Annotated in this window: 41 protein-coding genes, 1 tRNA gene and 3 pseudogenes (1 of these 45 running past the window's edge); 18 read left to right on the top strand and 27 right to left on the bottom strand. The window is 71.3% G+C overall.

Annotated elements, in window-relative coordinates; genetic code table 11:
• From KWI83_RS28815 to KWI83_RS28790, 6 genes and pseudogenes are all read right to left on the bottom strand, one after another.
• Positions 1–1,373, bottom strand: the 5' portion of a protein-coding gene (locus tag KWI83_RS28815; protein WP_218517319.1) for a SagB family peptide dehydrogenase. 202 nt of this gene lie to the left of the window's left edge; 1,373 of the gene's 1,575 nt are visible here — the first part of the coding sequence; it begins with the start codon at positions 1,371–1,373; the stop codon falls past the left edge of the window.
• 37 nt (positions 1,374–1,410) lie between these two features.
• Positions 1,411–3,369, bottom strand: a complete 1,959-nt coding sequence (locus KWI83_RS28810) for a TOMM precursor leader peptide-binding protein (RefSeq protein ID WP_218517318.1) — start codon at positions 3,367–3,369, stop codon at positions 1,411–1,413.
• Entirely contained in the window at positions 3,359–5,680 is a 2,322-nt protein-coding gene (locus tag KWI83_RS28805) for a TOMM precursor leader peptide-binding protein (protein WP_218517317.1), read from the bottom strand. The genes KWI83_RS28810 and KWI83_RS28805 overlap by 11 nt, the downstream gene beginning before the upstream one ends.
• Positions 5,673–7,526, bottom strand: a complete 1,854-nt coding sequence (locus KWI83_RS28800; protein ID WP_218517316.1) for an AfsR/SARP family transcriptional regulator — start codon at positions 7,524–7,526, stop codon at positions 5,673–5,675. The genes KWI83_RS28805 and KWI83_RS28800 overlap by 8 nt, the downstream gene beginning before the upstream one ends.
• A 263-nt stretch (positions 7,527–7,789) precedes the next feature.
• Positions 7,790–8,167, bottom strand: a pseudogene (locus tag KWI83_RS28795) (response regulator transcription factor); the annotation flags it as partial.
• Positions 8,167–9,004, bottom strand: a pseudogene (locus tag KWI83_RS28790) (sensor histidine kinase); the annotation flags it as partial. The pseudogenes KWI83_RS28790 and KWI83_RS28795, both read right to left, overlap by 1 nt.
• 160 nt (positions 9,005–9,164) lie before the next feature.
• Here KWI83_RS28790 and KWI83_RS28785 point away from each other — a divergent pair.
• From KWI83_RS28785 to KWI83_RS28775, 3 genes are all read left to right on the top strand, one after another.
• Complete coding sequence (locus tag KWI83_RS28785; protein WP_218517315.1) at positions 9,165–9,650, top strand: TrkA C-terminal domain-containing protein; 486 nt, start codon at positions 9,165–9,167, stop codon at positions 9,648–9,650.
• A 4-nt stretch (positions 9,651–9,654) separates the two neighbouring features.
• Positions 9,655–10,890 carry a cation:proton antiporter gene (locus KWI83_RS28780; protein ID WP_308122235.1) on the top strand — a complete coding sequence of 412 codons (1,236 nt, stop codon included), beginning with the start codon at positions 9,655–9,657 and terminating at the stop codon, positions 10,888–10,890.
• A 424-nt stretch (positions 10,891–11,314) separates the two neighbouring features.
• Entirely contained in the window at positions 11,315–12,628 is a 1,314-nt protein-coding gene (locus KWI83_RS28775; RefSeq protein ID WP_218517354.1) for a hypothetical protein, read from the top strand.
• A 113-nt stretch (positions 12,629–12,741) separates the two neighbouring features.
• On the opposite strand, the gene KWI83_RS28770 is transcribed toward KWI83_RS28775, so the two are convergent.
• The gene (locus tag KWI83_RS28770; protein WP_218517314.1) at positions 12,742–13,146 is read right to left on the bottom strand and encodes a MazG nucleotide pyrophosphohydrolase domain-containing protein; all 405 of its coding nucleotides are present in this window, start codon (positions 13,144–13,146) and stop codon (positions 12,742–12,744) included.
• 85 nt (positions 13,147–13,231) lie between these two features.
• On the opposite strand from KWI83_RS28770, the gene KWI83_RS28765 reads away from it, so the two are divergent.
• Positions 13,232–14,230, top strand: a complete 999-nt coding sequence (locus KWI83_RS28765; RefSeq protein ID WP_218517313.1) for a TAXI family TRAP transporter solute-binding subunit — start codon at positions 13,232–13,234, stop codon at positions 14,228–14,230.
• Here KWI83_RS28765 and KWI83_RS28760 read toward each other — a convergent pair.
• Both KWI83_RS28760 and KWI83_RS28755 read right to left on the bottom strand, forming a co-directional pair.
• On the bottom strand, positions 14,209–15,624 hold the full coding sequence (locus KWI83_RS28760) for a HAMP domain-containing sensor histidine kinase (RefSeq protein ID WP_218517312.1): 1,416 nt from the start codon (positions 15,622–15,624) through the stop codon (positions 14,209–14,211). The genes KWI83_RS28765 and KWI83_RS28760 overlap by 22 nt on opposite strands.
• Positions 15,625–15,633: 9 nt before the next feature.
• Positions 15,634–16,320: a response regulator transcription factor gene (locus tag KWI83_RS28755; RefSeq protein WP_218517311.1), complete on the bottom strand. Its 687-nt coding sequence runs from the start codon at positions 16,318–16,320 to the stop codon at positions 15,634–15,636.
• Between the two features lie 289 nt (positions 16,321–16,609).
• Between KWI83_RS28755 and KWI83_RS28750 the strand changes: the two genes are divergently transcribed.
• From KWI83_RS28750 to KWI83_RS28720, 8 genes are all read left to right on the top strand, one after another.
• Positions 16,610–17,386: an amino acid ABC transporter ATP-binding protein gene (locus KWI83_RS28750; RefSeq protein WP_189698524.1), complete on the top strand. Its 777-nt coding sequence runs from the start codon at positions 16,610–16,612 to the stop codon at positions 17,384–17,386.
• Between the two features lie 80 nt (positions 17,387–17,466).
• Positions 17,467–18,312 carry a glutamate ABC transporter substrate-binding protein gene (locus KWI83_RS28745; RefSeq protein ID WP_218517310.1) on the top strand — a complete coding sequence of 282 codons (846 nt, stop codon included), beginning with the start codon at positions 17,467–17,469 and terminating at the stop codon, positions 18,310–18,312.
• A 77-nt stretch (positions 18,313–18,389) separates the two neighbouring features.
• Positions 18,390–19,064, top strand: a complete 675-nt coding sequence (locus KWI83_RS28740) for an amino acid ABC transporter permease (RefSeq protein WP_218517309.1) — start codon at positions 18,390–18,392, stop codon at positions 19,062–19,064.
• Entirely contained in the window at positions 19,061–19,975 is a 915-nt protein-coding gene (locus KWI83_RS28735) for an amino acid ABC transporter permease (protein ID WP_218517308.1), read from the top strand. The genes KWI83_RS28740 and KWI83_RS28735 overlap by 4 nt, the downstream gene beginning before the upstream one ends.
• A gap of 174 nt (positions 19,976–20,149) precedes the next feature.
• Positions 20,150–21,844, top strand: coding sequence for an FAD-dependent monooxygenase (locus KWI83_RS28730; protein ID WP_218517307.1), 1,695 nt, complete (start codon positions 20,150–20,152; stop codon positions 21,842–21,844).
• 107 nt (positions 21,845–21,951) lie between these two features.
• On the top strand, positions 21,952–22,038 hold the full coding sequence (locus tag KWI83_RS40440; RefSeq protein ID WP_374106400.1) for a putative leader peptide: 87 nt from the start codon (positions 21,952–21,954) through the stop codon (positions 22,036–22,038).
• A gap of 82 nt (positions 22,039–22,120) precedes the next feature.
• Positions 22,121–22,678, top strand: a complete 558-nt coding sequence (locus tag KWI83_RS28725) for a cysteine dioxygenase family protein (RefSeq protein WP_218517306.1) — start codon at positions 22,121–22,123, stop codon at positions 22,676–22,678.
• 76 nt (positions 22,679–22,754) lie between these two features.
• Positions 22,755–23,162, top strand: coding sequence for a rhodanese-like domain-containing protein (locus KWI83_RS28720; protein WP_218517305.1), 408 nt, complete (start codon positions 22,755–22,757; stop codon positions 23,160–23,162).
• 142 nt (positions 23,163–23,304) lie between these two features.
• Here the strand turns inward: KWI83_RS28720 and recX are convergent, their stop codons facing one another.
• Both recX and recA read right to left on the bottom strand, forming a co-directional pair.
• Entirely contained in the window at positions 23,305–24,144 is an 840-nt protein-coding gene (recX, locus tag KWI83_RS28715) for a recombination regulator RecX (RefSeq protein WP_218517304.1), read from the bottom strand.
• 3 nt (positions 24,145–24,147) lie between these two features.
• Positions 24,148–25,275, bottom strand: coding sequence for a recombinase RecA (recA, locus tag KWI83_RS28710; protein ID WP_218517303.1), 1,128 nt, complete (start codon positions 25,273–25,275; stop codon positions 24,148–24,150).
• Between the two features lie 448 nt (positions 25,276–25,723).
• Here recA and KWI83_RS28705 point away from each other — a divergent pair.
• Positions 25,724–26,211 (top strand): annotated as a pseudogene (locus KWI83_RS28705) (hypothetical protein).
• 24 nt (positions 26,212–26,235) lie between these two features.
• Here the strand turns inward: KWI83_RS28705 and KWI83_RS28700 are convergent.
• Both KWI83_RS28700 and KWI83_RS28695 read right to left on the bottom strand, forming a co-directional pair.
• Positions 26,236–27,462: an AI-2E family transporter gene (locus KWI83_RS28700; RefSeq protein WP_256362946.1), complete on the bottom strand. Its 1,227-nt coding sequence runs from the start codon at positions 27,460–27,462 to the stop codon at positions 26,236–26,238.
• A gap of 162 nt (positions 27,463–27,624) precedes the next feature.
• Positions 27,625–27,819: a DUF3046 domain-containing protein gene (locus KWI83_RS28695; RefSeq protein WP_218517301.1), complete on the bottom strand. Its 195-nt coding sequence runs from the start codon at positions 27,817–27,819 to the stop codon at positions 27,625–27,627.
• A gap of 80 nt (positions 27,820–27,899) precedes the next feature.
• On the opposite strand from KWI83_RS28695, the gene KWI83_RS28690 reads away from it, so the two are divergent.
• A complete protein-coding gene (locus KWI83_RS28690) occupies positions 27,900–28,844 on the top strand; it encodes a hypothetical protein (RefSeq protein WP_218517300.1) in 945 nt (314 codons plus the stop codon).
• 9 nt (positions 28,845–28,853) lie between these two features.
• Here KWI83_RS28690 and KWI83_RS28685 read toward each other — a convergent pair whose 3' ends face one another.
• The 3 genes from KWI83_RS28685 to KWI83_RS28675 are packed head-to-tail and all read right to left on the bottom strand — an operon-like array spanning position 28,854 to position 30,741.
• A complete protein-coding gene (locus tag KWI83_RS28685) occupies positions 28,854–29,162 on the bottom strand; it encodes an AzlD domain-containing protein (protein ID WP_218517299.1) in 309 nt (102 codons plus the stop codon).
• Positions 29,159–29,881: an AzlC family ABC transporter permease gene (locus KWI83_RS28680; RefSeq protein WP_218517298.1), complete on the bottom strand. Its 723-nt coding sequence runs from the start codon at positions 29,879–29,881 to the stop codon at positions 29,159–29,161. The genes KWI83_RS28685 and KWI83_RS28680 overlap by 4 nt, the downstream gene beginning before the upstream one ends.
• The gene (locus KWI83_RS28675) at positions 29,878–30,741 is read right to left on the bottom strand and encodes an AraC family transcriptional regulator (protein ID WP_218517297.1); all 864 of its coding nucleotides are present in this window, start codon (positions 30,739–30,741) and stop codon (positions 29,878–29,880) included. The genes KWI83_RS28680 and KWI83_RS28675 overlap by 4 nt, the downstream gene beginning before the upstream one ends.
• Positions 30,742–31,173: 432 nt before the next feature.
• On the opposite strand from KWI83_RS28675, the gene KWI83_RS28670 reads away from it, so the two are divergent.
• The 3 genes from KWI83_RS28670 to KWI83_RS28660 all read left to right on the top strand — a co-directional run bounded on the left by KWI83_RS28670 (position 31,174) and on the right by KWI83_RS28660 (position 37,986).
• The gene (locus tag KWI83_RS28670) at positions 31,174–36,174 is read left to right on the top strand and encodes an ATP-dependent helicase (protein WP_218517296.1); all 5,001 of its coding nucleotides are present in this window, start codon (positions 31,174–31,176) and stop codon (positions 36,172–36,174) included.
• A gap of 148 nt (positions 36,175–36,322) precedes the next feature.
• Positions 36,323–37,189, top strand: a complete 867-nt coding sequence (locus KWI83_RS28665; RefSeq protein WP_218517295.1) for an Fpg/Nei family DNA glycosylase — start codon at positions 36,323–36,325, stop codon at positions 37,187–37,189.
• Positions 37,190–37,221: 32 nt separating this feature from the next.
• Positions 37,222–37,986, top strand: a complete 765-nt coding sequence (locus KWI83_RS28660; RefSeq protein WP_218517294.1) for an SDR family NAD(P)-dependent oxidoreductase — start codon at positions 37,222–37,224, stop codon at positions 37,984–37,986.
• 857 nt (positions 37,987–38,843) lie between these two features.
• On the opposite strand, the gene KWI83_RS28655 is transcribed toward KWI83_RS28660, so the two are convergent.
• From KWI83_RS28655 to KWI83_RS28615, 9 genes are all read right to left on the bottom strand, one after another.
• Complete coding sequence (locus tag KWI83_RS28655; RefSeq protein ID WP_218517293.1) at positions 38,844–39,314, bottom strand: Dps family protein; 471 nt, start codon at positions 39,312–39,314, stop codon at positions 38,844–38,846.
• A 245-nt stretch (positions 39,315–39,559) separates the two neighbouring features.
• Positions 39,560–39,940, bottom strand: coding sequence for a helix-turn-helix domain-containing protein (locus tag KWI83_RS28650; protein WP_030616674.1), 381 nt, complete (start codon positions 39,938–39,940; stop codon positions 39,560–39,562).
• 109 nt (positions 39,941–40,049) lie between these two features.
• Positions 40,050–40,595: a CinA family protein gene (locus KWI83_RS28645; protein WP_218517292.1), complete on the bottom strand. Its 546-nt coding sequence runs from the start codon at positions 40,593–40,595 to the stop codon at positions 40,050–40,052.
• Positions 40,592–41,497 carry a CDP-diacylglycerol--glycerol-3-phosphate 3-phosphatidyltransferase gene (gene pgsA, locus KWI83_RS28640; RefSeq protein ID WP_218517291.1) on the bottom strand — a complete coding sequence of 302 codons (906 nt, stop codon included), beginning with the start codon at positions 41,495–41,497 and terminating at the stop codon, positions 40,592–40,594. Before pgsA ends, KWI83_RS28645 begins: the two co-directional genes overlap by 4 nt.
• Positions 41,494–42,996, bottom strand: a complete 1,503-nt coding sequence (rimO, locus tag KWI83_RS28635; protein ID WP_218517290.1) for a 30S ribosomal protein S12 methylthiotransferase RimO — start codon at positions 42,994–42,996, stop codon at positions 41,494–41,496. Before rimO ends, pgsA begins: the two co-directional genes overlap by 4 nt.
• A gap of 130 nt (positions 42,997–43,126) precedes the next feature.
• Positions 43,127–43,966 carry a helix-turn-helix domain-containing protein gene (locus KWI83_RS28630; protein WP_218517289.1) on the bottom strand — a complete coding sequence of 280 codons (840 nt, stop codon included), beginning with the start codon at positions 43,964–43,966 and terminating at the stop codon, positions 43,127–43,129.
• A gap of 273 nt (positions 43,967–44,239) precedes the next feature.
• Positions 44,240–46,978, bottom strand: coding sequence for a DNA translocase FtsK (locus KWI83_RS28625; RefSeq protein ID WP_218517288.1), 2,739 nt, complete (start codon positions 46,976–46,978; stop codon positions 44,240–44,242).
• Between the two features lie 186 nt (positions 46,979–47,164).
• Positions 47,165–47,842 carry a two-component system response regulator gene (locus KWI83_RS28620; protein ID WP_189702184.1) on the bottom strand — a complete coding sequence of 226 codons (678 nt, stop codon included), beginning with the start codon at positions 47,840–47,842 and terminating at the stop codon, positions 47,165–47,167.
• 232 nt (positions 47,843–48,074) lie between these two features.
• Positions 48,075–53,522, bottom strand: coding sequence for a HAMP domain-containing protein (locus tag KWI83_RS28615; RefSeq protein ID WP_218517287.1), 5,448 nt, complete (start codon positions 53,520–53,522; stop codon positions 48,075–48,077).
• 405 nt (positions 53,523–53,927) lie between these two features.
• Between KWI83_RS28615 and KWI83_RS28610 the strand changes: the two genes are divergently transcribed.
• Positions 53,928–56,678, top strand: a complete 2,751-nt coding sequence (locus KWI83_RS28610; protein ID WP_218517286.1) for a SpoIIE family protein phosphatase — start codon at positions 53,928–53,930, stop codon at positions 56,676–56,678.
• Positions 56,679–56,726: 48 nt separating this feature from the next.
• Here the strand turns inward: KWI83_RS28610 and KWI83_RS28605 are convergent.
• Both KWI83_RS28605 and KWI83_RS28600 read right to left on the bottom strand, forming a co-directional pair.
• A tRNA-Thr gene (locus tag KWI83_RS28605) sits at positions 56,727–56,799 on the bottom strand.
• A gap of 96 nt (positions 56,800–56,895) precedes the next feature.
• Positions 56,896–57,558, bottom strand: a complete 663-nt coding sequence (locus KWI83_RS28600) for a DegT/DnrJ/EryC1/StrS aminotransferase family protein (RefSeq protein ID WP_218517353.1) — start codon at positions 57,556–57,558, stop codon at positions 56,896–56,898.
• Positions 57,559–57,671: the final 113 nt, after the last annotated feature.

Below are 57,671 nucleotides of genomic sequence, written 5' to 3'. Positions count from 1 at the left end.
TTGACCAGCCGGTAGCCGCGGTCGCCGACGGCGTCGAGGACGGCGCCCGTGCGGATCGTGGGCACCAGGACGGCACCGGCCTGTTCCAGGTTGTAGTTGGACAGGAAGTAGTTCTTCTGCAGGAACGCGCCCGGCCTGCCCTCCCGTACCAGCCGCAGCGCGTGCGCGTCCGAGTCGTATGCGTAGGCGCCCGGCGCCAGCCCGTCGACGTGGTTGACGAAGGCGTACAGCTTGGTCAGCCGGACATCCCCCGTGTCCCCGCCGAGCCGTGCCCCGGCCGTCGCCGCGGCCAGGCAGGCGGCCAGCCGGTCACCGGTCACCGGGCGGCTCGCGTCGAACCGGCCGAAGCTGCTGCGGCGCCGGCGCAGGGCCCGTCGTACGTCGGTGTCCAGCGGCCGGGCGGCGGGCAGCGGCACCCGGGTCCGGCCCGGGTCGGGCGGCGGCGCGGCGGCACGGGCGAGTGCGCCGGGAGCGGGCCGTGCGGTGGCGTCCCGGGAGGTGGCGTCCTGCATCCGGCGGACCGCGTCGAAGGTGAGGACGGTCCGGGAACGCTCCGCGTCCCGGTGCCGTACCGAGGCCGCCACGGGGGCCGAGGCAGCCGGTGTGCCCTGCCAGCGCAGCGGTACGACCGCGAAGATCCCCTCGTCCTCGCCGCGCACCCCGAGCAGCCGGGCCAGCCTCGCCTCGTCGAACCAGAGCGCCGGTTCGATCCCGAGCCCCCGCGCGCGGGCCCACATCCGCCAGGTCCCCACGACGGTGCCCACGTCCATGGTCACGGCGTGGAAGGAGAAGCTGTTGTACTTGAAGGCGTTCTGCCAGTACTTGATGCCGAGCACCAGGTACTGGTCGGTCGGCGCGCCGGGGGCGTCCTCGCCCAGGGCGGCGCGCACCTCGCCGGAGACGTCGCCGGTCAGCAGCCGCCGCATGGCGTGGTGCCGGGGCGAGTAGTGGTGCACCCCGGGAGGCAGCGGCCCGCTCGGCCCGGAGATCCAGTAGATGCTGACGGGGTAGAGGCCGCCGCCGGAGGCCGTGCCGCGCGACCAGTTGGCGTGCGGGTAGGAGGGCAGCGCGCTCAGGTCGGTGTTGGCCTGCACGCCGAGCCTGCGGCCGACCGGTCCATAGGAGTCGCGCAGCATGCCGGACAGCGCGTCCAGGTCGAACGGGCGGTCGCGGTCCGGGGTGTCGTACAGGCCGCGGTCCAGGGTGGCCTCAGCGGGACAGTCGCCGTCGGGCGGCAGCGGCACGTTGTCCACACCGGGGTAGAACTTGGTCTTGCGCGGGCTGTCGGTCCAGTTCGGCACGAAGTCGGCGGGTGCCATCGGAACCCGGCCGCGCTGCAGGATCGCAGCCGCGTAGTCATGGGCGTGTCCCATGGGGAAACTCCTCGTCGGTGTGCGGTCGGACGCGCGGTCACGGGAAGGGGTGGGGCGCGGGGTTGAGGTCGCCGGGCACCAGGTCGCGGTCGCGCAGTCCGGCCTCGCGCAGTGCGGTGCGCAGCCGGGGCATGCCCAGCGCGCGCTGCCGCGTCCAGCCGAAGTCGATGGGCAGCAGCCCGGGAACGATGACGCCGACCGTGGTCAGCCCCAGGTCCCGCTGCTCGGGCATGGTCTGGTCGACCACGATCACGTCGAATCCGGCATCCGTGACCGCCCTGACACAGCGCATCAGATCCTCGCGCAGGTCGTCGGAGACGGGCGGCACCGAACCGTTGCCGTAGAGCTCGGCCAGGGAGTGCAGGGGCGGGCGGGGGGCGCCCGGCGCGCCGATCAGGAAGTGGGCGTGGTCGCCCATCTCCGGGATGCCGTACGCCAGCGGGTGGTCGTGCAGTGCCTCGACCTTGCCGAAGTCCGTGGCCATGGCGCGCAGCCGGGCCTCGTCACGCTCGGTGCGGCCCTGGAGGTTGACGGCGTCGGTGCCGATCTCGCACAGCGCGCCGGCCAGCGCCGCCTCCGGGTCGAGTCCCGCGCCCGCGCCGAAGCACATCCGGCCGAGGCCGCCGTCGGGGCGTACGGCGACACCCGTGACGACAGGGATGGGGAAGGTGATCCGGGTGTCGAAGAAGCGGGCCTCGTAGCCGTACATCTCCAGCCGGTCGACCATCTGCCGGGTGGCGGGGCGGCGGCTGGTGCGCGGGTCGATCTCGGGCAGGGCCGCCCGCCCGTACCAGGTGAGCAGGAAGGCATCGCGCTCGACGACCTCCATCAGGCCCCAGTAGACGGCTTCCTCCAGACAGCCTCCGGTGGCGCAGCCGTTGGAGCTCTCCTGCACGAAGCGGTTCTCCAGGCCGGGCGCGTGGTAGTACGTCAGCACCTCGGGGACGAGGATCGGCTTGTGGTCGCGCAGGGAGTACCCCCACACCCAGGGGATCTCACGGTCCGGCGTGAAGGGCACGACCCGCGGGTTGGCGCGGTGGAACTCCGGCGAGTACAGACCGCACTCGCGGGCGTCGAGGGCGTGCTCGCCGCGCGCCCGCAGCGCGGTCAGGCTGTCGCGTACGCCGGGGATCCGGGCCCGCGCGCGCATGCCCGCGTACCGCTCCAGGCCCTCCAGTACGCCGATCCGCTCGCTGCGCGCGAAGGTGTCGGCGTGCCCGCCCCAGAAGGTCTCGCGCAGGTACTCCCCCGACCGCATGCTGAAACAGCCGATGGTGGCGGACGTGGACAGCGACGACACGTCGTGGACCACGGAGGGGCCGAGGGCTCCGCACACCGGGTTGGCGAACGGTTCGACGGGCAGCTCGTGGTCACCGATGTCGCGGACCCGGAAGGCTCCGGGCCGGTGCTTGGGTGCGGGGCGCAGGGTGAGCGTCGCCGCTTCGGCGGTGTCCGCCTCGCGCCGGCCGCAGCGCGGGCACTCCGGGTCGGGCACCAGCGGGTAGTGACGCACCATCAGGGACCCCAGGTCCACGAGGTGGACGGCGGGAAACGTCCCGGTGTCCGGCCCCGTGCCGTCGAGCCGGGCGGCGACCAGCCCGGCCAGCGCGGTCGCCGTGAAGGGCGTCGGATACGGCGGCTCACCCGCGGCCCGGGTGCCGGCGCCGAGTTCGAGTGCCTCCCGCAGCGCGACGGACCGTACGGCCTGCCAGCGGCGGGCGAGGCAGCGGGGGCAGGGCCGGTCGGATCCCCCCGCGGTGCCGGACCGGTTCCCGTCGCGGGCGGGAAAGGGGCCGACCACGGCGTGACGGCCGTAGAGCCGCACGGGTACCGAGCCGGGCGCGGCGTCCGGCTCCTCGTCGGCGAAGGCGTCCCGGACACCCAGCGTGCCGACGTCGAGTGGTGCCGCCAGGCCGTGTTCGGCGAGGCCACGGTGGAGCAGGTCCGCGAGGTTCCGGCAGGACCGCTCCCACGGGGTGGTGGTCTCAGTGGGCATCGGCGTCGCCCTCTGCTCCGGTGGTGAGCAGGATCCGGGCCGTGCTGATGCCGCCGGCGGGAAGGTCGGCCGGGGTGGTGGGCACGTGGAGGACGTCCCGCCCGGCGCCGCGCAGGCGGTCGAGCACCGCGTCGAACGTGGTGGCCTCGGCCTCCGCGACGACGCGCCCGCCCGTCACCGCGATCGTCGCCGGGGCCAGGTCCCGGACCAGGGGATCACCGGTGTCGACGGGGGCGCCGGTGTCCTCCGCCGCGAGCTGGGCCTGGCCGAGCAGGTCGCGCAGCGCCGCACAGGCCGCGGACCGGCGGGACAGGCCCGCGCCCACCGCCCAGCGGCCGCCCGGCTCGCGGGCGAGGACCACCTGGGCCGAGGATCGCGCTTGCTCGCCGAGGTCGACGAGCTCCGCCTCGATGTCCAGATTGCCGGCGGACTTCAGCAGGAAGACCAGCTCCGGGTCGGCGTCGGCGGTCACCGGGGCGGTGGTGGCGGTGCCGCGGACCGCGCGCAGCAGCGCGTCATGGGCCAGCGCCGAGAGCAGACCGCGCCCCGCCGCCTCCTGAGCCGTCCCACCGGCGCCGCTGCCCGCGCTCGTCGCCTGGTGCATCCGGTCCCGGTTGTACGCGCCGAAGGTGCGCACGGCGGCGGCAGGCACCCGGACCGGTTCCTTGGTGAGCAGGGAGGTCGCGGTGATCCAGGCGGTGACGTCCGCTTCCGTACGACCGGTTCCCGCGCCCGTCGTCAGTGCGTCGGGGCCGAGGGCCGTCGCCGCCGTCGGGGTCGCCGACGGCACCAGGGGCACCATGTGCTCGACGTACGTCTCGGCCGCCGCGTACAGCGCCCGCGTCCGCGCTCCCGCGAGGTGATGCACGTCGAAGGCGGCGATCCGGCGCGGTACGCCATGGCCGAGGGCGACCTCGACCCGGCTGATCTTCAGCGGGGTCTGGGTCAGCTCCTCGTCGTCGTAACGGCGGAAGACGCCGGTGTACGGGCGGACGAGCGCGGTGCTGACCCGGTTCAGCTCGTCCACCAGCGCCTGCGCCTCGCGGGCGGTGTCCACGGTCGGGGTGACCGGCAGCGCGAGTCCGCCGGGCAGCTCCGCAGCCGCTTCTCCGGCCTCGCAGGCGAGGGACGCGCAGCGGCGGCAACGCGGGTGGGGCTGGACGGGCTCGGCGATGACGTCCAGTGACTCCAGATCCTGGACGAGGACCTGACGGTCCGTCTCGGCGGGCAGCGCGCCCGTGACGACACGGAAGATCTCGTAGCCGAGCAGATTGCCCGACATCGCGGCGATGGGGCCGGTCAGCGGCCCGCCGGAGTCCGGCGCCGACGCGACGGTGCCGCCCGCGACCCCGCTCCAGAGGTCGGCCGCCGCGCCGGGGTCGACGTTCCCGCCGAGCCGCAGCACGGCGCAGCTCAGGCAGCCGGTGGAGGCGGCGGTGGACAGCGGGCCCGTGACGGCCCGGTCGCCGAAGGTCCAGGCGGGGATCAGGGTCTTGCCGCCGGGCACGCCGTCGGCCAGCAGCCGGTGGGCGCGGGCGGCGGCGTCCGCGCCGGTGACGACCACCACGTCGTACTCCGCGAGGTCCGCCCAGACCGCCCCCGCCGCGATCCGGTCGAGCCGCACCGCGCAACCGGCTCCGGTGGCCTCCTCCGCCTCCGACTCCACGTCGGGGAACCCGGCCGTGACACCGATCCGCGCGGAGCCGTTGCGGACCAGGCTCAGCGCGCACCAGCGGGCGACGGCGTCGTCGCCGAGCACCGCGACCGGGGTGTTCCTGAAGCGACGGAACCGCTGGGGCGCGCCGTCGACGTAGTGGTCGATGTAGGCGATCTGCGCGCCGAAGCGCCGCTCGACGTCGGTATGCCTGCCCTCGTCGTCACCGGCCTCGGCCTCGGGTATGTCGCGGGCGAAACCCCGCTCGTACAGCGTCCGGACCAGTTCGGCGGCCATGGCCCGCTGGGCCGGACCGAAACCCTGGCAGATCTCGCCCAGCCGGTGCCGCCCGGCGAGGTGCGGGACCATGAGGGCCGCGAAGCGGTAGGCGGTGCGGCCCGTGAGGTGGAAGCCGCCGTCTGCGTTGTGGAAGAGCACCCCGCCCGGGGTCTCGGTGAACAGCACGTCCCGGCGGATGCGGGGCCGGGTTCCGGCGAGCGCGTCGAACGCGTCGAACGCATCGGTCACTTCTTCGGCGAGGTCGGCCGCGTCAGCCGTCTCAGCGGCACCAGCAGTGCCAACCGTGTCAGCCACTTCAGCGGTGCCAGCAGTGCCAACCGTGTCAGCCACTTCAGCGATGTCAGCCGTGTCAGCCATGCAGGATCACACCTTCTCTTTCCGGTTCTGTCCGGTGTCGCGTCGGGTGTCGGGTCAGGTGTCGGTCTGGGCTCTCGGTCCGGCCGGTTTCGTTCGGGGCGAGTCGGCGTGCGTACACGCGCAGCAGGTCGTGCACCCGGTACGGGCCGGGCGGCCCTTCCTCCAGGAATCCGGCGTCGGCGAGCTGCTCCAGCAGGCTCTCGGCCTCGGCGGCGGCCACCCCGAGCACCGGCGCGCAGTCCTCGGCGCGGACCGTGCTCAGCGGCAGGCTCCCGATCCGCACGAAGGCCGCCGCGAGCCGGGGAGCCAACCGGTCGAGTGCCGCGTCGAGCACACGCTCGACGGACATCCGCGGGGAATCGGCCAGGGACAGCCGGGCCAGCGGATCGGCTGCCAGCCAGTCGACGCCGTCGGACAGGCCCAGCCCGGGGCGGGTCAGCAGCCGGGCCGCCATGATCCGCAGGGCCAGCGGATAGTGGCCGCAGGCCGCGGCGAGCCGCCGGACCGCCTCGGGCTCGGCCTCCACCCGCTCGGCGCCCAGCACGGCGAGCAGCAGACGGTACGCGTCCTCCGCGTCGAAGGTGGACAGCCGGTGCACCCAGCCGCCGTGGGTGGCGATCAGGCCCGCGAGCCCCATCCGGCTCGTGACGATGGCGGCGCTCCCCGGCCCGGCCGGCAGCAGCGGTCGCACCTGGTCGGCGTCCACCACGTCGTCGAGGACGAGGAGGGCCCGCTCACCGGGCCGACGGCCGTCCAGTGCCGCCGCCAGCTCCGCCGCGACCTCGTCCGCGCCGCGCGGAACGCCGTCCGGCCGGACCATCCGCACCAGCAGTCGGCCGGCCGGGAAACTGTCCCGCACGAGGTGGGCGACGTGGTGGGCGAGAGCCGACTTGCCGATGCCCGGCGCGCCGGACACCAGCACGGTCACGGGTTCGCCGTCGCCGCCCTCCGACGCGGTGAGCCGGGCCACCATGGCGGAGACCTCGGCCGCCCGGCCGGTGAACGACGGCACGCCGGGAACCGGGACCACCAGCGACGGTCCCGCGGACACCGGGGGCGGTGCGGTCGCCCGCTGTTCCGGTCGGCGTTGCCCGGCCGCTGCTGCCAGGTCCTCGCCCCGCAGGATGGCCAGCTCCAGTCGCTGCAGCGCCGGCGAGGGCTCCACGCCCAGTTCGTCGTCCAGGTATTCCTTGATGCGGCGGTACTCGGCCAGTGCCTCGGCCTGCCGACCCGTACGGTAGAGGGCCTCGATGAGTTGCTCCCGGAACCGCTCATGGCCGGGATGCTCCCTGGTCAGGCCCCACAGCTCCACGAGCGCCTCGCCGCAGTGCCCCAGCCGTAACCGCAGATCGCACAGGCGCTCCACGGTCCGCAGCCGTTCCTCCGCCAGCCGGGGCACCTCGTCCCGGTGCAGCACGTCCGAGCGGACGTTGGCCAGCAGCGGGCCCTGCCACAGCGCCAACGCGCCTTTGAGCAGCTGGAGTTCCGCCTCCGGATCGTGCCCCGCCTCTCCGGCCCGCGCCACCTGCTCGCGGAACGCGATCAGATCCAGGGCACGCGGCCCGGCAGTGATCCGGTAACCGCCGGGCACCGCCTCCACGGGCGTCTCGGTCACCCCATGCCGGGTGAAGAGCTGCCGCAGCCGCAGTACGCAGGTCTGGAGAGCGGCCTTGGCCGTGGCCGGCTGCTCCTCTCCCCAGATGCTCCGCTGCAGGTACTCGGCGGAGACCACGGTGTTGGCGTGGAGCAGCAGCACTGCCAGCAGAATGGTCGGCTTGGAGGGCGGCAACACGGCGGAGTCGGAACCGTCCGTGATGCTCAGCGGCCCAAGGATGCGAAACCGCATGACGTCTGCCTAGTCCCAGCCGTTGACCAGCGTGACGTTGACGCGCGTAGCGATGGACGACTTCTTACCGGACAGGCCCCTGTTACCGGTGTTTCCGGGCAGACTCCTGATCACCGTTTCCCCCATGAATGCGGCTCCTCACCGGATGACTTTCAGCCATTCAGACGATGCCAGCGCCGAAGCCGCACCAGGGGGCACATCAGTGTCAGGTTGCTGAAAAACGGGCTGCAGGATCGTGCCACGCCCGCCTTTCCGACGTCCGTCGCTTTCAGGGCCCGACCAGCCCCGCCCGGATCGCGTACCGCGTGAGCTCTGAGGGCCTCGAAGAAGTACTGCTCGTTGTCGTACATCGTCAGCATCAGGATGCGCAGGCCGGGCAGTCGCCGCGACAGTTCGCGGGCCGCCTGCAGCCCGGTCGTCCGGGGCATCGCCACATCCAGCACGGCCAGGTCCACCCCGCCCGCCCGGGCGAGCGCGACCGCCTCGGCGCCGTCCCCCGCCTCGGCGCCGTCCCCCGCCTCGGCGCCGTCCCCCGCCTCGGCGACGACCGTCAGATCCGGTTCGCCGTCGAGGACGAGCCGTACGCCACGCCGTACGAGCGTGTGGTCGTCCGCGAGCAGTACGCGTAGCGGTGCCGACATCAACGGGCCCCGCCCGTGAGGGGTGTGCGCAGCCGTACGTCCGTGCCCCGCTCCGGCGCCGGACTTCGCCTGAGCACCGCCCCGACCAGCAGTGCCCGCTCCCGCGTCCCGCCGATCCCGGCCCCTTCCGGCGCCGCACCGAGCCCCTTGCCGTGGTCGCGGACGAGCAGCTCGACGCCCGCCCGACCGGCCCGAACCGGAGTTCGGCACGGTCGGCACCGGAGTGCCGCGCGGTGTTGGTGAGCCCCCTGGGCTACCCGGTGCTCACCGTGCACGTCGTGCCGCACCGTCAGGCCGTGCGCGGTGAACTCGCCGACCAGCGCCCGCAGCGCACTGGCCGGCCCCACCTCCGCCAGCACTCCCGGCCGCAACCGGCGTGCGATGCGGCGGATCTCGTCGAGACCGGCCCGGGTCGCGTCCTGCGCCTGCCCGACCTCCTCCCGCAACTCCTCGGGCGCCCGGTCGGCGAGCCGCTTGAGCTGAAGCAGAACGGCGGTCAAGGTCTGCCCGACCTCGTCGTGGAGTTCGCGCGCGACGCGGTGACGTTCCCGCTCCTGGGCGGACAGAACACGGGCCGCACTGGTGGCGCGTTCGGTCTCCAGACGGTCCCGCATCGTGTCGTACGTCGTGATGAGCGCGCCGCCGTCTCCACGGGCCCGGCGACCTCGGCGCGGACGCCAGGGGACCGCAGCAGATCGGCGGTGGCCATGCCCGGCCCAGACGGCCCGGCGGGGCGAGACCGACGCGCGGGACGGCCGCGTCGACCGCGAGCAGCGCCGCGAGGCCGCCGACGACGACCATCGCCTCGCCCAGCGGCACCGGGGTCACAGCCCTGACGACCTCTCCGTTCTCCGCCCGCCGCGTCCATCCGTCATGACACACGTGCCGCCACCGTACGGACGGATGGCAGCATGGCGGGGCCACGGGCCGCCGGGGCGACCGGCCGGACGATCACCACAGCAATCAGCAAGCAGGACGATCAGCAAGGGGAGGAAACGTGTCTGCTCCACGCCTGAGGGCGACGCCGCTACCGGGCATCGGGGTCCAGTACGACCTGGTCACCCGGGAACACCGCCATCTGTCCGTGGTGGCGCACCGCGACGGCACCCGGACGGTCAACGTCTACCGGGCCGACGACCCGGACTCCTGTGCCCACTCCCTGCACCTGACCGCCCCGGAGGCCGGTGCGCTGATCGACGCGCTGCAGCCGTCGCACCACAGCCACAGCCTGCTCTCCACCACGGACCTCGGGCTGGTGGCCGAGCGGATCGAGGTCGGCGGGACCTCTCGCTGGAACGGCCGCGTCCTCGGCGACACCCGGATGCGCACCGAGACCGGCGCGTCCGTCGTGGCCGTGCTGCGGCGGGCCGACGCGATCCCGTCCCCGGCGCCGGACTTCCGGCTCGCGGGCGGTGACACGCTGATCGTCATCGGCACCCGCGAGGGCGTCGACGCCGCCGCGGCGATACTCGGGCGGGAGTGAGCCGGTGCATTCCGCGGTCCTGTTGATCGAGTTCGGTTCGATTCTGCTCGGTCTCGGCCTGCTCGGCCGGGTGGCCGGCCGGCTGGGTTTCTCCCCCATCCCCCTCTATCTGCTCGCCGGGCTGGCCTTCGGCGAGGGCGGTCTGCTGCCGCTCGGGGCGAGCGAGGAGTTCGTGGCGATCGGCGCCGAGATCGGCGTCATCCTGCTGCTGTTGATGCTCGGCCTGGAGTACACGGCCAGCGACCTCGTCACCAACCTCAAGGCCCACTACCCGGCGGGCCTGGTCGACTGCGCGCTCAACGCCCTGCCGGGCGCGGCGGTCGCGCTGCTGCTGGGCTGGGGTCCGGTGGCCGCCGTGGTCCTGGCGGGCGTCACCTGGATCTCGTCCTCCGGTGTCATCGCCAAGGTGCTCGGCGAACTGGGCCGGATCGGCAACCGCGAGACGCCGGTGATCCTCAGCGTGCTGGTCCTGGAGGACCTGGCGATGGCCGTGTACCTGCCCATCGTCACCGCGCTGGTCGCCGGGGTCGGTCTCGCGGCGGGGAGTGTGACGCTGGCGATCGCGCTGGGCGTGGCGGGGCTGGTCCTGTTCGCGGCCGTGCGCTACGGCCGGGTCATCTCGCGGTTCGTCTCCAGCGACGACCCGGAGAAGCTGCTGCTGGTCGTCCTCGGACTGACGATCCTGGTCGCGGGCATCGCCCAGCAGCTGCAGGTGTCGGCGGCGGTGGGCGCGTTCCTGGTCGGCATCGCGCTGTCCGGGGAGGTCGCGGAGGGCGCGCACACTCTGCTGAGCCCGTTGCGCGACCTGTTCGCCGCGGTCTTCTTCGTCTTCTTCGGCCTGCACACCGACCCCGCGAGCATCCCGCCGGTGCTGCTGCCCGCTCTCGCCCTGGCCGTCGTCACCGCCCTGACCAAGATCGCCACCGGCTACTGGGCGGCCCGGCGCGCCGGTATCTCCGTCAAGGGCCGCTGGCGCACGGGCGGCGCGCTGGTGGCCCGCGGCGAGTTCTCGATCGTGATCGCGGGCCTGGCGGTGACGGCCGGCATCGAACCGTCCCTGGGCCCGCTGGCCACCGCGTACGTCCTGATCCTGGTCATCCTCGGCCCCCTCACGGCCCGCTACACCGAGCCGCTCGCGATGCGCTGGCTGCGCCGCTCCAAGGGGGTGTCCGGGCCGGTACGCCGGGAGGAGGACGCCAGGGAGGAGGACGTCAAGACGGAGGCGCCGGTGGGGGACTGAGTCGTCCGTCGGGTGGGGGCGCCGCCGACGGTGGTCCAGGCGGCTGCCCCCAGACCCGGGTCAGTGGCCCACGTCACTCGGAGATGCGGCCGGAATGTGGAGCTCCGGTCGGCTGGCCGTGGCATGCTCATGCGCGGTTACCGACGGGTAGGAAATCTCCCCGCCGGATCCCTCATGTCACCCCCCACCCCCAGGACTCACCTTGCGCAGACGCAAGCGCCACACGCGTACCCTCCTGCCCGTCTTAGGGGTCCTTGCACTATGCCCGCCCGGGTCGCGCGGCCTGGCACCGCACCTCGCCGCGTCGCCGAAACGCCCAGGTAGCTCCGCTACCAGGGCGCTCCGGCGCCTTGCGATGCACGGCACCAGACCACGCGACCTGATCGGACGCTCATAGTGCAAGGACCCCTTATCCGCAGCCGCCCTGCTGCTCGCCGCGGGCTGCTCCGCGCCGCCGCAGGAGGACGGCCGCGCGGCCGTCGAGCAGACCCGCCAGGCCCGTGCCGACCAGGCCGAGCCCGCCGGGGACAGCGAGCCGCTCGCCGTGGCGGCCGCCCCCGCCGACGCCCCGACCGCCACCGCCACCCCGGGCCCGCCCGGTGAGCAGGCGGAGGCCCGTGAGACCGCCCTCACCGTCGACTCCTACGACAGCCGGACCCGACGCGCCGTCATCTCCCCGCCGGCGAAGCCTAGTTCCGGCCCGTCCCCGTCCCCCAGCCCCGCCGTCGGTGACGTGATCGCCAGCGCCCCCGCGCCCGGCGCCCCGGACGGACTCCTCGTCAAGGTCACCGAGGTCATCGGCGAGACCGACGAGGGCACCGAGGTGCGGACCGAGCCCGCCACGCTCAACGCCCTGCTCGGCGACGACACCGCCCGCGGCTCCGTCCCGGTCGACCCCGCCGCCTTCGACATCGACAAGCTCCTCCCCGATGTCGACGTCTCCTGGTCCGAGGCCGGTGACGTCCACATCGGCCCCGAGGGCGGCACGGTCCCGCTCGGCAGCCTGCGCCTCGACGTACGGGCCGAACTGCCCGCCGTCGAGGGCTCACCGGCGTCGGCCGCGGCGTCCGTCTCCGGTCACGTCCAGGTCGCCCCGCAGGTCGACTTCCGGTACGGCGGCCAGGGCACCGGCGCCACCCCGGCCTCCGCGTACCTCGGCGTGTCCGGCGACTGGCCCTCGGGCTGGGCCCTGCGGGGCCGCGCGGCCCTCTCCGACACGCCGCTGCGCATCCCGTTCGCGAAGCTGCACGCCGACCCGGTGCTCCAGGTCGGCCCCGTCCCCGTCGTGGTGAACCTCGACCTGACCTGCTATCTCCAGCTCAGCGGCGACGGCCGGATCACCGCCGACGTCGAGCAGAGCCTGAAGGGCGACTTCAGGGCGGGCGGCACCTTCGGCCTCGCCCAGGGGTGGACGCCGGTCAGCGAGTCCGAGATGACCAGCACGCCGGTCCGCACGGCCCTGACCACCGCCGGGAACGTGAAGGCGACCCTCGGCGCCCAGGCATCCGTCGGTCTCTACGGCACCGTGGGCGTCGCCGCCGACCTGGCGCCGTACCTCCGCGGCGAGGCCACGGCCACCGCCGGCACACCCGCCGTCTGGAGCCTGTACGGCGGTGTCGACCTCACCGGCACCCTGCGCATCCAGCTGTCGGTCTTCGACACACCCGTGTTCCGGCACAGCGTCCCGCTGGGCGCCCTGCACCGGGAATGGAAGCTCGCGGGCAGCGACATGGCGTAGCGGCGGCAGGTCCGGCGGTTCGGCTCGCACGGGGAGACGCGAGCCGGGCCGCCGTGCTGCGCCCCAGCCCGTCGTACGATCCGCGCCGGCGCCCTGCCCGCCGTACGACCGCCTCACCCCCCATCGGGCCGCCACCCCTGCTTGCGCAGCACCGCCGACACGTCCGGTGCCTCGTAGTGCTCGCCCTTGAGGACCTTGCCGTCGGCGCGGCGCCTCACCTGGCCGTCGGGGCCCAGCTTGGTCATGTTGGAGCGGTGGATCTCCGCTATGACCGCGTCCAGGTCGATGCCGTGCACCAGAGCCGTGCCGTACGCCACGTAGACGACGTCGGCCAGCTCGTGCGCCAGCTTGTCGAGGGGGCCGGTCACCGACACCTCGGCGACCTCCGCGGCCTCCTCGGCCAGCAGCTCGGCGCGGTGCGCGGCCAGCTCCGGCGAGACCCGAGTCGGAGTGCTGCGGGCGTCGAGGCCGAAGGCGAGGTGGAATTCACGGACGAGATCGGCGGGCGAAGAACTCATGCGTCGCACACTAACGGCCCCCACTGACAGTGCCCTGTGATTCCCGCCCTGGTCAGCAGCCGTACCGGCTGGCAGGATCGCGCGCATGTCCACAGCGTTCCCCCGTATCGGCACCCGCCGGGCCCTGCAGGGCGCGGCCGCCGGCGTCGTCGCCCTCGGCCTGCTGCTGTGGTGGCTGCTGCCGCTGGGCGAGGAGCCGCCGAGCGGAACGATCACGTTCAGCACCGGCACGCCGCGTGGTGTCTACCAGGAGTACGGCACCCTGCTGCGCACCGAGCTGTCCAAGGACATGCCGAACCTCAAGGTGCGGCTGCTGACCAGTGACGGCTCGCAGGAGAACGTCGCGCGCGTGGCGACCGGCGAGGCCGACTTCACCATCGCCGCGGCGGACGCGGTGGAGACGTACGAGGTGAACAAGGGCCCCGGCGCGGACCGGCTGCGCGGGGTCGCACGGCTGTACGACGACTATGTGCATCTCGTGGTCCCGCGCGACTCGGACATCGACTCGGTCGCGGACCTGCGCGGCAGGCGGGTCGCCATAGGGCTGCCGCACTCGGGCGTGCGGCTGATCGTCACCCGGGTGCTGAAGACGGCCGGGATCGACGCGCAGCAGGACATCACGCCGCTGTCCGACGGCATCGACACCGGCCCGGCCCGGCTCAGGCGGGGCGAGATCGAGGCCTTCTTCTGGTCCGGCGGGCTGCCCACGGACGGCCTGCTGCAGCTGGCCCGGACGTTCGAGTTCAAGTTCGTGCCGATCGACGAGGACTTCGTCGCCGAGCTGCACCGCCAGGGTGGGGCGGCCACCCACTACTACCGCGTGACCAACATGCCCGAGTCGGCGTACGGGGCCCCGGACGGCGCCACCGTGCCCACGATGGCGGTGTCCAACGTACTGATCACCCGCGAGGACATGGATCCCGAGCTCACCGAGTGGGTGACCCGTACGGTACTCAAGAGCCGCGATCGCATCGGCGCGCACGTCCACTCCGCCCAGCTGGTCGATCTGCGCACGGCGATCTACACCGACCCGCTGCCCCTGCACGAGGGCGCCCGGCGCTACTACCGCTCGGTCAAGCCGTAGGGCCGTTGTGGGGCGCCGTTGCGGGGCACGGTCAACGTCACCTTGAGCCCGTGCGGTTCATGATGCTCGTACGCGATCGAGCCACCGGCCGCCGCGAGCAACGCGCGCGTGATGGACAGCCCGAGCCCGGAGCCCTTCACGTTCTGGTGCCGTCCGCTGCGCCAGAAGCGGTCGCCCACACGGGTGAGCTCCTCGTCGGTCAGGCCGGGCCCTCGGTCGGCGACCACGATGGTCGAGGTGCCGCCGTTGGAGGCGACGGTGATCTCGACGCACTCGCCCTCGGGCGTGAACTTCACCGCGTTGTCGATCACCGCGTCCAGCGCGCTGGACAGGGTGACCGGGTCGGCCCAGGCGGTCGTCGGCGGGCAGTTCTCCACCAGCCGTACGCCCTTGGCCTCGGCGGTCGGCGCCCAGGCGGCGACCCGCTCGGCGGTCAGCGCGCCGATGTCGGCGAGTCGGAGGTCGGCCTCGGCGTGCTCGGCGAGCGCCAGGTCGAGCAGGTCGTCCAGGACCCGCGCCAGGCGCTTGCCCTCGGTCTGGACGGAGGCGATCTCCTTGTTGCCCTCGGGCAGTTCGAGGGCGAGCAGTTCGATGCGCAGCAGCAGCGCGGCGAGCGGGTTGCGCAACTGGTGCGAGGCGTCGGCGACGAAGGCACGCTGCTGCTCCAGGACCTCCTCGACGTTGTCCACCATTTCGTTGAACGATCGAGCGAGGCGACGCAGTTCCGGCGGCCCGCTCGCCACCGCGACCCGGGACTTCAGACGTCCGGTGGCGATCTCGTGCGTCGTGGCGTCCAGGACGCGTACGGGTCTGAGCACCCAGCCGGTCAGCCGCAGCGCGGCGCCGACGGCCAGCAGCATGGCGGCCGTCTCGCCGACGGCGATGACCAGCCAGCCGTACAGGGTCCGCGAACGCATCTGCCCGGTGGGCGAGTCGGTCACCACGGCCGCGACGACATCGCCGTCCCGTATGACCGGCGAGGCCACGACGAGCCGACGGTCCTGCCAGGGCCACACCTGCTCGGGGTCGTCGCTGCGGCGGCTGAGCAGCGCCTCGTCGAAGGCTTCGCGCACCTCACCCTCGCGGGGGAGGAACCACTCCGCGGGCGCGTGAGCCATGGAGGTGCCGTCGGCGTAGAAGACGCCGACGCGGATGCCGTAGACGTCGTAGTAGCTGTCGAGTTCGCGGCTCAGCGTCTCCAGGCGCCTTCCCGGAGGGGCGGGCGGGGCGTTGACGAACTGGGCGAGGGCCGCGAAGAAGGCGGTGTCGTCGATCCGGTCGACGACCACCTTCTGCTGCTGGGCCGCGGCCACGCTGATGGCGAGCGGGATGCCGAGCGCCAGCAGAACGGCCGCCATCAGGACGATCAGCAGCGGCAGGAGACGTGTGCGCACCCTGCCCCGCTACGCGGCCGGGGCGACGAGCCGGTAGCCGACGCCGCGCACGGTCTCGATCAGGGCGGGCATGCGCAGCTTGGCGCGCAGGGACGCGACATGCACCTCAAGGGTGCGTCCGGTGCCCTCCCAGCTGGTGCGCCACACCTCACTGATGATCTGCTCCCGCCGGAACACCACCCCGGGACGCTGCGCGAGCAGGGCGAGCAGGTCGAACTCCTTGCGGGTCAGTTGGACAACCGAACCGTCCACGGTGACCTGGCGGGTGGGCAGTTCGATGCGTACGGGTCCCAGGAGCAGCGCGGTCCCGCCGTCGGCGGCGGGGTCCTCGTGGGCGATGCGCCGGCTGACGGCGTGGATCCGGGCGAGCAGCTCCCCGGTGTCGTACGGCTTCACGACGTAGTCGTCGGCGCCGAGGTTCAGGCCGTGTATACGGGAGCGGACGTCGGAACGCGCGGTGACCATGATCACCGGGATGCCGGTGCGCTTGCGGATCTTGCTGCACACCTCGTAGCCGTCCTGGTCGGGCAGGCCGAGGTCGAGCAGGACGACACCGAAGCCGGCGCCCTCCGGGACGAGCGCCTGGAGGGCCTCCTCGCCGCTGCGCGCGTGCGTGACGTCGAAACCGTGCCGTGCCAGGACCGCGGACAGAGCGGTGGCGACGTGGTTGTCGTCCTCGACGAGCAGCAGTCTCATCCCGGCCCCCTTCGGTTCATCGGCAGTACGGACTCGGCGGGTACACAAACACATGCACGCGCGCGCGTGCACCAAGGCAGTCACGCTGATGGATGAGGACGGCGTCAAGAGGGTTCCGGTTGCGCGGCTCTTCCGTTATCCGGCCGATACGCGGGCCGGTCATCCGTGCTACCAGTCGTGTCCGGCTGCTATCGGATCGTGATACTCAAATTCGCCTCAGATGTAATGACGCAGGTCGCGTAGGGTAGCTACTGTCCTCCGAAACCGAGGAGGACGGAGCCTGAGAGCGATGACCGAAGTATCGGTGGCCAAGGAAGATGTGGCCGCAACCGGCGAACTGGTCGTCCTGAAGAGCGTCAACAAGCACTTCGGCGCGTTGCACGTACTCCAGGACATCGATCTGACAATCGCCCGCGGCGAGGTCGTCGTGGTCATCGGGCCCTCCGGGTCCGGAAAGTCCACCTTGTGCCGCACCATCAACCGGCTGGAGACGATCGACTCCGGCTCGATCACCATCGACGGCAAGCCGCTGCCCGCGGAGGGCAAGGCGCTGGCCCGGCTGCGCGCCGATGTCGGCATGGTGTTCCAGTCGTTCAACCTGTTCGCGCACAAGACCGTGCTCGAGAACGTGATGCTGGGCCAGATCAAGGTCCGCCGGGCGGAGAAGAAGCAGGCCGAGGCGAAGGCCCGAGCCCTGCTCGACCGGGTCGGTGTGGCCTCGCAGGCGGACAAGTACCCCGCGCAGCTCTCCGGTGGCCAGCAGCAGCGCGTCGCGATCGCGCGGGCGCTGGCCATGGACCCGAAGGTGATGCTCTTCGACGAGCCGACCTCGGCCCTCGACCCGGAAATGATCAACGAGGTGCTGGAGGTCATGCAGCAGCTCGCCCGCGACGGCATGACCATGATCGTCGTCACGCACGAGATGGGCTTCGCCCGGTCGGCTGCGAATCGTGTGGTGTTCATGGCAGACGGCCGCATCGTCGAAGAGGCCGTGCCGGACCAGTTCTTCAGCAACCCGCGCAGCGACCGCGCCAAGGACTTCCTGTCGAAGATCCTCCACCACTGACCGTCGCTCGCCGCCTTCGCGACGAGCCGCGCTCCCCGCACCCGACGGCCCTCCACTTCATCACGCAAAGGATGTTCACCATGAAGCTCCGCAAGGTCACCGCTGCGGCGACCACCGCACTTGTCCTGTCCCTGGCCGCGACTGCTTGTGGTGGGGGGGATGGCGACTCGGGGTCGGGCTCGGGCTCCGGCGACGGCAAGAAGATCACCATCGGCATCAAGTTCGACCAGCCGGGCCTCGGCCAGAAGACCGCGGACGGCGACTACACGGGCTTCGACGTCGATGTCGCGACGTACGTCGCCAAGGAGCTCGGCTACACCGAGGACCAGATCGAGTGGAAGGAGGCGAAGAGCGCCGACCGCGAGACGATGCTGGAACGCGGCGACGTCGACTTCATCGCCGCCTCGTACTCGATCACCGACGAGCGGGACAAGAAGGTCGACTTCGCCGGTCCCTACCTCCTCGCCCACCAGGACGTGCTGATCCGGGCCGACGACAACTCGATCACGAAGCCGGAGGATCTGAACAACAAGAACCTCTGCTCGGTGGCCGGTTCCACCTCGGCGCAGAACGTCAAGGACACCATCGCCCCGAAGGCCAACCTGCAGACGTACGGCGGCTACTCGGAGTGCCTGACCGGCCTGGAGAACAGCGCTGTCGACGCGCTGACCACCGACGACTCCATCCTCGCCGGCTACGCCGCGCAGGAGCAGTTCCAGGGCAAGTTCAAGCTCGCCGGCTTCAAGCTGAGCAACGAGAACTACGGCATCGGCGTCCAGGAGGGCAGCGACCTCAAGGACAAGATCAACACCGCGCTGGAGAAGATGGTGTCCGACGGTTCGTGGGACAAGGCCGTGGAGGCCAACTTCGGCCCCGCCAACTACAAGAACGAGCCCGCGCCGAAGATCGGCAACATCGTCAAGTGAAGCAGGGGCGCACAGGGGCACGCCGTCCGTGAGGGCGGCGTGCCGCGTCCTCCCCCAACGCGGAAGCGCGGGAGACAGTGTTCGACTTTCTTGCAGACTACGACAACCCCAGCCTGTTGGGCGCCTTCTGGGTGACGGTGCAGCTGACCGTCTTCTCGGCCATCGGCTCGCTGATCTGGGGAACCCTGCTCGCCGCCATGCGCGTCAGCCCCGTACCCCTGATGCGCGGCTTCGGCACCGCCTATGTGAACGTGGTGCGGAACATCCCTTTGACGATCATCATCCTCTTCACGTCGCTGGGCCTCTTCCAAACCCTGGGCGTCAAGTTCGGTGCCGAGGACTTCACGGTCATCAACTTCCGGCTCGCCGTGTTCGGCCTGATCGCCTACACCTCCGCCTTCGTGTGTGAGGCGCTGCGCTCCGGCATCAACACGGTGCCCGTCGGGCAGGCCGAGGCCGCCCGCGCCATCGGGCTGAACTTCCGGCAGGTCCTCATGCTGGTCGTGCTCCCGCAGGCGTTCCGCTCGGTGGTCGGGCCGCTGACCAACGTACTGATCGCGCTGACCAAGAACACCACGGTCGCCGCCGCCATCGGCGTGACCGAGGCCGCGTTCCTCATGAGGGAGATGATCGAGAACGAGGCCCAGGTCATCCTCATCGGTGCCCTCTTCGCGTTCGGGTTCGTCTGCCTCACCCTCCCGACCGGTCTGATCCTCGGCTGGGTGGGCAAGAAGGTGGCGGTGAAGCGATGAGCTCGGTCCTCTACGACGTCCCAGGCCCCCGGGCCAGGCGCCGCAACGCCATCCTCTCGGTCGCGTTCATCGCCGTCTTCGCCGCCGCGTTGTGGTGGGTGTACCGGAAGCTCGACGAGAAGAACCAGCTCGACTGGGTCAAGTGGGAGCCCTTCTTCACGGATTCCCGTGCGTGGACCACGTACATCTTGCCCGGTCTGGAAAACACCCTGATCGCGGCCGCTCTCGCCATGGTCATCGCGCTGCCGCTCGGCGCGTTCTTCGGCATCGCACGGCTCTCCGACCACTGGTGGGTCCGGTGGCCCTCGGGTGCCGTGGTGGAGTTCTTCCGGGCGATCCCGGTGCTGATCCTGATGCTCTTCGCCAACGCGGCGTACGCCCAGTTCACGGACATCAGCTCGGAGGACCGCCCGCTCTACGCGGTGGTCACCGGCCTCGTGCTCTACAACGCGTCGGTGCTCGCGGAGATCGTGCGGGCCGGCATCCTGGCCCTGCCGAAGGGTCAGTCGGAGGCCGCGATGGCCATCGGGCTGCGCAAGGGCCAGACGATGCGGTACGTGCTGCTGCCGCAGTCGGTCACCGCGATGCTCCCCGCGATCGTCAGCCAGCTGGTGGTGATCGTGAAGGACACCGCCCTCGGCGGCGCGCTGCTCAACTTCTCCGACCTGATGGCGGCGGTCCGCCCGATGAGCGCCTTCTACGGCGCGAACACCATCGCCAGCTTCACGGTCGTGGCCCTCATCTTCATCCTGGTCAACTTCGCGCTCACCTCGTTCGCGAGCTGGCTGGAGGCCAGGCTCAGGCGCAGCAAGAGGAGCACCGGCGCGGTCCTCGGCAAGGACGACGTGGACGACCTCAACGCCGCCGAGGTCGGGGGTACGCACGGCACCGGCGCCGGAGGCACCATCTGAGGGTGAGTCAACAGCCTTCAGTGACCCGAGGGGCAGTGGCATGATCGCCACTGCCCCTCGTCGCTTGACGCAAGCACCGGCAATGGGTTGCATACGTTCTGTGATCGTGCACCCTGCTCCAACCTCCTGTTCACATACGTCTCCAAAGGCACCACTGCGGACAGGGAGCGCCGCGTGGATCCGGTGATCATCGTCGGAGCGGGGCCCGTCGGGCTCACGCTCGCCCTGGCGCTCGCGCGTCAGGAAGTGCCCTCCGTCGTCCTCGACGAGGGCCCGGGCACGGAGGAACCACGGCTCGCCCGCACCGTCGTCCTGCGTGAGGACACCGCCGCGCTGATGGAGCGGCTGACCGGGGTGCCGCTCGCCGAGGCCGGGACCCGCTGGGCCGGATGGCGGTCGATGCGGCGCAGGCAGGTGGTGCGGGAGATCACGTTCGAGGGCGTGGATGACGCCTCCAGCGACTCCGGCGGCTTCGGTGACGTCGAGCACGTGCGCGAGGCCCGCTCGGAGTACGCCGTGACCACCGGCGCCGCCCCGGAGGAGCCGCCCCTGCACCTCGCCCAGCACGTCATGACCGGCGCCCTGCGCGCCGCCATCGACCGCGAGCCCCTCGTCGAAATCGCGTCAGACAGCAGGCTCGACACCATCGAGCAGGAGGCCTACGGCGTCACCGCGCGCACCCGAGGCCCCAAGGGCACCTGGTGGCGCGGCAGTTACCTGGTCGGCTGCGACGGCCCCCGCTCGACCGTGCGCAAACTCCAGGACATCCGCTTCCCCGGCCGCACGGCGGTGGAACGATACGCCGTCGCCGCGCTGCGTGCGGAACTGCCGTGGCCCGGCCGGGCGTTGCTCCACCGGATGCCGCCGTGGCGCACATCGGGCCCCTCGGCCGGGGAGATCACCGCACGTCCGCTGCCCGACGGCATCTGGCGGCTGGACTGGCTGCTGCCGCCCGGCAAGGACCTGGTCACGCCCGAGCTCCTGGTGACCCGCATCCGGGAGACCCTCGCGGGCTGGACCGGCGGCTCCACCCCGCCGTACGAACTCCTCGACACCGGCGTGCACACCGTCCACCACCGCCTGGCCCGCCGCTGGCGCGTCGGGCGTGTCTTCCTCGCCGGGGACGCGGCCCATCTGCTCGGCGCGCTCGGCACGCAGGGGCTGGAGGAGGGGCTCAAGGACGCCGACAACCTCGCTTGGAAGCTGGCGCCGGCCTGGCACGACGGGCCGCGCGAGACGCTCCTCGACAGTTACCAGGCGGAGCGCCGCGCCGTCGTCGCCGCCCGGCTGCGCGCCGCCGACCAGGTGCTGCCGCTGCTGCGCGGCGGCGGGACCCTGCGCTCCTACGTCCCCGGCGCGGGCCGCGGCCATGACGCGCTGCTCACCGACGGCCACCTGGGGCGCGGACCACTGGGCGCGCCGGGCACGTACGCCGACTCACCTCTCGCGCCCCGGCGCATCGAGGCAGAGGTCCCCGTCGACACGCTCCCGGGTGCGCCGGTGGCGGATGTGAGGGTCACGGCGGAGGACGGTTCCTTCGTACAGCTGCGCGACCGGCTCGGTCGCGGCGCGCTGCTCGTCGTACTGATCGCTCCGGGCACCGGCGTGTGGGAGCGCAAGCACTGGGTGACCGCCGGGATCATGCCCCGGCTGGCGGCCGCGGTCACCGCGCTGCCCCACAGGGCCGAACTGCTGGTCGCCGAGCGCTACCCGGGCGCGTCCGCCCACACCGTGCTCCTCATCCGGCCCGACGGCCACCTGGTCACGGCCCTCAACGGCGTCCGCCCGGCCGACCTGTACGCGGCGGCGGAGGCGACACTGGGCGGCCCGGCAAAGGCCACGGCCGAGGCCACGGCGGGCTCGCGCTGACCCCTCGTGGTGCTGGGTGTGCCTGCTCGCTCGCCGTCACTCTGTGTCTCCGTCCGCAGGGTGACGGCGAATTGACCGGCCAGGACCGGCATGGTGTACTCCGGAACGTGACCGGCACCTGCGTACGCCTGTGGCGGAGAGTCCATATGGACCTCCTCCGCTACGCGGGCTGCGTGTGTCGTCCCGCCTGCTGATCTCGCCTTTTCTCCCTCACCGCGCGCGCCGCTGACGCCTCGCCGCGCGCGCTCACGCGAACGCTCATCAGGACGGTGCACGTTGTCCGCCTCTCCCGCTGCCTCCTCTGCCCCTGTTTCTCCTTCCGCTTCCGGATCTGCCGTGGGCACCCCGACGCAGGCCGACCTTCTCGACTTCGCCCGGCGTACGGCCGCCGACGCCGCGCTGATCGACTCCCTTCCGCTCGACCCGGAGGCCCGCACCTGGGTACGGCTGGAAGGTCCCGGCGGCAGCGAGGCCTGGCTCATCGGCTGGCCGCCCGGCACGGGCACCGGCTGGCACGACCACGCCGACTCGGTGGGCGCCTTCCTCACCGCCCGCGGCGAACTCACGGAGCACTCCCTCGCCGCCCGGCTGCCCACCGACGGCTGGAAGACCCTGGAACTCACGGAGGGCGTCGACCGGGAACGCCGCCTGCGGGCGGGCCAGGGCCGTTCCTTCGGCCGCCACCACGTCCATGAGGTACTCAACGAGTCCCCCGACCGACACGCCATCTCCGTGCACGCCTACTACCCACCGTTGCCGCGGATTCGGCGTTACAGCCGCGCGGGGAATGTGCTGCGGTTGGAGCAGGTGGAGCGGCCGGAGGACTGGCAGTGAGGCAGGGTGTGGGGTGGGGGTGTGGGTGTGGGTGTGGGTGAGCGAGTAGGCGGTAGAGGGGCTTTGAGGAGCGGCGATGAGTGGTGAGCGTGGAATGCCGGTGGGTATAGACGAGTTGCTCGAACGGGTACGCGAGGGGTACGTGCGGATCGAACCGCAGGAGGCCTACGAGGCCGCCCGGGCCCGCGAGGCGCTCCTCGTGGACATCCGGTACCAGGCCCTGCGCGAGCGGGACGGCGTGATCCCCGGCGCCCTGATCGTGGAGCGCAACGAACTGGAGTGGCGCCTCGACCCCCACGGCAGCCACCGCCTTCCCGAGGCCACGAGCCACGACCTGCGCGTTGTGGTGATCTGCAACGAGGGTTACGCGTCGAGCCTCGCCGTGGAGTCGCTGCACCGAGTGGGGCTGCACCGGGCGACGGACCTGGAGGGTGGGTTCCAGGCTTGGCGGGGTGCGGGACTTCCGGTGACGGCGAGCCCATGAGGCGTAGGCGGCCGGGCGTGGGGGACGCCGAGCCCGTGAGGGCGCAGGCAGGGCGTGGGTGCGACGCGGGGCCGGAGAGAGCCACCGGCATCGTCCCCACCACCCGCGCCCGCAGAGCCGAAGCCCGCCGACCAGGACACCCTCAGAACCCCTCCTCTCCCAAGAACTCCGTATCCTCCCCCTCTTCCTCCAACGCCCGCCGCACCACCCGCAGGGCCATCCCCTCGGGATATCCCTTCCGCGCCAGCATCCCCGCCAGCCGCCGGAGTCGCTTCTCCCGGTCGAGGCCGCGTGTGGAGTGCAGCTTGCGGGCGACGAGTTCACGCGCGGTCGCCTCCTCCTGCTCAGTGTCGAGCTGGGCAACGGCCGCGTCGATCAGCGTGGAGTCGACCCCCTTGGTCCGCAGCTCCTGCGCCAGCGCCCGCCGGGCCAGCCCCCGGCCGTGATGCCGGGACTCCACCCAGGCGTCCGCGAAGGCACTGTCGTTGATCAGCCCGACCTCCTCGAACCGCGACAGCACCTCCTCGGCCACGTCGTCCGGGATGTCCCGCTTGCGCAGGGCGTCCGCGAGCTGCTTCCGCGTGCGCGGGGTCCCGGTGAGCAGGCGCAGGCAGATCGCCCGTGCCCGCTCAGCCGGGTCCCCTGGGGACTCCTCCTGCTCGGCCCTCGACAAGGAGGAGGTGTCCCCGTCCTCGGCGGACGGCTCTGCGAAGCCACGCCGACGGCGCCCACGCCCCCGTCGTGAGCCGGCCTCGCCGCGCCCCCCGCGGTCGCCACGAGGCCGACCGCCATCGCTCGCACCCGCACCGGCGTGCGAGCGACCGCCCGGCCACTCGTCACCGTGCCCAGCGCGCGAGCCACCGCCCGGCCACTCGTCACCGTGCCCGGCCCCGGCAAAGCCCCCCTCGTCCGCCCTCCCCGGATCCGGCTCCCGCGGGACACCGGGGTATGCGTACTCGGCCCAGTCGGTTCGCCGTGTCACGGGTCAGCTCTTGGCAGCCGCGGCCTTGGTCCTGGCCGTCTTGGCCGTCGCCGGTGCCGGCACCGCCTTGGGCGCTTCGTCCGCAGGGGTGGCGACCGCGGCGACCGCGCCCGGTTCGGCGGCGGGCTCCTCGGGCCGTACCCCGACGCCGAGCTTCTCCTTGATCTTCTTCTCGATCTCGTTGGCCAGGTCGGGGTTGTCCTTCAGGAAGTTGCGCGCGTTCTCCTTGCCCTGGCCGAGCTGGTCGCCCTCGTACGTGTACCAGGCGCCGGCCTTGCGGACGAAGCCGTGCTCCACGCCCATGTCGATCAGACCGCCCTCGCGGCTGATGCCCTGGCCGTAGAGGATGTCGAACTCGGCCTGCTTGAAGGGCGGTGCGACCTTGTTCTTGACGACCTTGCAGCGGGTGCGGTTGCCGACCGCCTCCGTGCCGTCCTTCAGGGTCTCGATGCGGCGGATGTCGATGCGCACCGAGGCGTAGAACTTCAGCGCCCGGCCACCGGTCGTGGTCTCCGGCGAGCCGAACATCACGCCGATCTTCTCGCGGAGCTGGTTGATGAAGATCGCGGTGGTCTTGGACTGGTTGAGCGCGCTGGTGATCTTCCGCAGGGCCTGGCTCATCAGGCGGGCCTGCAGACCCACGTGGCTGTCGCCCATCTCGCCCTCGATCTCCGCGCGCGGGACGAGCGCGGCGACGGAGTCGATGACGATGAGGTCGAGCGCGCCGGAGCGGACCAACATGTCCACGATCTCCAGCGCCTGTTCGCCGTTGTCCGGCTGGGACAGGATCAGATTGTCGATGTCGACGCCGAGCTTCTTCGCGTACTCGGGGTCGAGGGCGTGCTCCGCGTCCACGAAGGCGACCTGTCCGCCGGCCTTCTGAGCATTCGCCACCGCGTGCAGGGTCAGGGTCGTCTTACCGGAGGACTCCGGTCCGTAGATCTCCACGACACGGCCGCGCGGCAGGCCGCCGACGCCGAGGGCCACGTCGAGCGCGGTCGACCCGGTCGGGATGACCTCGATGGGCTCCTTCGCCCGCTCGCCCATGCGCATGACCGCGCCCTTGCCGAATTGCCGTTCAATCTGCGCGAGGGCGGCGTCGAGTGCCTTCTCGCGGTCGGTACCTGCCATGGGTTCCACCCGGTTTGCTTGAGTCGATCGCTTCACGTCAAAGACGCTAACGCCTGCCACTGACAATGCGCCCCGACGCCGGTCCGGCCTGTGGATAACTCGGGCACTTCTCCATCAATCCCTGTGGAAATCCCCGTCGAGAGCCTCACCGGAGCCCCCATGAGAATGGATGTTCGATTTTTGTGTCAAGCTCACCACGCAGCACTTCCGAGACTACGACCGCGCACCGACACCGGCCCCCGATTCCGCCTCACCGCCCCGAACCCCGCCCTGCTTCCCCGGCGTACGACAGGTGTCTCCGGCCGTACGACGACGGCACCGGACCTCCTGCGCCAGGCTCTGGCCATGGAATCCCCCGCGCCGCCCGCGCAGGGCCCCCCACACAGCCGACCCCACCCCGTCTCCGGGAGCCGCCGTCTCTCGCCTCTGCCACGCGACCGCCCTCCTCCTGATCGTCTCCGGCCCGGCGCACCTGGTGGTGTTCGCGGTCGACGGCGGCCCCTGGCACGGGCCCGTCTCCTGGCGCAAGCCGGTGGCCTGAGGCTGCGTGCGGTGCTGCTCGCCGTGTTCGCCGCCGACTGTGCGATGGAGGTCACCGGCCTCACCCTCCAGGCGTGGCGCCGGGTGCCCGGCATGGCCCTCGCCGTGCGGTTCGGGTTCGCGATGCTGCTCGTCGCGCCGACCTCGGGCGCGGCGATGATCGCGCGCGATGTCGTGCTCGTCCGGACCGGCGACCAGGAGGCGGCGTACGACTCCACGGCCCCGCTGAAGCCGTCGCACGGGGTCAGTCTGCACGCCGTACGGGTCCTGCCCGCGCTGGCCTGGCTGCTCTCGCGCACCCCAGGGAGCGAGCCGGTCCGCAGCGGATCGTGGCTGCGGCGGTCGGCTGTTGCGCGGCAGCGGTCGCCGGAGCCATGGGCCGTTCTCACGTACTGAGCTGACGCCTGCGAGCAAGCTCCCTTACGAACGCTCCTCTGCGAAGCCTCCCCCCGGTTCCCCCGGCTGCCCCACCAAGTCTTCCCCCGACTCACTCAAGTCTTCCCCCGACTCACTCGACTCCCCCGACTCCGCCACCCGTAGCCGCCCCCACGCCCGCCGCGCGCGCGTGACGAGCCCCGTCCCCGGTGCTCGTCTCCGATGCCCGTGCACCCGGGGGTCGTCCGTGACGTCGTACCGCTTCACATACGCCCCGAGGAACGCCTGGAGCGTGGCGACCGCCGGGATGGCGATCAACGCGCCGACCGCGCCGAGGAGCGCGGTGCCCGCGATGACCGACCCGAAGGCGACCGCGGGATGGATGTCGACGGTCTTGGCGGTCAGCTTGGGCTGCAGCACGTAGTTCTCGAACTGCTGGTAGATCACGACGAAGATCAGCACCCACAGCGCGTACCAGGGATCGACCGTGAAGGCGATCAGCATCGGCAGGGCACCGGCGAGATAGGTGCCGATGGTGGGGATGAACTGCGACACGAGCCCCACCCAGACCGCCAGCACGGGTGCGTACGGCACGCCCAGGAACTCCAGCAATATGTAGTGCGCCACACCCGAGACGAGCGCCATCAGACCGCGCGAGTACAGGTAGCCGCCGGTCTTGTTGACGGCGATCTCCCACGCGCGCAGCACCTCGGCCTGCCGGGCGGGCGGCAGCACGGAGCAGAGCGCGCGGCGCAGCCTCGGGCCGTCGGCGGCGAAGTAGAACGCGAACAGGGTGATCGTCAGCAGTTGGAACAGGCCCCCGAGGACCTGCGTGGACACGTCCAGGACGCCGGTGGCGCTGTTCTGCACGTAATTGCGCAGCCAGTCGGAGCGGAGCAGGCCCTCCTGGATGTCCACGCGCCTCAGTTCGGTCTTGAAGTGCGTGTTGATCCAGTTGATGACGGAGTCGAGGTAGTCCGGGAAACCCTCGACCATCGTGATGATCTGCCCCGCGAGCATCGAGCCGAGCAGTGTGACGAAGCCCGCGGAGACGATTATCACGGCGAGGAAGACCAGGCCGGTGCCCAGTCCCCGGCGCATTCCGCGCGAGGCCATCCAGCTCACCGCGGGCTCGATGGCGAGGGCCAGGAAGAACGCGATGAGGATGTTGATCAGCAGGCCGGTGAGCTGGTGGAAGGCCCAACTGCCCAGCTGGAACACGGCGACCAGGGTGAGCGCCAGCACCATGGCTCGTGGCAGCCAGCGCGGCATGCGCCCACCGGGCGCGACGGCGCCGTCGGCGAGAGGCCGGGTGGGCGGCGTCGTGCCGGAGGGGGATGCGTGCGGGGGTGCCTGCCCGGTCTCGTCTGCCACGGTGCAAGTTTCACCCACGGCACCGACAATCGGGTGACGTCCTGCGATCTTCGTGAACGGTCAGCGCTTCTCCTGTGGCACGTTCATGACCGTACAGACCACGCGCCACACGTCCTTGGCCTCCCAGCCGGCGTCGAGCGCCTGGTACACGGTGCGTCCGCCGAGCTCCGACATCACGTGATCGCGCGCGAAGGTGTCGGCGTATCCCGGACCGAAGTGCTCCGCCATCCGCTCCCAGAAGACCGTCAACCTCATGACACCAGTATCCCGCCCCTGAGAGTGGGCCCGAGCCGGGAGCCCATGCCGAGACCGCTTTCCGTCCTACGGTCTGAGCCATGGCCGAAACCGGAGCTTCACCACTCCCCCCGACGCCCCCGGCGCACTCCCCACTGTTCCGCGCCGAGCAGTTCGTCTGGCTCACCGCGCGCGTGCTGGAGCAGCGTCTCTTCGCGTACCACTTTCTCCACGGCACCGCCGACCCGGTGGAGACGGCGCTGGACGCGTACCGCAACCAGGACGGCGGATACGGCCACGCCCTGGAGCCCGATCTGCGCGGTCCGGTCAGCCAACCGCTGCACACCGTGCAGGCCCTGCGCGTCCTGGATTCCATCGGGCGCTGCGGCGGCCAGCGCGTGGAGCGCGTGTGCCGCTATCTGACGTCCGTCTCCACGCCGGACGGTGCGCTGCCGGCGGTCCATCCCAGCCAACGCGGCTATCCGACCGCGCCCTTCGTACCGATCGTCGACGACCCGCCCAGCGCACTCCTCGCCACCGGACCGGTGGTGGGCGTCCTGCACCGCAACGAGGTCTGGCACGCCTGGCTGTTCCGGGCCACGGACTTCTGCTGGCAGGCGGTCGAGTCCCTTGAGAAGTCCCACCCCTACGAGATCCAGGCGGCCGTGGCCTTCCTGGACTCCGCACCCGACCGCCCGCGCGCGGAGGCGGCCGCCGACCGCCTGGGCCGCCTGGTCCGCGAACACCGCCTCGCCGCCCTCGACCCCGACCGCCTGGACGACTACCCCGTGGCCCCCGGGTACGCCCCCGGCGAGTACCACTTCCCGCACGACTACGCCGGGACACCGCACTCCCTCGCACGCGTGTGGTTCACCGACGACGAGATGACACGCTCCCTGGACTTCCTGGCGAGCGAGCAGCAGGAGGACGGCGGCTGGCCGATCCGCTGGCGCCAGTGGGAACCCGCCCCCGCTCTTGAGGCACGCCCCCTGGTGACGATCGGGGCCCTGCGCACCCTCAGGTCCTACGGCCGCCCCATCGGCTGACCCCGCACCTCACCCGCCCACCGCCCGCACCCCCGCCGTCACCACCACGGCCGCCGCGACGACCAGCAGAAAGGGAGCACGCAGAAACAGCGCCACGGCGGCCGCGGCAACCCCGGCGGCCCGCGCGTCCAACACCAGTGCCCGCCCGTCGGCGAACGTCTGCTGGGCCGTGAGAGCGGCGAGCAGGGCGACGGGCAGCAGCGCGGCCAGCCGCTTGACGAGGGGCCGCTCCAGCACACCGGCGGGCACCAGCAACCCGGCAAGCTTGACGGCATAACAGCCGACAGCGGTGACACCGATCGCGATCCAAATGTTCAACGATCCCCCTCGGGTCCCTCGCGGCGCCCGCGCGCCCACAGCACGACCGGCGCCGCGAGCGCGGCCACCAGCACCGGCAGGCCGGCAGGCAACACCGGCAACAACGCCAGCCCCAGAATCACCGCGAGCCCGGCGACAGCCCGCTCGGTCCCACTCCGCAGCATCGGCGCCAGCAACGCCAGAAAGACCGCGGGCCCGGCCGCATCAAGCCCCCAAGCAGCCGTATCGCCGATGGCCTCCGCGCCCAGCGCCCCGAGCAGCGTGGTCAGATTCCACAGCGCGTACAGACTGAGCCCGGTCACCACGAACCCGATGCGGGCACTGCGCCGCGTGGGCTGCGCCAACGCGACCGCCGCCGTCTCGTCGATCATCCACTGTGCGGCGAACGGACGCACCGCGCGCGGGAGGGCAAGCAACTGCGACAGCCGCAGCCCGTAGAAGGCGTTGCGCATGCCGAGGAAAAAGGCGCCCGCGGCCGCCGTGAAAGGATTCCCGCCCGCGGCGAGCGCACCCACCAGCGCGAACTGGGACGCCCCGGTGAACACCAACAAACTGAGCGCGCACGTCTGCCACAAGCTGAGCCCACTGCCCGCCGAGGTCACCCCGAAGGCGAACCCCGACAGTCCTACGGCGACTCCGACGCCGAGGGCGTCCCGTACGACGGCGGCATCCGGCCTTCCGTCGGCCCGTATGTCTGCGAGAGCTGTCTGTTCTGTCACGCGTCGGACGGTAGGCGCAGCCGCCGAGCCACGTCTTGTACGTTCTTGCGCTCCCGCTGGTACGCCCCCGGCGGCACCCCCACGATCCGGCTGAAATGCCGGTTCAGATGCGGCTGGTCGGTGAACCCCACCAGCGTGGCGGCCTCGGCAGGCGCCGTCCCCGCATCCAGCAGCCGCCGCGCCCGCCGCACCCGGGCATCGGTCAGCCAGGCATGGGGCGGCATCCCGTACGACTCCCGGAAAGCACGCAGCAACGCAAACGGGCTGGTCCCCAGCTCACCCGCGAGCTTCTCCAGACTCGGCGGCTCGGCCATCCGCGCCTCCAGCACCTCACGGGCCCGTGCGGCGACCCGGGCCCCAGCGGTCCGCACCTCACGCTGCGGCATCGCCCCACCGTTCAACCGCAGCAACCGCGTCACCACGACCCGCAACAGCGTGTCCGCGGCCAGGGCGTTCCCCTCGTCCGCGGCACGCAGCACCCGATGCACCAATGCAACGGCGTACGGATCTTCGAAAACCGGCCGCACAAACCCCGGCGTCCCACGAATCACCGTCGTCTCAGCGGCGATCTCCGCCACCACGTCCGGCGAGGGATAAACAGCCCCATACCGCCACCCTTCCGGCACCCCCGCCCGCCCGGTATGCGGCGTATCGGGATTGACCAACGCCAGCGCCCCGGCTCCCGCATACTGATCGCCCCCGCCGTGATGAAAGACCTCGGCCCCGTCCGCGATAGCGGCGATCACAAAGTTCTCGTGCGTATGCCGCACGAACTCCTTCCGGATATACCGGGCCCGCAGCAGATCCACACCGGGCAGCTCCGAGTACTGCCAATGCCGCGCGCGCTCACCCGACCCCATGACCTCATTCTCCGCGACCGCCGCAGGACCACGGCGGGGCCAGCCGCCCACGGCGGGAAGGGGTCGTGTCGGGGGGTGTCCGCCCGCAGCGGTTGGCGCGTCAACACGGGCGAGTCGGTAAGAGACCGATTCCGCGCCGTTCCGAGGACGGACACCCCCGGCGCGGCCCCGACCACAACCCGCACGGCAGGCGCTACAGCAACCACGCACCCACCCGCGCAGGCCGCCGCAGGCACCCGCCAGGATCCCCCACAAGCCGCAGAGATCCGGCAGGAACCACCACATCCGCCACCACCGCCAGGCACCCCCACCAGCCTCCGCCACCGCCACGCACCCCCCAACCAGCCCCCGCCACCCACACCCCCACCACCCCCGGCACAGACAAACCCGCAGGTCAGCCCCATTGTCAGTGCCGAGGTGCAGGATGGACCCATGGCGAGCTCCACACACCGAGCCCTGGACGGCTTCTCCCCCGCGACCCGCGGCTGGTTCACGGGGGCCTTCTCCGCGCCCACCGCAGCCCAGGCGGGCGCGTGGCAGGCCATCCGTGAGGGCTCGGACGTCCTGGTCGTCGCCCCCACCGGCTCCGGCAAGACCCTGGCCGCCTTCCTCGCCGCCCTCGACCAGCTCACCTCCACCCCCCACCCCGCCGACCCCAAGAAGCGGTGCCGAGTCCTCTATGTCTCCCCCCTCAAAGCCCTCGCCGTGGACGTGGAGCGCAACCTCCGCAGCCCCCTCACCGGCATCCGCCACGAATCCGTCCGCCTGGGCCTGCCCGAGCCCGACGTCAAGGTGGGCATCCGCTCCGGCGACACCCCTGCCACAGAGCGCCGAGCCCTGTCCACCCGCCCCCCGGACATCCTGATCACCACCCCCGAGTCCCTGTTCCTGATGCTCACGTCGGCTACCCGCGAGGCCCTGACCGGCGTGGAGACCGTCATCCTCGACGAGGTGCACGCCGTCGCCGGCACCAAGCGCGGCGCCCACCTCGCCCTCTCCCTGGAGCGCCTCGACGAGCTCCTGACGAAGCCGGCCCGCCGCATCGGGCTCTCCGCCACCGTCCGCCCGGTCGACGAGGTCGCCCGCTTCCTCTCCCCCCGCCGCAAGGTGGAGATCGTCCAGCCGAAGTCCGGCAAGGAGTTCGACCTCTCGGTCGTGGTCCCGGTCGAGGACATGGGCGAACTGGGCGGCTCCCCGGCCACCGACAGCGGCCCCGAGGGCGGGGACCGCCCGTCCATCTGGCCGCACGTCGAGGAGCGCATCGCCGACCTCGTCCAGTCCCACCGCTCCACCATCGTCTTCGCCAACTCCCGCCGCCTCGCCGAGCGCCTCTGCAACCGCCTCAACGAGATCGCGTACGAGCGAGCGACCGGCGAGACCCTGGACGAACATCACGCCCCCGCCGAACTCATGGGCGGCTCCGGCGCCGCCCAGGGCGCCCCGCCCGTCATCGCCCGCGCCCACCACGGCTCGGTCTCCAAGGAGCAGCGCGCCCTCGTGGAGGAGGACCTCAAGGCGGGCCGCCTCCCGGCCGTCGTCGCCACCTCCAGTCTCGAACTCGGCATCGACATGGGAGCGGTCGACCTCGTCGTCCAGGTGGAATCCCCGCCCTCCGTCGCCTCCGGCCTGCAGCGCGTCGGTCGCGCGGGCCACCAGGTCGGCGCGGTCTCCACCGGCGTGGTCTTCCCGAAGTACCGCGGCGACCTGGTCCAGGCGGCCGTGGTCACCGAGCGGATGCGCACCGGCGCGATCGAGTCCCTGAGGGTCCCCGCCAACCCCCTCGACGTCCTGGCCCAGCAGCTCGTCGCGATGACGGCGATGGACACCTGGCAGGTCGACGACCTGCTCGCCATGGTCCGCCGCGCCGCCCCCTTCGCCTCGCTTCCCGAGTCGGCGTTCACGGCGGTCCTCGACATGCTGGCCGGCCGCTATCCGTCCGACGCGTTCGCGGAGCTGCGCCCGCGCGTGGTGTGGGACCGCGTCACGGGCACGGTTACCGGCCGCCCCGGCGCGCAGCGCCTCGCCGTCACCTCCGGCGGCACGATCCCCGACCGCGGCCTCTTCGGCGTCTTCCTGGCCGGTGCCGACCCCAAGAAGGGCGGCGGCCGGGTCGGCGAGCTCGACGAGGAGATGGTCTACGAGTCCCGCGTCGGGGATGTCTTCACGCTCGGCACCAGCTCCTGGCGCATCGAGGACATCACCCGCGACCGGGTCCTGGTCTCTCCCGCCCCGGGCGTCCCGGGCCGCCTCCCCTTCTGGAAGGGCGACCAGCTCGGCCGCCCGCTGGAACTGGGGCGCGCGGTGGGCGCGTTCCTGCGCGAGATCGGCTCCCTCGGCAAGGAGGACGCCCGCCTCCGCCTGCTCGCCGCGGGCCTCGACGCCTGGGCCGCCGACAACGTGCTGTCCTACCTCGACGAACAGCGCGAGGCCTGCGGCCACGTCCCCGACGACCGCACCATCGTCGTCGAACGCTTCCGTGACGAACTCGGCGACTGGCGCGTCGTCGTCCACTCCCCCTTCGGCGCCCAGGTGCACGCCCCGTGGGCACTCGCGCTCGGCGCCCGTCTCTCCGAGCGGTACGGCATGGACGCCCAGGTCATGCACGCCGACGACGGCATCGTGCTGCGCCTGCCCGACGCCGACCTCATGGGCCTGGACCTGCTGGACCAGGAGCCGACGAAGCTGGGCACGGAGTACGACGCCGAGCAAGCCCCTGTCGGTGCCGCGGACGTCGTCTTCGACAAGGGCGAGGTCGATCAGATCGTCACCGACCAGGTCGGCGGCTCGGCCCTGTTCGCCTCCCGCTTCCGTGAATGCGCCGCCCGCGCGCTGCTGCTGCCCCGCCGCAACCCGGGCAAGCGCACCCCTCTGTGGCAGCAGCGCCAGCGCGCTTCCCAACTGCTCCAGGTGGCGGGTGAGTTCGGCTCGTTCCCGATCATCCTGGAGGCCGTCCGCGAATGCCTCCAGGACGTCTTCGACGTCCCCGGCCTCGTCGAGCTGATGGGTGACCTTGAGTCCCGCAAGGTCCGCCTGGTCGAGGTCACCACCCCCGAGCCGTCCCCCTTCGCACGCTCCCTCCTCTTCGGGTACGTCGCCCAGTTCCTGTACGAGGGGGACTCGCCGCTCGCCGAGCGCCGCGCCGCCGCCCTGTCGCTGGACTCGCGCCTGCTCGCCGAGCTGCTCGGCCAGGCGGAGCTGCGCGAGTTGCTCGACGCGGAGGTGCTGACCGAGCTGGAGCGGGAGCTGCAGTGGCTCACCGAGGACCGCCGCGTCAAGGACGCCGAAGGCGTCGCCGACCTGCTCCGGCTCCTCGGCCCGCTCACCGCCGACGAGCTGGCCGAGCGCGGCGCCGAGCCGCAGTGGGCCCAGGAGCTGGCCGGGGCCCGCCGCGCGATCCGGGTCCGTATCGCCGGCGCCGACCACTGGGCGGCGATCGAGGACGCGGGCCGCCTGCGCGACGCGCTGGGCACAGCCCTGCCGGTCGGCGTCCCGGAAGCCTTCATGGAACCGGTGAAGGACCCGCTGGGCGACCTGCTCGCGCGTTATGCCCGCACCCACGGCCCCTTCACCTCGGCCACGGCCGCCGCCCGCTTCGGCCTGGGCGTGGCGGTCACCGAGGGCGCCCTGCAACGGCTAGCGGCGTCGGGGAGGGTCGTACAGGGCGAGTTCCATCCGGCCGGCATCGGCCAGGAGTGGTGCGACGCGGCAGTCCTGCGCAGGCTGCGCCGCCGTTCCCTGGCCGCCCTGCGGCACGAACTGGAGCCGGTGCCGCCGGCCGCGCTGGCCCAGTTCCTCCCGCAGTGGCAGCACATCGGCCGGGGCCACGCACTGCGCGGCATCGACGGACTGGTGCGCGCCATCGAGCAGTTGCAAGGCGCCTCCGTGCCCGCCTCCGCCCTGGAGAAGCTCGTCCTGCCGTCCCGCGTCACCCACTACACCCCGGCGATGCTCGACGAACTCACGGCCGCCGGCGAGGTGGTCTGGGCCGGGGCGGGCGTACTCCCCGGCAAGGACGGCTGGGTGTCCCTGTACATGGCGGACGCGGCCCCCCTGCTGCTGCCGCGCCCGCACCCCCTGGAGCTGACGGCCCTCCACGAGTCCGTCCTCAATGCCCTCTCCGGGGGCTACGGACTGTTCTTCCGCCAGATCGCCGACCAGGTCCGTGCCACCACGCACCCCGAAGTCACCGATCCCCAACTGGCCGACGCGATCTGGGATCTGGCCTGGTCCGGCCGACTGACCAACGACACCCTCGCCCCGCTGCGCTCCCTGCTCGGCTCGGGCCGGACCGCGGGCTCCACGGCCCACCGCGCCAAGCGAACGATCCCGCGTGGCCGCTACGGCTCGCTGACCGCCGCCGCCCGTACGGCGTCCCGCAGCGGCCCGCCCACCGTCGCCGGCCGCTGGTCCCTGCTCCCGTCCCACGAACCCGACCCCACCGTCCGCGCCCATGCCCTGGCCCGCACACTCCTCGACCGGCACGGCGTGGTGACCCGCGGAGCGGTCGCCGCGGAGGGCGTCGAGGGCGGGTTCTCGGCGACGTACCGCATCCTGTCCGCCTTCGAGGAGAGCGGACAGGCCCGGCGCGGCTACGTCGTGGAGGGCCTCGGCGCGGCCCAGTTCGCGATGGACGGCGCCGTCGACCGCCTCCGAGCCGTGGCCAACGCCCGCGACCGCGGAGACGGCCTGCCCGACCCGACCTTCGGAAACGGCACCGGCTCCCCCTTCGGAAACGACACCTTCGGAGATGGCACCGGCTCCCCCGCCGACAGCAGCACCTTCGGAGACGGCACCACCGGCTCACCCGACGGCTATTTCACCCCCGCAGACGCCCTCGGCCCCTTCGACGACCACGCCTACCAGGACGACGAGGCGTACAGCGACCCCGACGGCGACGCCCCGCTCGCCCACCCGGCACCGGGTGAGTACGTGTCCCCAAAGGACTACGCCGCCACCACTCCCGGGACACCCACCTGGCAGAACGGCGGCCGCACCCCGTACGACACCGGCGCACCCACCCGCCGCAACCGTCCCACCCCCGCCTCGCGCGCCGTCGTCCTCGCCGCCGCCGACCCGGCGAACGCGTACGGCGCCGCCCTGCCCTGGCCCGAACCCCCGACCGGTGCGGGCCACAAGCCGGGCCGCAAGGCGGGCTCCCTGGTCGTCCTGGTCGACGGCGAACCGACCCTCTACATGGAACGCGGCGGCAAGACCCTGCTGGCCTGGCCCGCCACCCCGGACGCCACCCCCACCGACGACCCACGCCTGGGCGTCGCCGCCGAGGCACTCGCCGCAGCCGCCCGCGCGGGCTCCCTGGGCACGGTCACCGTGGAACGCATCAACGGCACCCCCGCCCTGACGTCCCCCATAGGCACCCTCCTTGAATCAGCGGGCTTCATCGCAACCCCCAGAGGCCTGCGCCTACGGGCGTGAGCCCACAACAGACGGCCGGAGGGAGCGAGGTCCCCGAGGCCCCCCACCCCCGAGAAACCCCCAGACACCCCCGCCCCCATAGCCCCATAGCCCCATAGCCCCCAGAGACGACTCCTGAGAATCCACTCGAACATGCCACCCTGAACCCATGCCCGAAGGAGACACGGTCTGGCAATCCGCGAGGCGCCTGCACACCGCCCTCGCCGGTAAGGTCCTGACCCGCTCCGACCTCCGCGTCCCGAAATACGCGACGGCCGACCTCACCGGCCGGGCCGTCCTCGACGTCACCCCTCGCGGCAAACACATCCTCACCCGCATCGAAGGCGGCCTGACCCTCCACTCGCACCTCAAGATGGACGGCTCCTGGAAGGTGTACCCGACCGGCGCACGCTGGACCGGCGGCCCCGCGCACCAGATCCGCGTCATCCTCGGCAACCCCGACCACACCGCCGTGGGCTATCGCCTCCCCGTCCTCGACCTCCTCCGCACCACCGACGAGGACCGAGTCGTCGGCCACCTCGGCCCCGACCTCCTGGGCCCGGACTGGGACCCGGACCAGGCCCTGGCCAACCTGCTCGGCGATCCCACCCGCCCCCTCGGTGAGGCCCTCCTGGACCAGCGCAATCTCGCCGGTATCGGCAACGTCTACAAGAGCGAACTCTGCTTCCTGCTCGGCGCCACCCCTTGGCTCCCGATCGGCGCCCTCCCCGCCGACCGCGCCGCCAAGCTCCCGGCCCTCGCGAAGAAGCTCCTGGAGGCCAACCGCGACCGCCCGGTCCGCAGTACGACGGGCCGCCGCGGCCAGGACCTGTTCGTGTACGGCCGCGCACCCCGCCCCTGCCTGCGCTGCCGCACCTCCATCCGCGTCGCCGACCAGGGCGACGGCTCTCGCGAGCGCCCCACCTACTGGTGCCCGCACTGCCAGACCGGCCCGTCCCCGACGCCCGGCACCCCACGCAGCCGCGAAACCCCGAGCCGTACGCCCCGCGCAGCCCAACACCGCCCACCTAATTGACGCACCGTCAGAAACCGCCGTACCGTCCCCACATGGCCGTACAGGCATACGACCTCACGGGACGCACCGCGCTCATCACCGGCGCCGCCAACGGCATTGGCCGCGCCTCCGCACTCCTGCTCGCCCAGGCAGGCGCCACCGTGCACTGCGCCGACCGCGACGCCCGCGGCCTGCACGAGACGGCCACGCTCATCAAGGACCAGGGCGGTACAGCCCGTACGCACCACCTGGACGTCACCGACCGCGCCCAGGTCAGACAGGCCGTGGAGTCCTGCGAACGCCTGGACGTGCTGGCCGCGATCGCCGGAATCATGCACAGCAGCCCGGTCCTGGAGACCAGCGACGACGACCTCGACCGCGTACTGAACGTCAACTTCAAGGGCGTCCTCCACGCCTGCCAGGAGGCCGCCCGCCGGATGCTCACCCACGACGTGAAGGGCAGCATCATCACCATGGCGTCCGGCGCCGTCGACACCGGCGGCCCCGGTCTGCTGTGCTACGGCGCGGCGAAAGCGGCCGTCGTACAGCTGACGAAGACGCTGGCGACCGAGGTGGGCCGGTACGGCATCCGTGTGAACGCGGTCGCGCCGGGCTGGATCCGTACGCCCATGACCGACCGCCACGACAGTGCGGCCCAGGCGCACACGGAGGCGCTGATGGCGCGGATGTCCCCGCTGGGCCGCGTCGGCGAACCGGAGGATGTCGCCCACACGGTCCTGTATCTGGCCTCGGATGCGTCGGCGTTCACGACAGGCCAGATCCTCCGTCCGAACGGGGGCGTGGCGATGCCCTGGTAGCGGCACCCCGGGCCGCCCGCCACGCCGCCCTCCCGAGCGAGCCCGCCGCACGCCCCCTGGGCACACAGTGCACCGGCAACAGGCTCAGCCCCCACCCCCCGGCCGCGACCGCCCCCTCCAGCGCCCCCGCATCAGGCGCCGTCGCCAGCCGCAGCACGGCCCACCACCACACCGCGCCGAGCCCCAGTACGGCCCCCCAGCGCACTATCCGCCCCGCCATGGCCGTCACCTCCAGCTCGACGCCAGAAAGCCCGTCCTCACGTCCGGGACGACGCTAGTCGCGGGCCCTCCCGCCACGGGAGGGCGCACCAGCGGCACAGGGGCGCACCCCGCACCGACGCCGACGGAAACCGAGGCACCGGGGACAGCCGGGGGCAACCTCGCGCCCTGAGCACCCGGCGCCAACCGAGGCCGACTTCACGACCGAGCACCCCATCACCCAAGGCGACGCCCCCGCCCAAGCACCCAGGTCACCGACCGCGCCGTCACCCAGGCCGCCAGCGGCCCACAACCACCGGCGGCAACCTGGCCGGCCAGACCCCGAGGCACTCCCGGATCCACCGAAGGCAGCCTCTCCACCCAAACACCAGGCACCCAGGGGGATCGACAGACCGGCACCAACAGGCACCACCGGCGCCCCGCCACCAACGCCGCCCTGCCACCCCAGCCACCAGGCCACCGGCGCCACCCCGCCACCCGCGGCGTCGCCCCGGCCTCCACCCCGCCACCCAAGCCACCCAAGCCACCGGCGCCACCAGACACCGAACACCCAGAAACACGCCCAGACACCCAGCACCCGGAAACCCCACGCACCCCCAAAGCCCAGCTAACCGCCCGACCACCCGACCCCACAGCCCTCAGCCGTTCTCAGCCTGAAACATCCAGTGATGCTTCTCCAGATCCGCCGTAATCCCGATCAGAATGTCCTGCGACACCGGATCCGCCTCCGCAGTCGCCGCCACCCGCCCACGCATCCGCCCGATCACCGCCCTCAGCGCGTCCACGAGCGCCTCGACCGCCTCCGCGTCCCTGATCCAGCCACCGGCCGTCGCCCCGATACCGCTGCCCACGGCCACTGTCGAGGCCCGCCCGTCGGGCGGGACGCCCAGCGCCGAGGCGCGCTCGGCGACCGTGTCGGAGTGTGCGCGTGCGCTGGTCACGACCTCGTCGAGCTGAAGGTGCACGGTACGGAAGCGGGGCCCGACCACGTTCCAGTGGATCTGCTTGGCCACGAGGGAGAGATCGATCAGATCGACGAGCGCGCCCTGGAGCGCCTCGGCGACAGTCTTCAGATCGGCGTCGGACAGCGGGCTCTTCACGACGTACATCGCACCTCCGTTGGCTCGCCCGTCATGTCCCTCCACGATGACCGCGCCACCCGGGACCGGCAAACGCACCCAAAACGGAATGAAAACGAGCCCGAAGCGAGACCCCGGAAACGCGCAAACCCCGACCACGCTTCTCCGGGTCTCCCCGGAGAAGCCCCGGCCGGGGCCTCACACGTTTCCTCAGGCGCTCGCTCGCAGGTGACTCGGCACGCGACGCGGCACATGCCTCACACGCGAGACTCAGCTCACGCGGCGACCACGTCCACCGCCTCGGAGGGCGCCTTGATGGTCACCCGTTCCGGTGGCACACCGGTCACCGATACGGAACCCAGCATCGGACGAACCGGCGTGGGCACAGGCTCACTGGGGGTGGCCGCTGCAGACTGGGCCAGCTCGGCGAGGGCGAGCTCGTCGCTCACTTCCCGCATGAGCTCGGACATCCGTACGTCCAGCGCGTCGCAGATGGCGGAGAGCAGTTCGGAGGAAGCCTCCTTCTGCCCCCGCTCCACCTCGGAGAGATAGCCGAGTGAGACTCGGGCGGACGAGGAGACTTCGCGCAGAGTACGGCCCTGGCGCTGGCGCTGCCGACGCAGCACGTCACCCAGCAGGCGACGGAGCAGAATCATCGGTGGCTCCCTCCTCGGACCGCGTAGCCGCATCCTTCACGCCCCACCGTACCGCCTCGCGCTGCGGCCGTGCGGGGAGCGATGTCGTGTTCACTCAGGGCTGCAAACATCAAAACCCCCCGTTCCGTTCCGTATCCTGTGCCCGCTCATTCCCAGTCTGTTCGCTCGCAAGCTCCCTCAGAAGCAGTGCGAGTACGCTCCGTACACTCTCCATACGAATTTCCGCCCGGTGGCCGTTCAACCTCAGGGTCTCCACTTTTCCGCCACCGGCAGAACCGGAACCCGGTCCCAGCGGCCCGTCCAGGGCCACGAAAACCGTCCCGACGGGCTGTCCGTCCTGCGGTTCCGGCCCGGCGACACCGGTCGTCGCGATGCCCCAGTCGGCCCCCAGCGCCTTCCGCACGCCAGCCGCCATCTGGGCCGCGACCTGCGGATCCACCGCTCCACGCTGCGCCAGCAGGGTGGCATCGACGCCGAGCAGTTCGTGCTTGAGCGCGGTCGCGTACGCCGTCACGGACCCCCGGAAAGCCTTGGACGCCCCGGGAACCGCGGTCAGCTCCGCCGCGACCAGGCCACCCGTCAGCGACTCGGCCACGGCGACGGTCTCGCCCCTCACCGTGAGTAGTCGCACCACCTCGGCGGCCGCGGAACTCACTCTTCCGTCTCCTCCAACGCAGCCTTGCGCTCGGCAATTCCCCGCCTGCGCAGCACAATGGCCTGTCTCACATAGTCGAGTCCGGTCGCCACGGTCAGCACGACCGCCGCGGCCATCACCCAGAACCGCAGGGTGGCCAGCCATCCCGTGAGCGCCAGCACATACATCCCGACGGCCACGCCCTGGGTAAGGGTCTTCAGCTTTCCGCCACGGCTGGCGGGAATGACGCCGTAGCGAATGACCAGAAAACGCAGCAGTGTGATCCCGAGTTCCCGCCCGAGGATCACCGCGGTCACCCACCACGGCAGATCGCCCAGCGCCGACAGACAGATCAGCGCCGCTCCCATGATCGCCTTGTCGGCGATGGGGTCGGCGATCTTCCCGAAGTCGGTGACGAGGTTGTATCTGCGCGCCAGATGGCCGTCGAACAGGTCGGTGATCATGGCGATGGCGAAGGCCGCCCAGGCGAGGGAGCGCCAGGCGGGGTCGTATCCGCCGTCGGCCAGCATCAGCGCGACGAAGCCGGGGACGAGGAGCAGCCGGAGCATGGTCAGGAGGTTGGCGATGTTCCAGACGCTGGCCTGGTTCACCGCCGCGGCCGCGATCTTCCCGCCGCGCGCCGGTTTCGCACCCACCTGCGCCCCGGAGACACCGGCACCGACGGCACCGGCCCCGGAGACACCCACGCCCGCGGCGCCCGCCGCGGAAGCACCCACGCCCGTGGCACCCGCCCCGGAGACACCTGCCCCCGCAGTGCCCGCGCCGGAAGCACCGGGCGCCCCCGCGCCTTTCGAGGAGCCCTTCTTCAGGGAAGCCCTGTTCGAGGAGGCCCCTTTCGAGGCCGCGGCCGAGCCGCTCGCCTGGGCGGAGCCACCCGCGGCGGACGCCGGTACTCCGGTCATGTGCCCGCCTCCTCACTGCCGGCCCGGCCATCGCCACCGGCGCTCACGAACGCGGCCAGCGGCTCGGCCACCAGGTCGACACCTTCCGTACCGACCACCTTTGCCTCGACCATACGACCGACGCTCAGCGCCTCGCCGCCCGCGAAGCCGGTGAGCAGCACCTGACCGTCGGTCTCCGGCGCCTGGTGCGCCGCACGGCCGTGCACGCCCTCCTCGCCGCCGGCCGACTCCACCAGCACGCGCACGGTCTCCCCGAGGCGCTCCTCGGCCCGCTGCGAGACGAGTTCCTCGGCGAGCTGCGAGATGTGGGCGAGCCGCTCGGCGACGACGTCCTCGTCGAGCTTGCTGTCGTACGTCGCCGCTTCCGTGCCCTCCTCGTCGGAGTAGCCGAAGACGCCGATCGCGTCCAGCCTGGCCCCGTTCAGGAACCGCTCCAGCTCGGCCAGGTCGGCCTCGGTCTCCCCGGGGAAGCCGACGATGAAGTTGGACCGCACGCCCGCTTCGGGCGCCTTGCTGCGGATGGTGTCGAGCAGCTCCAGGAACCGGTCGGTGTCACCGAAGCGCCGCATCGCGCGCAGCACGTCGGGCGCGGAGTGCTGGAAGGACAGGTCGAAGTAGGGCGCCACCTTCGGCGTCGAGGTCAGTACGTCGATCAGGCCGGGCCGCATCTCGGCGGGCTGCAGGTAGCTCACCCGCACCCGCTCGATGCCGTCGACCTCCGCAAGCTCCGGCAGCAGCGACTCCAGCAGCCGGATGTCACCCAGGTCCTTGCCGTAGGAGGTGTTGTTCTCGGAGACCAGCATGACCTCCTTGACGCCCTGCTCGGCCAGCCACCGCGTCTCGTTCAGCACATCGCTCGGGCGGCGTGAGATGAAGGAGCCGCGGAAAGACGGGATGGCGCAGAAGGAGCAGCGCCGGTCGCAGCCGGAGGCCAGCTTCACCGAGGCGACCGGGGCGCCGTCGAGGCGGCGCCGCAGCGGCGCACGCGGGCCGGAGGCCGGGGCGACGCCCTCCGGCAGGTCCGCGGGCGCACCGTGGCCCGGCAGTGCCACATCGGACACCGACTGCCGCTCGGCGGGGCTGATCGGCAGCAGCTTGCGCCGGTCGCGGGGGGTGTGGGCGGCGTGGATGCCGCCGCTCAGGATGGTCTGCAGCCGGTCGGAGATGTTCCCGTAGTCGTCGAAGCCGAGCACGCCGTCGGCCTCGGGGAGGGCCTCGGCGAGTTCCTTGCCGTACCGCTCGGCCATGCAGCCCACCGCCACGACGGCCTGCGTCCTGCCGTGCCCCTTGAGGTCATTGGCCTCCAGCAGGGCATCGACGGAGTCCTTCTTGGCGGCGTCGACGAAGCCGCACGTGTTCACGACGGCGACGTCCGCGTCCGCGGCTTCCTCGACGAGCTCCCAGCCGTCCGCCTCCAAGCGGCCTGCGAGCTCCTCCGAGTCCACCTCGTTACGGGCGCAGCCAAGGGTGACGAGTGCGACGGTACGGCGTTCAGGCATGGGCTCAAGACTACTTCGTCCCACTGACACCCCACGTCGACGGGGCCAGGGCCTCCAGCGGACCGCGCCGGGGAGGCCCTGCCGATCTCGGCAAACCCCGTACGAACCTCGCCCCTCGGAAAGGGGCCGCTCAGCCGACCTGCGGATCGCCCTTCGTGTACGTCAGCCGCTCCACGGCGCCGGGCTGGAAGTCGTCCTCGATCTTCTTGCCGTTCACGTACAGCTGGATGGCCCCCGCGTCACCCAGCACGAGGTTGATCTTGGAGCTGTCCTGGAAGGTCTTGGACTGGCCCTGCTTGAGGAGCCCGTCGAACAGGAGCCGGCCGTTGTGGTCCTTGGCGGAGATCCAGCTGCGGCCGTCGACGGCGCTGACCTGGACGGTCACCTTGTCGCGGGGCGCGGCGGCGATGGCGCTCTCGGTGGGGTCGGGCTTGGGGTCGGTGGGTTTGGGCGTGTCGGCGGACGGCGAGGCGGTCTTGCCGGTCGAGGGGTTGGCGCCCTCGGCGACGGACACCTTGGAGGCGTCCTCGGAGTCGCCCTTGAACAGGGTGAAGCCGACGAATCCGATCACGGCGACGATCGCGGCGACCATGGCCGCGGTCCAGTTGGGGCCCCGCCGCTCCGGGCGAATGCGCTCCGCCTCGAACAGCGGCGCCGCCGGCGTCGGCGCCGGACGCCCGCCGCGCTCGGCGTCGTACTGCGCGAGGAGCGGGGCCGGATCCAGGTGGACGTGCTTGGCCAGGGTCCTGATGTGCCCGCGCGCGTAGACGTCACCGCCGCAGGGCGCGAAGTCGTCCGCCTCGATGGCGTGCACGATGGCGATACGGACCCGGGTGGCGGTACTGACGTCATCGACGGTCAGCCCGGCGGCAATACGCGCCTGCTGCAGGGCACGGCCGATGGAGGGGCGGGCTTCCTCGGAAACGTCTTCGAACGGACGCTCGTCTTCAGGGGAGTTGCCGATGGACACGGGGGCGCCTTTCGAGCGTGTAGCCACCTGTGCTGGAGGTTCAGTCTATTGGGGGTGCAAAAGGGTGGGGCAACCCGACGGAGGGACTTTGTACGCCATCGGAATGGCCTGACGCCCCGTTGCCGGGTGTGGTGCTTGACGAAGGGTGGGGTAGGTGTTTGTCGCTTCCCTCAACTTGACGTACGTCACAGGGAAACGGTTGCTCAATGATCCCTTACGGGTGAGTCACGATCGAACAACCGGTCCGGCGAGCCGACGATCGTACCCGCTTGCCTACCCTTCAGACTCCCCACGGATGACGGCGAGCACGCCATCCAGCTCATCGGGTTTCACCAGAACATCACGCGCCTTGGAGCCTTCGCTCGGCCCGACGATGTTCCGCGACTCCATCAGGTCCATCAGCCGCCCGGCCTTGGCGAAGCCGACGCGCAGCTTGCGCTGGAGCATGGAGGTCGACCCGAACTGCGTGGAGACGACCAGCTCGGCCGCCTGGCACAGCAGTTCGAGGTCGTCACCGATGTCCTCGTCGATCTCCTTCTTCTGCTTGCTGCCGACGGTGACGTCGTCCCGGAAGACCGGCGCCATCTGGTCCTTGCAGTGCCGGACGACGGCCGCGACCTCCTCCTCGGTCACGAACGCGCCCTGCATGCGCGTCGGTTTGTTCGCCCCCATCGGCAGGAACAGCCCGTCGCCCTTGCCGATCAGCTTCTCGGCACCGGGCTGGTCGAGGATGACCCGCGAGTCCGCCAGCGACGACGTGGCGAACGCCAGCCGCGAGGGCACGTTCGCCTTGATCAGACCGGTGACGACGTCGACCGACGGCCGCTGCGTGGCGAGCACCAGATGGATACCGGCAGCGCGCGCGAGCTGCGTGATGCGCACGATCGCGTCCTCGACGTCCCGCGGCGCCACCATCATCAGGTCGGCGAGCTCGTCGACGATCACCAGCAGGTAGGGGTACGGCTGCAGCTCCCGCTCGCTGCCCTCGGGCGGCTTGACCTTGCCCTCGCGCACGGCACGGTTGAAGTCGTCGATGTGCCGGTAGCCGTACGCCGCCAGGTCGTCGTAGCGAAGGTCCATTTCCCGTACGACCCACTGGAGCGCCTCGGCGGCCCGCTTCGGGTTGGTGATGATCGGCGTGATCAGGTGCGGGACGCCCTCGTAGGCGGTCAGCTCGACGCGCTTGGGGTCGACCAGGATCATCCGGACGTCCTCCGGGGTCGCCCGCATCATGACGGAGGTGATCAGGCAGTTGATGCACGACGACTTACCGGAACCGGTGGCTCCGGCGACCAGCATGTGCGGCATCTTCGCCAACGAGTGCATCACGTACCCGCCCTCGACGTCCTTGCCGAACGCCACCAGCATCGGGTCGTCGTCCTCGGCGGACTCGGCCAGCCGCAGCACATCACCGAGGTTGACCATCTCGCGGTCGGTGTTCGGGATCTCGATGCCGACCGCGGACTTGCCGGGGATGGGGCTGATGATCCGCACGTCGGGGCTGGCCACGGCGTACGCGATGTTCTTGGTGAGCGCGGTGATCCGCTCGACCTTCACGGCGGGCCCGAGCTCGACCTCGTAGCGCGTCACCGTCGGCCCGCGCGTGAAGCCGGTCACCGCGGCGTCGACCTTGAACTCGGTGAAGACGTTCGTCAGCGAGGCCACCACGGCGTCGTTGGCGGCGCTGCGCGCCTTGCCCGGGCCCCCGCGCGTGAGCAGGTCCAGGGACGGCAGGGCGTAGGTGATGTCGCCGGACAGCTGGAGCTGCTCGGCACGCGGCGGCAGGTCGCGCGGCTGTGCGGGCGGCGCCTTGGTGAGGTCGCGGACCTCGGTCCCGAGCTTCTCCTGCTGCGGGCGCGCGGCCGGCACCGGCGTCGGGGTCGGGGTGGTCTCCGCCCGGTCGGCCACGCTGACGCCCTGGGTGAGGTCGGCGACGATCGGCGAGGGCGGCATGCCGTGCAGGACGGCGCCGTCGAGCGCGGCGGCGGCGGCCGCGGCGACGTCCACGGCGTCCTTCTGCCGCTCCCTTCCGGGCTGCGGCACGGACGAGCGCTTGGGGCGGCCGCGACGCCGGGAGAGGGCGTCCTGCTCGGCACTGTCGGGGTCGTACGCCTGCGGGGCCTGCCCGCGCCTGCGGGGCCGCGCGGGCAGCGCCTCGCGCCACTGCTGGTCGTAGCGCTCGTCGTCCTCGGTGAGCTCGTCCGCGTACTCCTCGTGCTCCTCGGATGCGCGGACGAGGCCGAGCTTCGTGCCGAGCAGCCGCAGCCGTTGCGGAATGGCGTTGACCGGGGTGGCCGTGACGACCAGCAACCCGAAGATCGTGAGCAGCACCAGCAGCGGTACGGCGAGCATCTCGCCGAGGGCGTACGTCAGCGGGGTCGCCGCTCCCCAGCCGATGAGGCCGCCGGCGTCCCGTATGGCCTGCATGCCGGCGCCACGGGCGGGCGAGCCGCAGGCGATGTGGACCTGGCCGAGCACACCGATGAGGAGCGCGGACAGGCCGATGACGATCCGGCCGTTGGCCTCGGGCTGCTCGGGGTGCCGGATGAAGCGCACGGCTATCACCGCGAGCAGGATCGGCACGAGCAGGTCCAGTCGGCCGAAGGCGCCGGTCACCAGAATTTCGACGAGGTCGCCGACGGGACCGCGCAGGTTGGACCAGGTGCCCGCGGCGACGATCAGCGCGAGGGCGAGCAGCAGCAGCGCGATGCCGTCCTTGCGGTGGGCCGGGTCAAGGTTCTTGGCGCCCTGCCCTATGCCGCGGAAGACGGCGCCGACGGCGTGCGCCAGACCGAGCCAGATGGCGCGGACGAGTCGGTAGATGCCCCCGGTCGGGCTCGGCGCCGGCTTGGGCGGGGCCTTCTTCGCCGGGGCCTTCTTCGCCGGGGCCTTCTTGGCGGGTGCCTTCTTCGCGGGGGCCTTTTTCGCAGCGGCCTTCTTCGCCGGAGCCTTCGCGGAAGCGGCAGCCTTCTTGGCGGGCTGCTTCTTGGCTGCGGAGGGACGTGAGGCCATAGGTGTGAGGTTACCGGTGGAGACGACGGCGGACACGTGTGCCTACTGCTTCACCCGTTCGTGTCGCCCTTGTGTGGGCACGGAGCTGACGCGGGCTCATGAGCAGGTGGCCTGCGCAAGCCCGCCGACCGGCGGCTCCGTGAACGCGCCGGGAACTCCGCGCGGGCAACTCGGTCCGGCTCGCCGTCAGTTCTGCGACGGCACCGAGGGAGCCCCGCCGGTGCCCGGCTCCAGCGCGTCCAGCGCCCGCCGCAACCCCGTGAGCTTGCGCTCCAGATGGGCCGCCGTGGCCACCGCCGCCGCGTCCGCGGACTCGTCGTCGAGCTGCTTGGAGAGCGCCTCGGCCTGCTCCTCGACGGCCGCGAGGCGCGCCGACAGCTCGGCGAGCAGCCCGGCGGACTCCTTGCCGCCGACCGCGCCCTTGCCGCCGCCCTCCAACTGGAGCCGCAGCAGCGCCGCCTGCTCGCGCAGCTGGCAGTTCTTCATGTACAGCTCGACGAACACCGAGACCTTCGCGCGCAGCACCCACGGGTCGAACGGCTTGGAGATGTAGTCCACCGCGCCCGCCGCATAGCCGCGGAACGTGTGGTGCGGGCCGTGGTTGATCGCGGTGAGGAAGATGATCGGGATGTCCCGGGTGCGCTCCCGCCGCTTGATGTGCGCCGCGGTTTCGAAACCGTCCATTCCCGGCATCTGGACGTCCAGCAGAATGACCGCGAAATCGTCCGTGAGCAGTGCTTTGAGCGCTTCCTCCCCGGACGATGCCCGCACCAGCGTCTGATCGAGCGCAGAGAGGATCGCCTCCAGCGCCAGCAGATTCTCCGGCCGGTCATCGACCAGGAGGATCTTGGCCTTCTGCACCATGGCCCGCCCTCCTCGCCCCGGCAGTGCACCGGGCGCCGCCCCGTGGGACGACTCCGTTACGCCGCCCATCCTCGTGCCGGTCATCGTAGCCGCACCCCGCCTGTCGCCACACCCTGTCACCGCGATGTCACTGTGCACGTAGCAGAAACGCGGCAGCGGACCAGAAGGTTCCCCGAATCCCGCACTTCTACACGGCTACGCACACGGTGAGTCAACAACTTCCCATGGACATCTACTGTTCGTTCGCCTGCATCCACTGCTCCATCACCGCCAGCAGGTGATCGGGGTCGACCGGCTTCGTCACATAGTCGGACGCACCCGACTCGATCGCCTTCTCCCGGTCACCCTTCATCGCCTTGGCCGTCAGCGCGATGATCGGCAGCCCCGCGAACTGCGGCATCCGGCGAATCGCAGTGGTCGTCGCATATCCGTCCATCTCGGGCATCATGATGTCCATCAGGACGACCGCCACGTCGTCGTGCTGCTCCAGCACCTCGATGCCCTCACGGCCGTTCTCGGCGTACAGCACCGACAGCCCGTGCTGCTCCAGGACGCTGGTGAGCGCGAAGACGTTGCGGATGTCGTCGTCGACGATCAGTACCTTCTCACCCCCGAACCGGACGCCCGCGCGCGGGTGTGTCTCCGCCTCCCTCTCCCCGGCCTGCCACGCCTCCTGCGGCAGGGACCGCTGCTCGGCCCCGGGCGTGCTCCTGCGGCGACGCCGGAAGAGCGCGGCGGCGCCGTTCTGGGTCTCGTGGTACGACCTCACCTCGGCCGGCGTCTCGACCGCCACCTCGGGCGGCTCCGGCCACTCGGCCGGATCCCCGGCCACCGGGGCCGAGGGTGCGGGCGGCTGATAGCCGTGCGGGGGAAGTTCGCTCGGGTGCAGCGGCAGGTACAGCGTGAAGGTGGAGCCGCGGCCCGGCTCGCTCTGCGCGTGGATCTCACCGCCGAGCAGCTGGGCGATCTCCCGCGAGATGGACAGGCCGAGGCCCGTACCGCCGTACTTGCGACTGGTCGTGCCGTCCGCCTGCTTGAACGCCTCGAAGATCACCCGCATCTTGCTGGCCGCGATCCCGATGCCGGTGTCGGTCACCGAGAACGCGATCAGATCGGCGTCCGGCTCGGTCAGCGAACCGGCCTCCAGCAGCTGCTCCCGGATCCCCTGCGGCACGTCGTCGCGCGCGGGACGGATGACCAGCTCCACCGAGCCCGAGTCGGTGAACTTCACCGCGTTCGACAGCAGGTTGCGCAACACCTGCAGGAGGCGCTGCTCGTCGGTGTGCAGCGTGGCGGGCAGCTCCGGGGACACCCGTACGGACAGGTCCAGGCCCTTCTCGGCGGTCAGCGGCCGGAAGGTGGCCTCCACGTAGTCCACGAGCTGGACGAGCGCGATACGCGTCGGTGAGACGTCCATCTTGCCCGCCTCGACCTTCGACAGGTCCAGGATGTCGTTGATCAGCTGAAGCAGGTCGGAGCCCGCCCCGTGGATGGTCTCGGCGAACTCGACCTGCTTCGGGGTGAGATTGCCGTCGGCGTTGTCGGCGAGCAGCTTGGCCAGGATGAGCAGCGAGTTCAGCGGCGTACGCAGTTCGTGCGACATGTTGGCCAGGAACTCGCTCTTGTAGCGCATCGAGACCGCGAGTTGCTCGGCGCGCTCCTCCAGGACCTGCCGCGCCTCCTCGATCTCGGTGTTCTTCACCTCGATGTCGCGGTTCTGCCGGGCCAGCAGCTCGGCCTTCTCCTCCAGTTCGGCGTTGGACGCCTGGAGGGCCTTCTGCCGGTTCTCCAACTCGGCGGAGCGCTCACGCAGTTGCTCGGTCAGCTCCTGCGACTGCTTCAGCAGCACCTCCGTCTTGGTGTTGACGGAGATGGTGTTGACGCTGGTCGCGATCATCTCGGCGATCTGGTTGAGGAAGTCCTTCTGGATCTGTGTGAACGGCGTGAACGAGGCCAGTTCGATCACGCCGAGCACCTTGCCCTCGAACAGCACCGGCAGCACGATCACCTGCGCGGGCGGCGCCTCGCCGAGCCCGGAGGAGATCTTCAGGTAGCCGCTCGGCGCGTCCTCCACCAGGATGGTGCGCTTCTCCTTGGCGGCGGTGCCGACGAGCGCCTCACCGGGCCGGAACGACGTCGGCATGGAGCCCATCGAGTAGCCGTACGACCCCAGCATGCGCAGCTCGTACGGGTCGTCCTTGCCCGCGCTGTCGGCAGGTTGCATCGCCAGGAAGAACGCCCCGTGCTGGGCGGAGACCACCGGCGTCAGCTCGCTCATGATCAGCGAGGCCACGTCCTCCAGGTCCCGCCGGCCCTGCATCAGCGCGGAGATCCGGGCGAGGTTGCCCTTGAGCCAGTCCTGCTCCTTGTTGGCGATCGTGGTGTCGCGCAGGTTGGCGATCATCTTGTTGATGTAGTCCTGAAGTTCCTGGATCTCACCGGAGGCGTCCACGTCGATCTTCAGGTTCAGGTCGCCGCGGGTCACCGCGGTCGCCACGCGCGCGATGGCACGCACCTGCCGGGTCAGGTTCCCGGCCATCTCGTTCACGGACTCCGTCAGGTCCCGCCAGGTGCCGTCGACGTCCCGCACGCGCGCCTGGCCGCCCAGCTGGCCCTCCGTGCCCACCTCGCGGGCCACGCGCGTGACCTCCTCGGCGAACGAGGACAGCTGGTCGACCATCGTGTTGATGGTCGTCTTGAGTTCGAGGATCTCCCCGCGCGCGTCGATGTCGATCTTCTTCGTCAGGTCACCCTTGGCGATCGCCGTCGTCACCATGGCGATGTTGCGCACCTGACCGGTCAGGTTGGACGCCATCTGGTTCACCGACTCGGTGAGGTCCTTCCACGTACCGGCCACGCCCGGCACATGCGCCTGACCACCGAGGATGCCGTCCGTACCCACCTCACGGGCCACCTTGGTGACCTGTTCGGCGAACGAACTCAGCGTCTTCACCATGGTGTTGAACGTGTCGGCGAGCTGCGCCACCTCACCGCGCGCCTCGATCGTCACCGTGCGTGTCAGGTCACCATTGGCGACCGCCGCGGCGACCTGGGAGATGTTCCTCACCTGAACGGTGAGGTTCTTGGCCATCAGGTTGACGTTGTCGCTGAGGTCCTTCCAGATGCCGGTGACGCCCGGCACATGCGCCTGGCCGCCCAGGATGCCCTCGGTGCCCACCTCGCGCGCGACCCGGGTCACCTGGTCGGCGAAGGACGACAGCTGGTCGACCATGGTGTTGACGGTGGTGACGAGCTCCAGGATCTCGCCCTTGGCGTCGACCGTGATCTTCTTCGAGAGGTCGCCCTTGGCGACGGCGGTGGTGACGTGGGCGATGCTGCGCACCTGGACGGTGAGGTTGTTCGCCATGAAGTTGACGGACTGGGTGAGGTCCTTCCAGGTGCCGGAGACGCCCTGCACCTCGGCCTGGCCGCCCAGCTTGCCCTCGGTGCCCACCTCTCGGGCCACCCTGGTGACCTCCTCGGCGAACGAGGACAGCTGGTCCACCATCGTGTTGAGGGTGTTCTTCAGCTCCAGGATCTCCCCGCGCGCGTCCACGGTGATCTTCTGCGACAGATCACCCCGCGCCACCGCCGTCGCGACCTGGGCGATCTGCCGCACCTGAGCGGTCAGGTTGCCGGCCATGCCGTTCACGGAGTCGGTCAGGTCGCGCCACACACCGGCGACACCGGGCACCTGCGCCTGACCGCCCAGCCGGCCCTCCGTACCCACCTCACGGGCCACCCGGGTCACCTGGTCGGCGAAGGCGGAGAGCTGGTCGACCATCGTATTGACGGTGTTCTTCAGCTCCAGGATCTCCCCGCGCGCGTCCACGGTGATCTTCTGCGACAGATCACCCCGCGCCACCGCCGTCGTCACCTGCGCGATCTGCCGCACCTGAGCGGTCAGGTTGCCGGTGATGGAGTTGACGGAGTCGGTCAGCTCCTTCCACGTACCCGACACGCCGTCCACGCGCGCCTGGCCGCCGAGCCGTCCCTCGGTGCCGACCTCCCGGGCCATCGTCGTGACCTGGTCGGCGAACGACGACAGCTGGTCCACCATCCGGTTCACGGTGTTCTTCAGCTGGAGCATCTCGCCGGAGACATCCACGGTGACCTTCTGCGAGAGGTCACCATTGGCGACCGCCGTCGTCACCTGGGCGATGTTCCTCACCTGTCCGGTGAGATTCCGGAACGCCGTGTTGACGGAGTCCGTCAGATCCTTCCAGGTCCCCGCGGCACCCGGCACCTGCGCCTGGCCGCCCAGCTCACCCTCGTCGCCGATCTCCCGCGCCACACGCGTGACCTCGGAACCGAAGGCGGACAGCTGGTCCACCATGCCGTTGACGGTGTTCTTCAGCTCCAGCATCTCGCCGGCCACGTCCACGGTGACCTTCTGCGAGAGGTCACCATTGGCGACCGCCGTCGTCACGGCGGCGATGTCCCGCACCTGAGTGGTCAGGTTCCGGAACACGGTGTTGACGGAGTCGGTCAGGTCCTTCCAGGTGCCCGCGGCACCCGGCACGTTCGCCTGCCCGCCGAGCCGCCCCTCCGCGCCGACCTCGTTGGCCACACGCGTGACCTCGTCCGCGAAGATCCGCAGCGTCTCGGTCATCTGGTTGATGGTCTCGGCGAGCTGGGCGACCTCACCGCGCGCCTGCACGGTCACCTTGCGCGACAGATCACCGTTGGCGACCGCGGTCGTCACCTCGGCGATCCCGCGCACCTGGGCGGTGAGGTTGCCGGCCATGGTGTTGACGGAGTCCGTGAGCTCCTTCCACACACCGGCCACCCCGGGCACCTGCGCCTGCCCGCCGAGTTCGCCCTCGGTACCCACCTCACGCGCGACCCGGGTCACCTCGGAGGAGAACGCGGAGAGCTGGTCCACCATCGTGTTGACGGTTTCCTTCAGCTCCAGCATCTCGCCGGCCACATGAACCGTGACCTTCCGGGACAGATCGCCCTTCGCGACCGCCGTCGTCACCAGCGCGATGTCCCGCACCTGGGCGGTCAGCCGGTCCGCCATCGTGTTGACGGACTCCGTCAGGTCCTTCCACGAACCGGACATACCGCGCACCTGGGCCTGCCCGCCCAGCTTGCCCTCGGTGCCCACCTCGCCCGCCACCCGCGTGACCTCGTCGGTGAACGTCGACAACTGGTCGACCAGGTTGTTGACGGTCCGCCCGACTTTCAGGAACTCCCCGCGGAGCGGATGCCCGGTCCCGTCGGGCGCGTTCGTCCGCAGCTCCATCCGCGGCGACAGATCGCCCTCGGCCACCGCGAACAGCACCCGGCTGACCTCGGACACCGGCCACACCAGATCGTCGACCAGGGCGTTCGAGGCGTCGATCGCGGCCGCCCAGGACCCCTCACAGGCCCCCGTCTCCAGCCGTTCGGTGAGTTTTCCCTCACGTCCCACGACACGCCGCACCCGAGACAACTCACCCGTAAGGTGCAGATTTCGGTCGGCGACCTCGTTGAAGACGGCGGCGATCTCCGCCATCACGCCGTCCCCGGACACCGTCAGCCGCTTGCGGAAGTTGCCGTCCCGCATGGAGACCAGAGCCGCCTTCAGCCGGTTCAGGGCAGCCGTGTCCACCTCTGTGGTCCCGTTCCGGCTGCTCGGGGACTGTCCGCCCTTCGCGCGCGGCTTCGTGCCCCGCGTCGCTGCGCCAGACTCCACTGTGTCCCTCCCGCAGGGGTCGACCATTACTGCTGTGCTCGGCTGCTACTGCTCGGCGTACCGATTACTACTGCGTATCTGCGCCCGGTGGTACCAGCCGTCAATCTCACCAGGAGGTACCGGACCGCACCAGGGGCTGCTGCCCGCCGTACGGGCATCACATTCGCCCTGTCCGGACCTCCACCGGAAAGCCTGCCCAGTGTTTCACCCCGGCCGAACCAGGCCATAACAGTTCGGCAGCTTCGCACATCGTCCGCACACCCTCCGGACGGAAACACTGCAGACCGGCATCCGCATGAACCGCGAAGGTAAGTAACCTTGCATGCGGCTGTCCAGCCGCACCGGTTCCGTCCGGCCTGGGCGGTGGCACGAGAACGAGCGGGCATCGGAGGGGCGGCCGCACACATGACCACCGGACTGATCCCGGGGGAACAGCCCCCGGACCCCCGGCCGACGAGCGGCCTGCCGTCGCAGACGCGAGGCGAGCCGGTCGGCCCCGCAGCCCAGGACGTCGAGAGCAGGTCGAGGAGTTCTGTGATCACCGCGCGCGCGGCCGCCAGTTTCGAGCCCGTCGGGCGCTCGGTCGCCTCCGCGCGATCCTTCGTCCGCGACACGCTCCAGGGCTGGGGGTACGCCGACATCGTCGACGACGCCGTGGTGCTCACCAGCGAACTCGTCACCAACGCCGTGGTGCACGCCGGCACCACGGCCGACGTCCTGTGCCTGCGCCTCGACGACGGCGTACGCATCGAGGTCGCCGACCACTATCCGGAGCGCGAAGTCCCGCTCCAGGGCTCCGCCGTCAACATGGGCAGCCCCGACCGCGAGGGTGGCCGCGGCCTTCAGCTGTGCGCGGCCCTGGCCGGCCGCTGGGGCGTGGAGTACACACCCACGCACAAGCAGGTCTGGTTCCAACTCGACCTCCCCGAACGCCCCGTGGGTACCCGTACCGCCGGCCCGTCCCTCCCGGCCGACCTGCTCCCGCTGGCCGACGGCCGCGTCCGCGTCGCCGTCATCCAGATCGACCGCAACGGCTCCATCACGGCCTGGAACGACGACGCCGAGGAACTCTTCGGCTACCAGGGCGAGCAGGTCACCGGCAAACCCCTCACCGACCTCGCCGCCTGGCCGCAGACCCCGGGCACCAGCACCGGCATCGCCGAGGCGCTGCGACTCTCGCGCTGGGAAGGCACTTACGGCATCCGCGACGCCGCCGGCCGGGTCGTACCGGTGTACGCCTCCCACCTCCGCGTCCGCGACACCGCCGGTGAGCCCTCCACGGTCTGCCTCCTTGTCCGCGACCACGAACGAGCCGTCCTGCAGACGCCGCTGCGCATCCCGGCGTCCGACACGACCACCTCCCCCGAGGGCCACGGCACCGACCCCTTCGAGGTGTTCATCGGCTCCCCCGCCCCGGACGACCTCGACGGCCTCCTCCAGCGCACGGTCGAACGCGCTCGCGACATGCTCGACGGCGACTCCGCGTTCCTGCTCCTCGCCACCGACGACGAAACGGAGTTGGAGGTCCGCGCCTCCACGGGCCTGCCCTCCGCCCGCCAGCGCTTCGCCCGCGTCCCCGTCGAGGCGGGCCCCGGCCGCTACGGCTCGGCCCGCATGCCGGCCGTCCACGACGACCTCACCGCCGTCCCCGGCGCCGTACCGCTGCTCAACGGCACGGGCATGCGCTCGGTCGTCACGGTCCCGCTCAAGGTCGAGGGCCGTCTCACCGGCTCCCTCGGCGTCGCCGCGGAGGCGCCCGGCAGATACTCCAACGAGGAGGCGCTGCGCCTGCAGTTCGCCGCCGACCGCATCGCCCTCGCCGTCGAGTCGGCCCGCCTCGGCGAACTCGAACGGCTCCGCCGCGGCTCCCTGAGCTTCCTCGTCGAGGCCTCGGATCTGCTCGCCGGCACCCTGGACCGCGACCAGACGCTCGCCCTGATGGCCCAGATGACGGTCCCGACGCTGGCCACCTGGTGCGCGGTCTACACGATCGCCGACCAGGCCTCGGAGCCGTACCTCTCGTACGTGCTGCACGAGGACGAGGAACTCATCGACGGCATCAAGTCGTTGCTGTCGAAGATCCCCCCGCCCGACCCGGTCCCCACCCCCGGCGCCCGCGTCTGGTCGGCCCCGGCGGAAGCCGCCCACCAGGCGGCCCTCCGCACGTCCATGCGCAGCCTGGGCCTCGGCGAACCCGCCACGCTCAGCGGCGGCATCGGTACGACCCTGGCGACGGCCTCCGCGGTAGGCGGCGAGACGGTCGTCCTCCCCCTGGTCGCCCGCAACCGCGTCATCGGCATGCTCACCCTCGGCAAGCCCACCGACGAACACTTCCGCCAGGAGATCCTGGAACTGGCCGAGGACTTGAGCCGCCGGGCCGCCCTCGCGCTGGACAACGCCCGCCTCTACTCGGAGCGCACGGCCATCAGCCAGTCCCTCCAGCGCAGCCTCCTGCCGCCCGAACTCCCCGAGATCGAGGGCGTCGAGGTCGAGGTCATCTACCGCGCGGCCGGCGAAGGAAACGAAGTCGGCGGCGACTTCTACGACCTCTTCCCCATCCGCGACGGCGCCTACGGCTTCGCCATCGGCGACGTCTGCGGTACGGGGCCGAACGCTGCCGCCGTCACGGGCCTCGCCCGGCACGCCCTGCGCCTGCTCGCCCGCGAGGGCCTCAGCGGCCCCGCGGTCCTGCAGCGCCTCAACTCCGCGATCCTCGACGAGGGCGCCCGCAGCCGCTTCCTGACCCTCTTGTACGGCGAGATGCGCCCCCAGGAGGACGGCAGCGCGGAGCTGAAGGTGGTCTGCGCCGGCCACCCGCTCCCCCTGCGTCTGCGCCAGGACGGCACGGTGGAGACCGCCGCCGAACCCCAGCCGCTGCTCGGAGTCCTGGAGGACCTGGACCTCTACGAGCAGACGGTCACCCTCGACCCGGGCGATGTCCTTCTCTGCGTCACGGACGGCGTCACCGAACGCCGTGAGGGCAGCCGCATGCTCGGCGACGACGGTCTCGCCGACGTCCTCACCACCTGCACCGGCCTCACGGCGGGCGCGGTCGCGGCCCGCATCATGCGCGCCGTGGAACGCTTCGCCTCGGACGCCCCCTCCGACGACATGGCGATCCTGGCGATGCGCGTCCCGGGCCTGCACAACTCCTGAACGACGCAAAAGGCCCCCGCCCAAATGGGCGGGGGCCTTTTGCGTCGGAGCCCCCAAACGGAATCGAACCGTTGACCTTCTCCTTACCATGGAGACGCTCTGCCGACTGAGCTATAGGGGCCGGTCGCCTTACCGAGATTTCCCTCGCGGCAACGGAATAGATCATACCCCGAACAGACCCGTGCTCCCAACCACGGTCGCCCGGCACCGGAAACGATCAGAGGGCGGGCTGCAACAGTCCGCCCAGCGCGTTGCACGCGGACGCGATCCGCTGCATGTCCCGCTTCGTCAAACCTCCGTCCACCGGCAGCGCCAGTGTCTCCGCGGCGGCCCGCTCGGTCTCGGGCAGCGATACACACTGCCGAAATGCCGGCAGCCGATGCACCGGCGTCTTCACCGGCACTCGACACTCAACTCCCCTGGCTCGCAGGGCCTGTGCGAACGCATCCCGGTCCGGCCGCCCGTTCCCGGGCACCCGCACCACGTACTGCTGATAGGTGTGCCCGACCCCGCCGTCCGGCGTGTGGACACCCTTCAACTTCGCATCCAGATAGGCGGCCCGCTGCCGACGCTGCGCGACCTCGTCGTACGGCGCCTCGGACTCCCCCTGCTCCAGGACCAAGATCCCGTGCCGCTGCCCCACAGCATGCAGTCGTACGACATCCGCCGGCCGACCGAATCGGTGTACGACAACGACGGCCACGGTGCGCGGAGTCACGACCGCTTCGACCGCGGACGCGTCGAGGCAGTACGACACCGGGTCTATATCGGCGAACACCGGGCGAGCCCCTGCCAGGGTCACCGCTTCGGAGACCTCGACGTTCCCGAAGGCCGGCACGATGACCTCGTCACCGACTCCGACACCGGCAGCCCTGAGCATTGCAGCAGTACCCATGCTGCGGATCGTGGTTCCGCAACGTGAACTTCAAGTGACGCAGAACAAAAAAGGGTTGGACCCGGAACCGAAGTTCCGGGTCCAACCCGTCAATAATT

The organism is Streptomyces sp. TRM70350 (assembly GCF_019219825.1).
GTDB lineage: Bacteria > Actinomycetota > Actinomycetes > Streptomycetales > Streptomycetaceae > Streptomyces.
The sequence above is the reverse complement of the archived record's forward strand: the minus strand, read 5'-3'. Positions and strand labels throughout refer to the sequence as shown.

Excerpts from the sequence above, each read along its gene's own strand:
- KWI83_RS28810 (WP_218517318.1), bottom strand. The coding sequence starts at position 3,369 with ATGCCCACTGAGACCACCACCCCGTGGGAGCGGTCCTGCCGGAACCTC.
- KWI83_RS28805 (WP_218517317.1), bottom strand. The coding sequence starts at position 5,680 with ATGGCTGACACGGCTGACATCGCTGAAGTGGCTGACACGGTTGGCACT.
- KWI83_RS28800 (WP_218517316.1), bottom strand. The coding sequence starts at position 7,526 with ATGCGGTTTCGCATCCTTGGGCCGCTGAGCATCACGGACGGTTCCGAC.
- KWI83_RS28770 (WP_218517314.1), bottom strand. The coding sequence starts at position 13,146 with ATGAGTTCTTCGCCCGCCGATCTCGTCCGTGAATTCCACCTCGCCTTC.
- KWI83_RS28765 (WP_218517313.1), top strand. The coding sequence starts at position 13,232 with ATGTCCACAGCGTTCCCCCGTATCGGCACCCGCCGGGCCCTGCAGGGC.
- KWI83_RS28755 (WP_218517311.1), bottom strand. The coding sequence starts at position 16,320 with ATGAGACTGCTGCTCGTCGAGGACGACAACCACGTCGCCACCGCTCTG.
- KWI83_RS28750 (WP_189698524.1), top strand. The coding sequence starts at position 16,610 with ATGACCGAAGTATCGGTGGCCAAGGAAGATGTGGCCGCAACCGGCGAA.
- KWI83_RS28745 (WP_218517310.1), top strand. The coding sequence starts at position 17,467 with ATGAAGCTCCGCAAGGTCACCGCTGCGGCGACCACCGCACTTGTCCTG.
- KWI83_RS28735 (WP_218517308.1), top strand. The coding sequence starts at position 19,061 with ATGAGCTCGGTCCTCTACGACGTCCCAGGCCCCCGGGCCAGGCGCCGC.
- KWI83_RS28720 (WP_218517305.1), top strand. The coding sequence starts at position 22,755 with ATGAGTGGTGAGCGTGGAATGCCGGTGGGTATAGACGAGTTGCTCGAA.
- recA (WP_218517303.1), bottom strand. The coding sequence starts at position 25,275 with ATGGCAGGTACCGACCGCGAGAAGGCACTCGACGCCGCCCTCGCGCAG.
- KWI83_RS28700 (WP_256362946.1), bottom strand. The coding sequence starts at position 27,462 with ATGCCGCGCTGGCTGCCACGAGCCATGGTGCTGGCGCTCACCCTGGTC.
- KWI83_RS28695 (WP_218517301.1), bottom strand. The coding sequence starts at position 27,819 with ATGAGGTTGACGGTCTTCTGGGAGCGGATGGCGGAGCACTTCGGTCCG.
- KWI83_RS28690 (WP_218517300.1), top strand. The coding sequence starts at position 27,900 with ATGGCCGAAACCGGAGCTTCACCACTCCCCCCGACGCCCCCGGCGCAC.
- KWI83_RS28675 (WP_218517297.1), bottom strand. The coding sequence starts at position 30,741 with ATGGGGTCGGGTGAGCGCGCGCGGCATTGGCAGTACTCGGAGCTGCCC.
- KWI83_RS28670 (WP_218517296.1), top strand. The coding sequence starts at position 31,174 with ATGGCGAGCTCCACACACCGAGCCCTGGACGGCTTCTCCCCCGCGACC.
- KWI83_RS28665 (WP_218517295.1), top strand. The coding sequence starts at position 36,323 with ATGCCCGAAGGAGACACGGTCTGGCAATCCGCGAGGCGCCTGCACACC.
- KWI83_RS28660 (WP_218517294.1), top strand. The coding sequence starts at position 37,222 with ATGGCCGTACAGGCATACGACCTCACGGGACGCACCGCGCTCATCACC.
- KWI83_RS28655 (WP_218517293.1), bottom strand. The coding sequence starts at position 39,314 with ATGTACGTCGTGAAGAGCCCGCTGTCCGACGCCGATCTGAAGACTGTC.
- KWI83_RS28650 (WP_030616674.1), bottom strand. The coding sequence starts at position 39,940 with ATGATTCTGCTCCGTCGCCTGCTGGGTGACGTGCTGCGTCGGCAGCGC.
- pgsA (WP_218517291.1), bottom strand. The coding sequence starts at position 41,497 with ATGACCGGAGTACCGGCGTCCGCCGCGGGTGGCTCCGCCCAGGCGAGC.
- rimO (WP_218517290.1), bottom strand. The coding sequence starts at position 42,996 with ATGCCTGAACGCCGTACCGTCGCACTCGTCACCCTTGGCTGCGCCCGT.
- KWI83_RS28625 (WP_218517288.1), bottom strand. The coding sequence starts at position 46,978 with ATGGCCTCACGTCCCTCCGCAGCCAAGAAGCAGCCCGCCAAGAAGGCT.
- KWI83_RS28620 (WP_189702184.1), bottom strand. The coding sequence starts at position 47,842 with ATGGTGCAGAAGGCCAAGATCCTCCTGGTCGATGACCGGCCGGAGAAT.
- KWI83_RS28610 (WP_218517286.1), top strand. The coding sequence starts at position 53,928 with ATGACCACCGGACTGATCCCGGGGGAACAGCCCCCGGACCCCCGGCCG.
- KWI83_RS28600 (WP_218517353.1), bottom strand. The coding sequence starts at position 57,558 with ATGCTCAGGGCTGCCGGTGTCGGAGTCGGTGACGAGGTCATCGTGCCG.